The organism is Variovorax sp. J31P207, assembly GCF_030316965.1.
Taxonomy (GTDB): domain Bacteria; phylum Pseudomonadota; class Gammaproteobacteria; order Burkholderiales; family Burkholderiaceae_C; genus Variovorax; species Variovorax ginsengisoli_B.
Map to the genome: position 1 here is coordinate 56,004 of NZ_JASZYN010000011.1, position 54,592 is coordinate 110,595.

Annotated in this window: 56 protein-coding genes (2 of these 56 only partly in view); 25 read left to right on the plus strand and 31 right to left on the minus strand. The window is 68.9% G+C overall.

Annotated features, from left to right (window positions below; translation table 11 throughout):
- On the plus strand, positions 1-658 hold the 3' portion of the coding sequence (locus QTI68_RS29655; RefSeq protein ID WP_286526768.1) for a FadR/GntR family transcriptional regulator. It extends 68 nt beyond the left edge of the window; only the last 658 of its 726 coding nucleotides appear in the window; its start codon lies off the left edge, out of view; it ends in the stop codon at positions 656-658.
- Position 659: 1 nt separating this feature from the next.
- Here QTI68_RS29655 and QTI68_RS29660 read toward each other — a convergent pair whose 3' ends face one another.
- Positions 660-1,655, minus strand: coding sequence for a LacI family DNA-binding transcriptional regulator (locus QTI68_RS29660; RefSeq protein WP_286526769.1), 996 nt, complete (start codon positions 1,653-1,655; stop codon positions 660-662).
- 281 nt (positions 1,656-1,936) lie between these two features.
- Between QTI68_RS29660 and QTI68_RS29665 the strand changes: the two genes are divergently transcribed.
- From QTI68_RS29665 to garD, 3 genes are read left to right on the plus strand one after another with little or no spacing between them, the layout of a single operon-like run.
- A complete protein-coding gene (locus tag QTI68_RS29665) occupies positions 1,937-2,896 on the plus strand; it encodes a Bug family tripartite tricarboxylate transporter substrate binding protein (protein WP_286526771.1) in 960 nt (319 codons plus the stop codon).
- Between the two features lie 40 nt (positions 2,897-2,936).
- On the plus strand, positions 2,937-4,088 hold the full coding sequence (locus QTI68_RS29670) for an L-talarate/galactarate dehydratase (RefSeq protein WP_286526772.1): 1,152 nt from the start codon (positions 2,937-2,939) through the stop codon (positions 4,086-4,088).
- Positions 4,089-4,119: 31 nt separating this feature from the next.
- Positions 4,120-5,712, plus strand: a complete 1,593-nt coding sequence (gene garD / locus QTI68_RS29675; protein ID WP_286526773.1) for a galactarate dehydratase — start codon at positions 4,120-4,122, stop codon at positions 5,710-5,712.
- Between the two features lie 140 nt (positions 5,713-5,852).
- Here the strand turns inward: garD and QTI68_RS29680 are convergent, their stop codons facing one another.
- Together QTI68_RS29680 and orn are read right to left on the minus strand one after the other, a co-directional pair.
- Positions 5,853-7,733 (minus strand): DEAD/DEAH box helicase, encoded by a 1,881-nt coding sequence (locus QTI68_RS29680; RefSeq protein ID WP_286526774.1) that lies wholly within the window; start codon positions 7,731-7,733, stop codon positions 5,853-5,855.
- Between the two features lie 246 nt (positions 7,734-7,979).
- Entirely contained in the window at positions 7,980-8,567 is a 588-nt protein-coding gene (gene orn / locus QTI68_RS29685; protein ID WP_286526775.1) for an oligoribonuclease, read from the minus strand.
- A gap of 117 nt (positions 8,568-8,684) precedes the next feature.
- Between orn and QTI68_RS29690 the strand changes: the two genes are divergently transcribed.
- The 3 genes from QTI68_RS29690 (at position 8,685) to rsgA (ending at position 11,268) form a co-directional block, all read left to right on the plus strand.
- Positions 8,685-9,956, plus strand: coding sequence for a M48 family metallopeptidase (locus tag QTI68_RS29690; protein WP_286526776.1), 1,272 nt, complete (start codon positions 8,685-8,687; stop codon positions 9,954-9,956).
- Positions 9,957-9,970: 14 nt separating this feature from the next.
- Entirely contained in the window at positions 9,971-10,306 is a 336-nt protein-coding gene (locus QTI68_RS29695) for a 4a-hydroxytetrahydrobiopterin dehydratase (RefSeq protein WP_286526777.1), read from the plus strand.
- A gap of 101 nt (positions 10,307-10,407) precedes the next feature.
- Positions 10,408-11,268 (plus strand): ribosome small subunit-dependent GTPase A, encoded by an 861-nt coding sequence (rsgA, locus tag QTI68_RS29700; protein WP_286526931.1) that lies wholly within the window; start codon positions 10,408-10,410, stop codon positions 11,266-11,268.
- A gap of 79 nt (positions 11,269-11,347) precedes the next feature.
- Here the strand turns inward: rsgA and hisC are convergent, their stop codons facing one another.
- From hisC to rpsP, 7 genes are all read right to left on the minus strand, one after another.
- A complete protein-coding gene (gene hisC / locus QTI68_RS29705) occupies positions 11,348-12,427 on the minus strand; it encodes a histidinol-phosphate transaminase (RefSeq protein WP_286526778.1) in 1,080 nt (359 codons plus the stop codon).
- Positions 12,424-13,425: a CobD/CbiB family protein gene (locus QTI68_RS29710; RefSeq protein ID WP_286526779.1), complete on the minus strand. Its 1,002-nt coding sequence runs from the start codon at positions 13,423-13,425 to the stop codon at positions 12,424-12,426. Before QTI68_RS29710 ends, hisC begins: the two co-directional genes overlap by 4 nt.
- A gap of 52 nt (positions 13,426-13,477) precedes the next feature.
- On the minus strand, positions 13,478-14,194 hold the full coding sequence (locus tag QTI68_RS29715; protein ID WP_286526780.1) for a CoA pyrophosphatase: 717 nt from the start codon (positions 14,192-14,194) through the stop codon (positions 13,478-13,480).
- Positions 14,195-14,366: 172 nt separating this feature from the next.
- Entirely contained in the window at positions 14,367-14,750 is a 384-nt protein-coding gene (gene rplS, locus QTI68_RS29720) for a 50S ribosomal protein L19 (RefSeq protein ID WP_286526782.1), read from the minus strand.
- Positions 14,751-14,871: 121 nt separating this feature from the next.
- On the minus strand, positions 14,872-15,618 hold the full coding sequence (trmD, locus tag QTI68_RS29725; protein WP_286526783.1) for a tRNA (guanosine(37)-N1)-methyltransferase TrmD: 747 nt from the start codon (positions 15,616-15,618) through the stop codon (positions 14,872-14,874).
- 28 nt (positions 15,619-15,646) lie between these two features.
- Positions 15,647-16,201 carry a ribosome maturation factor RimM gene (rimM, locus tag QTI68_RS29730; protein ID WP_286526785.1) on the minus strand — a complete coding sequence of 185 codons (555 nt, stop codon included), beginning with the start codon at positions 16,199-16,201 and terminating at the stop codon, positions 15,647-15,649.
- Positions 16,202-16,216: 15 nt separating this feature from the next.
- On the minus strand, positions 16,217-16,480 hold the full coding sequence (gene rpsP, locus QTI68_RS29735; RefSeq protein WP_028248676.1) for a 30S ribosomal protein S16: 264 nt from the start codon (positions 16,478-16,480) through the stop codon (positions 16,217-16,219).
- Between the two features lie 164 nt (positions 16,481-16,644).
- Between rpsP and QTI68_RS29740 the strand changes: the two genes are divergently transcribed.
- Complete coding sequence (locus QTI68_RS29740; protein WP_286526786.1) at positions 16,645-17,166, plus strand: GNAT family N-acetyltransferase; 522 nt, start codon at positions 16,645-16,647, stop codon at positions 17,164-17,166.
- Positions 17,163-17,609 carry a TM2 domain-containing protein gene (locus QTI68_RS29745; RefSeq protein ID WP_286526787.1) on the plus strand — a complete coding sequence of 149 codons (447 nt, stop codon included), beginning with the start codon at positions 17,163-17,165 and terminating at the stop codon, positions 17,607-17,609. Before QTI68_RS29740 ends, QTI68_RS29745 begins: the two co-directional genes overlap by 4 nt.
- Before the next feature lie 196 nt (positions 17,610-17,805).
- On the opposite strand, the gene QTI68_RS29750 is transcribed toward QTI68_RS29745, so the two are convergent.
- From QTI68_RS29750 to hda, 5 genes are all read right to left on the minus strand, one after another.
- Positions 17,806-18,816 (minus strand): inorganic phosphate transporter, encoded by a 1,011-nt coding sequence (locus QTI68_RS29750; RefSeq protein ID WP_286526788.1) that lies wholly within the window; start codon positions 18,814-18,816, stop codon positions 17,806-17,808.
- Between the two features lie 17 nt (positions 18,817-18,833).
- Complete coding sequence (locus tag QTI68_RS29755) at positions 18,834-19,478, minus strand: DUF47 domain-containing protein (protein WP_286510057.1); 645 nt, start codon at positions 19,476-19,478, stop codon at positions 18,834-18,836.
- Positions 19,479-19,573: 95 nt separating this feature from the next.
- The gene (gene folK / locus QTI68_RS29760) at positions 19,574-20,032 is read right to left on the minus strand and encodes a 2-amino-4-hydroxy-6-hydroxymethyldihydropteridine diphosphokinase (RefSeq protein WP_286526789.1); all 459 of its coding nucleotides are present in this window, start codon (positions 20,030-20,032) and stop codon (positions 19,574-19,576) included.
- Positions 20,033-21,634, minus strand: coding sequence for a polynucleotide adenylyltransferase PcnB (pcnB, locus tag QTI68_RS29765; protein ID WP_286526790.1), 1,602 nt, complete (start codon positions 21,632-21,634; stop codon positions 20,033-20,035).
- 19 nt (positions 21,635-21,653) lie between these two features.
- On the minus strand, positions 21,654-22,340 hold the full coding sequence (gene hda, locus QTI68_RS29770) for a DnaA regulatory inactivator Hda (protein ID WP_286526791.1): 687 nt from the start codon (positions 22,338-22,340) through the stop codon (positions 21,654-21,656).
- Between the two features lie 207 nt (positions 22,341-22,547).
- On the opposite strand from hda, the gene purM reads away from it, so the two are divergent.
- From purM to QTI68_RS29795, 5 genes are all read left to right on the plus strand, one after another.
- On the plus strand, positions 22,548-23,588 hold the full coding sequence (purM, locus tag QTI68_RS29775) for a phosphoribosylformylglycinamidine cyclo-ligase (RefSeq protein WP_286526792.1): 1,041 nt from the start codon (positions 22,548-22,550) through the stop codon (positions 23,586-23,588).
- Between the two features lie 71 nt (positions 23,589-23,659).
- The gene (locus QTI68_RS29780; protein ID WP_286526932.1) at positions 23,660-24,661 is read left to right on the plus strand and encodes an AI-2E family transporter; all 1,002 of its coding nucleotides are present in this window, start codon (positions 23,660-23,662) and stop codon (positions 24,659-24,661) included.
- Positions 24,662-24,762: 101 nt separating this feature from the next.
- Positions 24,763-25,332: an isochorismatase family protein gene (locus tag QTI68_RS29785; RefSeq protein ID WP_286526793.1), complete on the plus strand. Its 570-nt coding sequence runs from the start codon at positions 24,763-24,765 to the stop codon at positions 25,330-25,332.
- The gene (locus QTI68_RS29790; protein WP_286526795.1) at positions 25,329-25,949 is read left to right on the plus strand and encodes a DJ-1/PfpI family protein; all 621 of its coding nucleotides are present in this window, start codon (positions 25,329-25,331) and stop codon (positions 25,947-25,949) included. The genes QTI68_RS29785 and QTI68_RS29790 overlap by 4 nt, the downstream gene beginning before the upstream one ends.
- Positions 25,928-26,908, plus strand: a complete 981-nt coding sequence (locus tag QTI68_RS29795; RefSeq protein WP_286526796.1) for a GlxA family transcriptional regulator — start codon at positions 25,928-25,930, stop codon at positions 26,906-26,908. The genes QTI68_RS29790 and QTI68_RS29795 overlap by 22 nt, the downstream gene beginning before the upstream one ends.
- A gap of 16 nt (positions 26,909-26,924) precedes the next feature.
- Here QTI68_RS29795 and QTI68_RS29800 read toward each other — a convergent pair whose 3' ends face one another.
- Genes QTI68_RS29800 through murJ form a run of 3 tightly spaced genes read right to left on the minus strand, consistent with a single transcriptional unit; the run spans position 26,925 to position 29,817 of the window.
- Complete coding sequence (locus tag QTI68_RS29800; protein ID WP_286526797.1) at positions 26,925-27,344, minus strand: bleomycin resistance protein; 420 nt, start codon at positions 27,342-27,344, stop codon at positions 26,925-26,927.
- Positions 27,344-28,195 (minus strand): SirB1 family protein, encoded by an 852-nt coding sequence (locus QTI68_RS29805; protein WP_286510069.1) that lies wholly within the window; start codon positions 28,193-28,195, stop codon positions 27,344-27,346. The genes QTI68_RS29800 and QTI68_RS29805 overlap by 1 nt, the downstream gene beginning before the upstream one ends.
- A 56-nt stretch (positions 28,196-28,251) precedes the next feature.
- Entirely contained in the window at positions 28,252-29,817 is a 1,566-nt protein-coding gene (gene murJ, locus QTI68_RS29810; RefSeq protein WP_286526798.1) for a murein biosynthesis integral membrane protein MurJ, read from the minus strand.
- A 118-nt stretch (positions 29,818-29,935) separates the two neighbouring features.
- On the opposite strand from murJ, the gene rpsT reads away from it, so the two are divergent.
- Entirely contained in the window at positions 29,936-30,253 is a 318-nt protein-coding gene (gene rpsT / locus QTI68_RS29815; RefSeq protein ID WP_286526799.1) for a 30S ribosomal protein S20, read from the plus strand.
- Positions 30,254-30,362: 109 nt separating this feature from the next.
- Here the strand turns inward: rpsT and QTI68_RS29820 are convergent, their stop codons facing one another.
- Positions 30,363-30,695: a DUF3579 domain-containing protein gene (locus QTI68_RS29820; protein ID WP_286526800.1), complete on the minus strand. Its 333-nt coding sequence runs from the start codon at positions 30,693-30,695 to the stop codon at positions 30,363-30,365.
- 161 nt (positions 30,696-30,856) lie between these two features.
- Between QTI68_RS29820 and QTI68_RS29825 the strand changes: the two genes are divergently transcribed.
- Together QTI68_RS29825 and argF are read left to right on the plus strand one after the other, a co-directional pair.
- The gene (locus QTI68_RS29825) at positions 30,857-32,062 is read left to right on the plus strand and encodes an aspartate aminotransferase family protein (protein ID WP_286526801.1); all 1,206 of its coding nucleotides are present in this window, start codon (positions 30,857-30,859) and stop codon (positions 32,060-32,062) included.
- Positions 32,059-32,985, plus strand: coding sequence for an ornithine carbamoyltransferase (gene argF, locus QTI68_RS29830; RefSeq protein ID WP_286526802.1), 927 nt, complete (start codon positions 32,059-32,061; stop codon positions 32,983-32,985). Before QTI68_RS29825 ends, argF begins: the two co-directional genes overlap by 4 nt.
- Before the next feature lie 91 nt (positions 32,986-33,076).
- Here argF and QTI68_RS29835 read toward each other — a convergent pair whose 3' ends face one another.
- Entirely contained in the window at positions 33,077-34,036 is a 960-nt protein-coding gene (locus QTI68_RS29835) for a LysR family transcriptional regulator (protein ID WP_286526803.1), read from the minus strand.
- 86 nt (positions 34,037-34,122) lie between these two features.
- On the opposite strand from QTI68_RS29835, the gene QTI68_RS29840 reads away from it, so the two are divergent.
- The 6 genes from QTI68_RS29840 (at position 34,123) to QTI68_RS29865 (ending at position 40,427) form a co-directional block, all read left to right on the plus strand.
- Positions 34,123-35,103 (plus strand): Bug family tripartite tricarboxylate transporter substrate binding protein, encoded by a 981-nt coding sequence (locus tag QTI68_RS29840; RefSeq protein WP_286526804.1) that lies wholly within the window; start codon positions 34,123-34,125, stop codon positions 35,101-35,103.
- 7 nt (positions 35,104-35,110) lie between these two features.
- On the plus strand, positions 35,111-36,223 hold the full coding sequence (locus tag QTI68_RS29845) for a M14 family metallopeptidase (protein WP_286526805.1): 1,113 nt from the start codon (positions 35,111-35,113) through the stop codon (positions 36,221-36,223).
- 105 nt (positions 36,224-36,328) lie between these two features.
- Positions 36,329-36,973, plus strand: coding sequence for an arylformamidase (gene kynB / locus QTI68_RS29850; RefSeq protein ID WP_286526807.1), 645 nt, complete (start codon positions 36,329-36,331; stop codon positions 36,971-36,973).
- Positions 36,970-38,268 (plus strand): kynureninase, encoded by a 1,299-nt coding sequence (gene kynU, locus QTI68_RS29855; RefSeq protein WP_286526808.1) that lies wholly within the window; start codon positions 36,970-36,972, stop codon positions 38,266-38,268. Before kynB ends, kynU begins: the two co-directional genes overlap by 4 nt.
- A 14-nt stretch (positions 38,269-38,282) precedes the next feature.
- Complete coding sequence (gene kynA, locus QTI68_RS29860) at positions 38,283-39,119, plus strand: tryptophan 2,3-dioxygenase (RefSeq protein ID WP_286526809.1); 837 nt, start codon at positions 38,283-38,285, stop codon at positions 39,117-39,119.
- Between the two features lie 57 nt (positions 39,120-39,176).
- Positions 39,177-40,427, plus strand: coding sequence for an SMI1/KNR4 family protein (locus tag QTI68_RS29865; RefSeq protein ID WP_286526811.1), 1,251 nt, complete (start codon positions 39,177-39,179; stop codon positions 40,425-40,427).
- Here the strand turns inward: QTI68_RS29865 and QTI68_RS29870 are convergent, their stop codons facing one another.
- The 6 genes from QTI68_RS29870 to QTI68_RS29895 all read right to left on the minus strand — a co-directional run bounded on the left by QTI68_RS29870 (position 40,428) and on the right by QTI68_RS29895 (position 47,426).
- Positions 40,428-41,603, minus strand: a complete 1,176-nt coding sequence (locus tag QTI68_RS29870; RefSeq protein ID WP_286526812.1) for an FAD-dependent monooxygenase — start codon at positions 41,601-41,603, stop codon at positions 40,428-40,430.
- Positions 41,604-41,612: 9 nt separating this feature from the next.
- Positions 41,613-41,888: a DUF6587 family protein gene (locus QTI68_RS29875; protein ID WP_286526813.1), complete on the minus strand. Its 276-nt coding sequence runs from the start codon at positions 41,886-41,888 to the stop codon at positions 41,613-41,615.
- A gap of 1 nt (position 41,889) precedes the next feature.
- Positions 41,890-43,788 carry a ferrous iron transport protein B gene (feoB, locus tag QTI68_RS29880; RefSeq protein ID WP_503011756.1) on the minus strand — a complete coding sequence of 633 codons (1,899 nt, stop codon included), beginning with the start codon at positions 43,786-43,788 and terminating at the stop codon, positions 41,890-41,892.
- Positions 43,781-44,062 carry a FeoA family protein gene (locus tag QTI68_RS29885; protein ID WP_286526934.1) on the minus strand — a complete coding sequence of 94 codons (282 nt, stop codon included), beginning with the start codon at positions 44,060-44,062 and terminating at the stop codon, positions 43,781-43,783. Before QTI68_RS29885 ends, feoB begins: the two co-directional genes overlap by 8 nt.
- 136 nt (positions 44,063-44,198) lie before the next feature.
- Positions 44,199-46,934: an aconitate hydratase AcnA gene (gene acnA, locus QTI68_RS29890; RefSeq protein WP_286526814.1), complete on the minus strand. Its 2,736-nt coding sequence runs from the start codon at positions 46,932-46,934 to the stop codon at positions 44,199-44,201.
- A gap of 75 nt (positions 46,935-47,009) precedes the next feature.
- Complete coding sequence (locus QTI68_RS29895) at positions 47,010-47,426, minus strand: hypothetical protein (protein ID WP_286526815.1); 417 nt, start codon at positions 47,424-47,426, stop codon at positions 47,010-47,012.
- A gap of 131 nt (positions 47,427-47,557) precedes the next feature.
- Between QTI68_RS29895 and QTI68_RS29900 the strand changes: the two genes are divergently transcribed.
- Positions 47,558-48,379 (plus strand): helix-turn-helix domain-containing protein, encoded by an 822-nt coding sequence (locus tag QTI68_RS29900; protein WP_503011757.1) that lies wholly within the window; start codon positions 47,558-47,560, stop codon positions 48,377-48,379.
- A gap of 132 nt (positions 48,380-48,511) precedes the next feature.
- Positions 48,512-49,012 (plus strand): pyridoxamine 5'-phosphate oxidase family protein, encoded by a 501-nt coding sequence (locus QTI68_RS29905; protein WP_286526816.1) that lies wholly within the window; start codon positions 48,512-48,514, stop codon positions 49,010-49,012.
- 66 nt (positions 49,013-49,078) lie between these two features.
- Here QTI68_RS29905 and QTI68_RS29910 read toward each other — a convergent pair whose 3' ends face one another.
- The 5 genes from QTI68_RS29910 to QTI68_RS29930 form a co-directional block, all read right to left on the minus strand.
- Positions 49,079-51,664, minus strand: coding sequence for a bifunctional aconitate hydratase 2/2-methylisocitrate dehydratase (locus tag QTI68_RS29910; protein ID WP_286526817.1), 2,586 nt, complete (start codon positions 51,662-51,664; stop codon positions 49,079-49,081).
- Positions 51,665-51,734: 70 nt separating this feature from the next.
- On the minus strand, positions 51,735-52,307 hold the full coding sequence (locus tag QTI68_RS29915) for a hypothetical protein (RefSeq protein WP_286526819.1): 573 nt from the start codon (positions 52,305-52,307) through the stop codon (positions 51,735-51,737).
- 28 nt (positions 52,308-52,335) lie between these two features.
- Positions 52,336-53,343: an HpcH/HpaI aldolase/citrate lyase family protein gene (locus tag QTI68_RS29920; RefSeq protein WP_286526821.1), complete on the minus strand. Its 1,008-nt coding sequence runs from the start codon at positions 53,341-53,343 to the stop codon at positions 52,336-52,338.
- On the minus strand, positions 53,340-54,116 hold the full coding sequence (gene tam / locus QTI68_RS29925; RefSeq protein WP_286526822.1) for a trans-aconitate 2-methyltransferase: 777 nt from the start codon (positions 54,114-54,116) through the stop codon (positions 53,340-53,342). The genes QTI68_RS29920 and tam overlap by 4 nt, the downstream gene beginning before the upstream one ends.
- 13 nt (positions 54,117-54,129) lie before the next feature.
- A protein-coding gene (locus QTI68_RS29930; RefSeq protein ID WP_286510110.1) for a malate dehydrogenase crosses the window boundary here: on the minus strand, positions 54,130-54,592 show its end. The gene runs 524 nt beyond the window's last position; the window shows 463 of its 987 coding nt (coding positions 525-987); its start codon lies off the right edge, out of view — the gene reads right to left on this strand; the stop codon is at positions 54,130-54,132.

Here is a 54,592-nt window from a genome sequence, read left to right on the forward strand (position 1 = left end):
GATCCGGATCGGCCCGCTGCGGGCCGGCGACAAGCTGCCGACCGAGGCCGAGATCATGAGCGAGTTCGGTGTCAGCCGGACCGTGGTCCGCGAAGCGCTGTCGAGGCTGCAAGCGGCCGGGATGGTGCAGTCGCGCCGGGGCGTCGGCACCTTCGTGGTCGGGGCCTCGCGCGCCAAGCCTTTCCTGGTCGACAGCAGCCCGGACGACAGCCTCCCGCAGGCGCTGGCGCTGATCGAGTTGCGCATCGGCCTCGAATCCGAAGCCGCCGCCCTCGCGGCGCAGCGTCGCGACGGCGCCGACCTGGAGGCCATCGCCGGCGCGCTGAACGCCTTCCGCAGCGCCATGGCGCAAGGCATGGACACGGCGGTGCCCGACTTCCAGCTTCACCTCGAGATCTCGCGCGCGGCCCACAGCCCGCACTACGCCGCGGTGCTCGAAGCGCTGGGCCCGGCCTGCGTGCCGACCGCCTTCCTGGAAGCCGCGGCCGGCGAGGACCCCGGCATCGCCACGAGCGACCAGGTGCTGCTGGAGCATCGACGGATCGTCGACGCGATCGCGCAGCAGGATGCCGATGCGGCCCGTGCCGCCATGCGCACCCACCTGGTGAACGGCCGCGAGCGGCGCCGCGCGTCCGAGCTGCCGCAGCGCGCTCGCTAGCTCAAGTCGACTGCCGCTCGACGATCCGGAAGCCGACGTCGATCACCGGCTGGGCCACCGCTTCGCCGCGGCAACGGGCGACGATCAGCCGCGCTGCCAGGCGGCCGATCTCGGCGCCGTCCACATGGACGGTGGAGATCGACGGCACCGTGTGGGCCCCGAAGTCGGCGTTGCCGAAGCCGCAGATCGCGAGGTCCTGCGGCACCCGCAGGCCGCGCGCCAGCGCCTCCACGATCACGCCATGCGCGAGCTGGTCCGAGCTGCAGCAGATCGCCTCCAGATGGGGATCGGTCTCGAGCAGCTGCCCGAGCGCACGGCGGCCCAGCTCGAGGCTGCTGGGTGCGGGCACGAAGGCGGTCGGCAGTTCGCGCCCGATCGTGGTCTGGAAGCCGTCGCGCCGCATCCGCGCCCGATGGTCGTCGCCGGAGGCGATGCCGATCCGCTTCCATCCCTTGCCGAGGAAATAGCCCCCCAGCGCGCCGCCCACCTTCAGGTGCGAGAAGCCCACGACCATGTCGATCGGCCGGTCGCTGAGGTCCCAGGTCTCGACCACCGGAATGCCCGAGCGGCGCAGACGGTCGCGGGCACGCTGGGACTGGACCAGGCCGGTGATGACGATGCCGTCGGGCTGGCGGCCGATCATCGCGTTGAGCACCGATTCCTCGCGCTCGGCGTCGTAGGCCGTCTGGCCCAGGATCAGCTGGTAGCCGGCCGCGGCGAGCTCGGTGGTCAGGGCCTGCACGGTCGGCAGGAACTGGGACACCGAAAGCGCCGGCACGATGCCGCCCACCATCAGGCTGCGCTTCGACTTCAGGCCGCCGGCGAGCAGGTTCGGGATGTAGCCGGTCGATTCGACCGCAGCCTGGACCTTCTCGATCGTCTTCGCCGACACCACGCCGGGATTGCCGAGGGCGCGCGAGGCGGTGATCAGTGAAACGCCCGCCGCCTTGGCCACGTCGTGGAGCGTGGCCGCCTTGAAGGGAGAAACGTCGTTCATTCGGGCGTCTGGCGTTGGATCCCGGGAGCCTACCAAATCAGCCGGCCTCGCGCTGACATCGTTAACAGCGCAGCCGTCGAGGCATGTGGGCCGGCGCGAAACCGGGAAAACCCCGATCGCGGCTTGGGTTGACCTGGCAAAATGACAACGATATCATTTGTCTTGGCGCTTCGAATCGGATTTCGCTATCTCGACAGAAGATCGATACCGCGCAACCACCCGTCGTCCGACTCGTTTCTCGGGCCAAAAATGACAACGTTATCAATCCAAGGAGACAAGGCATGAAGAAGTACCTGGGCGCGATCGCGCTGAGCCTGGCGGCCCTGGCCGCCCATGGGCAGGGCTGGCCCGAGAAGACCGTCACGCTGGTGGTCCCGTTCCCGCCCGGCGGCTCGACCGACCAGGTGGCGCGCGCGATCGTGCCGCGGCTCAGCGAGAAGCTCAAGCAGTCCTTCCTGGTCGACAACAAGGCCGGGGCCACCGGCACCATCGGCGCCACCTTCGTCAAGCGGGCTCCGGCCGACGGCAGCACCTTCCTCGTGACCTCGCTCGGCCCGCTGGTGATCGTGCCGCACCTGGTCAAGGGCCTGCAGTACGACGCGCTGAAGGACTTCGACCTGATCACGGTGGCGGTGGCATCGCCCAACGTGCTGGTGGTGCCGGCGAACTCGCCGTACAAGAACGTGGCCGACGTGATCGCCGGCCTGAAGGCGAACCCCGGCAAGATGACCTTCGCGTCGGCCGGCAACGGCTCGAGCGACCACCTCACGGCCGAGCTGTTCTGGCAGCAGACCGGCACCCAGGGCCTCCATGTCCCCTACAAGGGCGGCTCGCCGGCCCACACCGACCTCATGGGCGGCCAGGTCGATGCGTCGTTCCAGAACATCAACTCGGTGGCGCAATACATCAAGGGCGGCCGGATGCGCGCACTGGCGATCACCAGCCCGAAGCGCTCGCCGGTGCTGCCCGAGGTGCCGACGCTGGCCGAAGCGGGGGTCAAGAACGTCGAGGTGGCGTCCTGGCAGGCGATCGTCGCCCCCAAGGGCCTGGCCCCCGCGACGCGGGACAAGGCCCATGCCGCCTTCGTCGAAGCGCTCAACGACCCGAAGGTCAAGGAGCAGTTCACCTCGATCGGCTTCGAGATGGTCGCCAACACCCCGGCCCAGTTCGCGGAGTTCCAGCAGAAGGAATACGCGCGCTGGAAGACCGTGATCGAGACCGGCAAGATCACGATCGACTGAGCACGCCCCCACCACCCCGAAGCGCATGGACCCCGCCGTCATGACCCCCCTCTCCTCTTCGTTCGCGAGCGACAGCATTGCCTGGGTTCGCATCTCGTCGTGCTACCTGCCGCTGGCCAACCCGATCAGCGACGCCAAGGTCCTGACCGGCCGCCAGAAGCCGATGACCGAGATCGCGATGCTGTTCGCCGAGATCGAGACGAAGGACGGCCATCGCGGCCTCGGCTTCAGCTACTCGAAGCGGGCCGGCGGGCCGGGCCAGTTCGCGCATGCGAAGGAAATCGCGCCGGCACTGATCGGCGAAGACCCGAGCGACATCTCGAAGCTCTGGACCAAGCTGTGCTGGGCCGGCGCCTCGGTCGGCCGCAGCGGCATAGCGGTGCAGGCGATCGGCGCCTTCGACATCGCGCTGTACGACCTCAAGGCCCGGCGCGCCGGCCTCTCTCTGTCCAAGCTGCTCGGCTCGCAGCGCGACTCCGTGCAGTGCTACAACACCTCGGGCGGCTTCCTGCACACACCGCTGGAGCAACTGCTCGTCAATGCGCAGGCCTCGCGCGAACGCGGCATCGGCGGCATCAAGCTGAAGGTCGGGCAACCCGACCGCGCGCTGGACGTCCGGCGCGTGGAAGCGGTGCGCAAGCACCTGGGCGACGACATGCCGCTGATGGTCGATGCCAACCAGCAGTGGGATCGGCCGACAGCGCAGCGCATGTGCCGCATCTTCGAGCAGTTCAATCTCGTGTGGATCGAAGAGCCGCTCGATGCCTACGACTTCGAGGGCCACGCCGCGCTCGCGGCCCAGTTCGACACCCCGATCGCGACTGGCGAGATGCTGACCAGCGCGGCCGAGCACGGCGAACTCATCCGTCACCGCGCCGCCGACTACCTGATGCCCGATGCGCCTCGCGTGGGCGGGATCACGCCGTTCCTGAAAGTGGCCGGCCTCGCCGAGCAGGCCGGCCTCGGCCTCGGGCCGCACTTCGCGATGGAGCTGCATGTCCATCTGGGCGCGGTCTATCCCACCGAACCCTGGGTCGAGCACTTCGACTGGCTCGAGCCGCTGTTCAACGAGCGCCTCGAGATCCGCGACGGCCGCATGCTGGTGCCGACCCGCCCGGGCCTCGGTCTCAGCCTGAGCGAGCAGGTCAAGGGCTGGACCCGCGAAGAGGCCGAGATCGGGCGGCGAGCCTGACCCGCGCGAGCGCGAGACACCGAAGCACCCCATGACTGAAACCCCCACGCCCAGGCCGCCGCTCACCATCCTCATGCACGCGCGCGACAACGTCGCGATCGTGGCCAACGACGGCGGCCTGGCGGCCGGCACCGTGTTCGCCTCGGGCCTCACGCTGCGCGAGAAGGTGCCGCAGGCCCACAAGGTGGCGCTGGTCGACATCCCCGAGGGCGGCGTGGTGCGCCGCTACGACGTGCCGATCGGCTATGCCCTCAAGCCCATCCCGGCCGGCAGCTGGGTGCACGAGCGACTTTTGAGGATGCCCGCCGCGCGCGAGCTCGACGGCCTGCCGATCGCCACCGTCAAGCCGCCCGCCATGCCCCCGCTCGAGGGCTACACCTTCGAGGGCTTTCGCAACCCCGACGGCTCGGTCGGCACCCGCAACATCCTGGCCATCACCCAGACCGTGCAGTGCGTGGCCGGCGTCACCGAGTTCGCGGTCCAGCGCATCAAGGCCGAGTTGCTGCCCCGGTTTCCCAACGTCGACGACGTGGTGGCGCTCGAACATTCCTATGGCTGCGGCGTGGCCATCGACGCCCCCGACGCCGTCATCCCGATCCGCACCCTGCGCAACATCAGCCTCAACCCCAACTTCGGCGGCGAGGTGATGGTCGTCAGCCTGGGCTGCGAGAAGCTGCAGCCCGAGCGCCTGATGCCCCCGGGCACCATCGCGCTGATCGACGAGCGCAACGTGGCCGATGTCGGCACCAGCGCCGACGCCAAGCTCGACGTGGTCTGCCTGCAGGACGAGGCCCATGTGGGCTTCATGTCGATGGTCGACTCGATCCTGCGCCAGGCCGAGGAGCACCTGGAGCGCCTGAACGACCGCCGGCGCGAGACCGTGCCGGCCAGCGAGCTGGTGGTCGGCGTGCAGTGCGGCGGCAGCGACGCCTTCTCGGGCGTCACGGCCAACCCGGCGGTGGGTTTCTGCACCGACCTGCTGGTGCGCGCCGGCGCCACCGTGATGTTCTCGGAGGTCACCGAGGTGCGCGACGGCATCGACCAGCTGACCTCGCGCGCGACCACCCCTGAGGTGGCCGAGGCGATGATCCGCGAGATGGCCTGGTACGACGCCTACCTCGAGCGCGGGCGGGTCGACCGCAGCGCCAACACCACGCCGGGCAACAAGAAGGGTGGCCTCTCGAACATCGTGGAGAAGGCGATGGGCTCGATCGTCAAGAGCGGCAGCGCGCCGATCTCGGGTGTGGTCGCGCCGGGCGAGAAGGCGCGCCGGAAGGGGCTGCTGTACGCCGCCACGCCGGCGAGCGACTTCATCTGCGGCACCTTGCAGCTGGCCGCGGGCATGAACCTGCACGTCTTCACCACCGGCCGCGGCACGCCCTACGGGCTGGCCGAGGTGCCGGTGATCAAGGTCGCCACGCGCAGCGACCTGGCGCGCCGCTGGCACGACCTGATGGACGTCAACGCCGGGCGCATCGCCGACGGCGAGGCCAGCATCGAGGAGGTGGGCTGGGAGCTGTTCAAGCTGATGCTCGATGTCGCCAGCGGCCGCAGGAAAACCTGGGCGGAGCAGTGGAAGCTGCACAACGCGCTGGTGTTGTTCAACCCGGCGCCTGTCACCTGAGACCTTGCGGGACAGACCAAGAAACTGCGCAGCAGTTTTTGCTCTGTCCTCAACTGATCAGATGAAAAACAAAAAAGCCCGCACACAGGCGGGCTTCTTTCATGGCAGCGAGCGGCGACCAGCGCCGCTCGGCACCGACCTCAACGCGTCGGCTTGAAGCCGCGCGGCTTCTGCGCATCGCGCGGCACGAACACCTTGCCGCCACCGCCGCCGGCATGGCCGCGCGGCGCGAAGCCCTCGCCGCGACCGGCGCCGCCACCACCGAAGCCACCGCCGCGCGGTGCGCTGTCGCCCCAGCCCGGCTTGCGGCCGTAGCCACCGCCGCCTTCATCGCGGCCACCGCCGAAACCGGCATTGCCCGCATTCTGGAAGCCGCGCGGCGCACCGGCGCCCGGGCCGCGTGCATTGCGGTCGTTGAAGCCGCTGGCACCGGCATAGTTGCTGCCGCCGCCACCGAAACCACCGCCATTGCCGCCGCGATGGCCACCACCGCCGCCGCCGAACTTGCGGTCGCGCGAATGGCTGTCACGGCTGTCGCGGCCGCGGAAGTCGCCCTGCGGCGCACGCGATTGCGGCGCACGCTGCTGCGGCTCGAGGCCGGGGATGACTTCGGACTTGAACTGCTGGCGCGTGTAGCCCTCGATGTCGAAGATCCGGCGGCGGTCACGCTGCTCGGCGAAGGTGATCGCCAGGCCGTCGCGGCCGGCACGGCCGGTGCGGCCGATGCGGTGGGTGTAGTCCTCGGCCTTCATCGGCAGGCCGTAGTTGAAGACATGCGTGATGGTCGGCACGTCGATGCCGCGCGCGGCCACGTCGGTCGCCACCAGGATCTGCACCTGGCCCTGGCGCAGCGCCATCAGGCGGCGGTTGCGCAGGCCCTGGCTCAGGGCACCGTGCAGCGCCACGGCGCTGAAGCCGTCTTGCTGCAGGTCGTTGGCGAGGCCGTCGCATTCGACTTGCGTGCTGGCGAACACGATCGCCTGGTTGATGGTCGTGTCGCGCAGCCAGTGGTCGAGCAACTTGCGCTTGTGCTGCATGTTGTCGGCCCAGAACAGGCTCTGCTTGATGTTGGCGTGCTTTTCCTGCGGGCTGTCGATCGTGACGCGCTGCGGCTCGCGCATCACGCGCTGGGCCAGCTGCTGGATGCGCGGCGCGAAGGTGGCACTGAACATCATGGTCTGCTGGCGTTCGATGGTCAGCTGGTTGACTTCGGCCAGGTCGTCCGAGAAGCCGAGGTCGAGCATGCGGTCGGCTTCGTCGACCACCAGGAACTTGACCTGGTCGAGCTTGATCTGCATCGAGCGCTGCAGGTCGAGCAGGCGGCCGGGCGTGGCGACCACGAGGTCGGCGTTCTGCAGCTTGGCGATCTGCAGCTGGTAGGGCATGCCGCCCACCACGTTGGCGATGCGCAGGCCGCGGCAATGCTTGACCAGGTCGATGGCGTCATGCGCCACCTGCTGGGCCAGTTCGCGCGTCGGGCACAGGATCAGGGCGCCGGGCGTGGCGGCCTTGAAATGGCGCGCGTTGGTCGGGTCCTTGCGCTTCGGCTTCTTGGGCGGTGCTTCGCCGCGCGCGGCGGCTTCGGCGGCCAGGCGCTGGAACTCGGCCTTGCTGGCGGCTTCGGCTTCGGCCTGGCGCTGCAGCAGCGTGTGCAGCACCGGCAGCAGGAAGGCCGCGGTCTTGCCGCTGCCGGTCTGGCTCGACACCATCAGGTCGACGAAGCGGGTGGCGCCGTCGGCACCGCCGCTGGCGGTCATGGCGCGCGGGATCACCTGCTCCTGCACGGTGGTCGGCTGGGTGAAGCCCAGGTCTTCGACGGCGGCGATCAGCTCGGGCGCCAGGCCCAGCTTGATGAAGCCATTCGGCAGCTTGGGTTCGGCGGCGGTCTCGACCGCGTCGAGCGCCTCGAGCTCGGGCACTTCGGCGGCAACGGAAAGCGACTCGCTGACCACGGGGGAAACAGCGAAATCATCGGATTGCACAGGCGCGAACTCGCCCTGCGCTTCAAAAGCGTCGGTCATTTATTCAATCTCAAACGCGAGCGCTGCCGTAGGCGGCGCCCCGTCGGGTGGTGAAAAACATCAACCATCCAACGACGTTCAGCCGTCGACTCTCGTCGGGGCTGCGGCCCGTGATTCAGTCACTCGAATGACTCAGTCACTCAGTGGCTCGGGCGCGATGTGCAAGATAGGGAGATGCAAGAAAACGCTGAAAGCTATTCAGCGAAGCCTGCAATTATCGCATGAACTCGGGTTTTTACCTAATCCTTAGCTCTCAAGCCTCAGAAAAGTCTCCCGGTAATGCGCTAGTTCGTCGATCGACTCGTGCACATCGGCCAGCGCCGTATGGGCCTGCTGCTTCTTGAAGCCGTTGTAGGCCGCGGGCTTCCAGCGCTTGGCCAGCTCCTTCAGCGTGCTGACGTCGAGGTTGCGGTAGTGGAAATAGGCCTCCAGCTTGGGCATGTACTTGACCAGGAAGCGCCGGTCCTGGCCGATCGTGTTGCCGCACATCGGCGAGCCGCTCTTGGGGATGTAGCGCGAGATGAACTGCATCAGCTGCTGCTCGGCCGCCGCCTCGTCCAGCGTCGAGGCCTTGACCTTGTCGATCAGCCCGCTGCGACCGTGCGTGCCCTTGTTCCAGGCGTCCATGGCGTCGAGCAGTTCGTCGCTCTGATGGATCACCAGCACCGGCCCCTCGATCCGCGGCGTCAGGTCGGGTCCGGTGACGACCACCGCGATTTCCAGCAGGCGCTCTTTCTCGGGATCCAGTCCGCTCATCTCGCAATCGAGCCAGACGAGGTTCTGGTCGCTTTTCTTGAGTGTGGCGGGGGCGGTCGGTTCGGTGGTTTCGGGCATCGGGCGATTGTCGTCGATGCCCCGGCGCCGCCCGCGCGCCGGACGCCCCTGCTGCCAGCAGGCCGACCGGCCCGCCCGGCTGGAGGCCCGGCAGGCGGGGGGCTAAACTCGGCCGCCATGCCCACCCCCCTGCCCGCCTCCCTCATCCTCACGATGGCCTTCGCGCTCGCGCTGGTCGCGGGCCTGGTCGTGAAGTTCTGGCTCGCCAGCCGCCAGGTGCGCCATGTCGCTCGCCACCGCGGTGCGGTGCCCGTCGCCTTCCGGCAAGCCATCACGCTCGACGCCCACCAGAAGGCCGCCGACTACACGGTCGCCAAGACCCGCTTCGGCCTGCTCGAACTGGCCTGGGGCGCGGCCGTGCTGCTGGCCTGGACCCTGTTCGGCGGGCTCGACCTGCTGAACCGCCTGCTGCTCGACCTCCTGGGCGGCGGCATGTGGCAGCAGCTGGCACTGCTGGCCGCCTTCGCGCTGATCGGCGGCCTGGCCGAACTGCCCTTCACGCTCTGGCAGACCTTCAGGCTCGAGGAGCGCTTCGGCTTCAACAAGATGACCTGGCGCCTGTGGCTCACGGACGCGGTCAAGGGCGTGCTGCTCGGGGCGCTGATCGGCCTGCCGATCGCGGCGCTGATCCTCTGGCTCATGGGCGCCGCCGGCAAGCTGTGGTGGCTGTGGGCCTGGGCCGCGTGGATGGGCTTCAACCTGCTGCTGATGCTGGTCTATCCGACCTTCATCGCGCCGATCTTCAACAAGTTCAAGCCGCTCGACGACCTCGCCTTGAAGGAGCGCGTCAACGCGCTGATGCAGCGCTGCGGCTTCGCGGCCAAGGGCCTGTTCGTGATGGACGGCAGCACCCGCAGCGCCCATGCCAATGCCTACTTCACCGGCTTCGGCGCCAGCAAGCGGGTGGTCTTCTACGACACGCTGCTGCGCCAGCTCAGTGCCGGCGAGGTCGAGGCCGTGCTGGCGCACGAACTGGGGCACTTCCGCCACAAGCACGTGATGAAGCGCATGGTCGCGATGTTCGCCCTGAGCCTGGCCGGCTTCGCCTTGCTCGGCTGGCTGTCGGCCCACAGCTGGTTCTACACCGGCCTGGGCGTGCAGCCCAACCTCATGGCGCCCAACGACGCACTGGCGATCCTGCTGTTCATGCTCGCGATGCCGGTGTTCGGCTTCTTCATGGCGCCGCTGCCGGTGCTGGTGTCGCGCAAGCACGAGTTCGAGGCCGACGCCTATGCCGTCGCGCAGACCAGCGGCGCCGACCTGTCGGCGGCCCTGCTCAAGCTCTACCAGGACAACGCGTCGACCTTGACCCCCGACCCGCTGTTCGTGAAGTTCTACTACTCGCATCCGCCGGCCTCCGAGCGCCTAGCCCGCATGGCCGCCGCCTGAACCGAAAGCCGACCATGAGCAGCATGCTAAAAATCAAGGACTGGAAGACCCAGGCGCGCCGGGCGCTGAGCGCCACCGAGATCGTCGCCGCGCTGGCGCGGCTCGAGGGCTGGAAGCTCACGGGCGACGGCAAGGACGTCGCGATCGAGAAGAGCTTCTCCTTCGCCAACTACTTCGAGACCATCGCCTTCGTCAACGCGCTGGCCCTGGTGGCGCACCGGCACGACCACCATCCCGACCTCTCGGTGCACTACAACCGCTGTGTGGTGCGCTTCAACACGCACGACGTCGGCGGCCTCTCGGCGACCGACTTCGAGTGCGCGGGGCAGGCCGATGCCCTGCTCGCCTGATCTCCGCATGGAACGCACCCTTGGCTAAGCAGCAGCGCGGCGGCAATACCGGCGCTGCCCTCCACGACGGCCTGGTGGTCGCCAGCCATGGCCGCCATTGCATGGTCGAGACCCCCGACGGCACGCGCCTGATCTGCCATCCGCGCGGCAAGAAGAGCCAGGCCCTGGTCGGCGACCGCGTGCAATGGCAGGCCAGCGAGGACGAGGGCACTATCGAGCGCGTGCTGCCGCGCAAGAACCTGTTCTATCGCCAGGACGAGATCCGCACCAAGTCCTTCGCGGCCAACCTCGACCAGGTGCTGATCCTGATTGCGGCCGAGCCCGAGTTCTCGGAAACCCAGCTGACCCGCGCCCTGATCGCGGCCGGCGCCGAGCGCATCACGCCGGTGATCGCGCTGAACAAGAGCGACCTGGCCGTGCCCTTCGAGCGCGCCTCGAAGCGACTGGAACCCTACCGCCGCATGGGCTATCGCGTGCTGCCGATGTCGCTCAGGGCCGACGGCGGCGCGGGCCATGGCGAGCTGACCGAGCTGCTGGCGGGCAAGGTGACCCTGGTGCTGGGCCCCTCGGGCGCCGGCAAGAGCACGCTGATCAACCTGCTGGTGCCCGGCGCCAGCGCGCTGACCGGTGAAATCTCGCAAGCGCTGAACTCGGGCAAGCACACCACCACCAGCACCACCTGGTACTGGGTCGACCCGGCGCGCACGACCGCGCTGATCGACTCCCCGGGCTTCCAGGAATTCGGGCTGCACCATATCGAGCCGATGCAGCTGGCACACCTGATGCCCGACATCGCCCAGGAAGCCACAGCGTGCAAGTTCTACAACTGCAGCCACCTGCACGAGCCGGGCTGCGGCGTCATCGCGCAAGTCGAGTCGGCGACGCAGGCCGGGACGATCAGCGCCTCGCGCTACCGCATCTACGGCGAACTGTTCGCCGAACTGAGCCAAAGCAGGTACTGACCCCCACGCTCCCCCACTTCGTGTGGGTCGCTGCCCCCCGAGGGGGCCGCAGGCCGCCTTGGGGCGGCCCGGCGCCGGCCTAGTGTTGGTCCAGGATTTCTCCCAGCGCGCCAACCAGCGCACTGCACTGCTCCCTGCTGCCGACACTGATGCGCAGGTACTGCGCGATGCGCGGCTGGGCGAAATGGCGCACCAGCACCGCGCGGGCGCGCAGTGCCGCAGCCAATGCCGCCGCGTCGTGCGCGGGATGGCGCACGAAAAGAAAGTTGGCTTGCGAAGGCAGCACCTCGAAGCCCAGGTCCTCGAGCTGCAGCGCCAGGCCCTCGCGGGTGTCGACCACCGCATCGCGGGTCTTCGCGAACCAGGCCTCGTCCTCGAGCGCGGCCACGGCGCCGGCGCTGGCGAGCCGGTCGATCGGGTACGAATTGAAGCTGTTCTTGACCCGCTGCAGCCCGTCGATCAGCGACGCCTGCCCGCAGGCGAAGCCGACCCGCAGGCCGGCCAGCGAGCGCGACTTCGACAGCGTCTGCACCACCAGCAGGTTGGGATGCCGGGCGATCAGGGGCAGCGCACTCTGGCCGCCGAAATCGACGTAGGCCTCGTCGACCAGCACCACGCGCTCCGGGCAGGCCGACAGTAGCGTCTCGATCTGCGCCAGCGGCAATCCCCGGCCGGTCGGTGCGTTCGGGTTGGCGACCACGATGCCGCCACAGCCCGCCTTGGCACGTGCGGCCAGCGCGTCGGCGTCGATGCGCAGGGCGTCGTCGACCGGCTGCAGCGCGCAATCGATGCCGTAGAGCTGCGCGTAGACGCGGTAGAAGCTGTAGGTGATGTCGGGCAGCAGCAGCGGCGCGTCCTGCTGGAAGAAGGCGAAGAAGGCATGGGCCAGCACCTCGTCCGAGCCGTTGCCGACGAACACCTGCCGGATGTCGAGCCCGTGGCGGGCGGCGATCGCCTCGCGCAGCACGGTCGATTCAGGGTCCGGGTAGCGCTCCAGCCCCTCTTCGGCGGCGCGCTGGATCGCATCGATCGTGCGCGGCGATGGCGGATACGGGTTCTCGTTGGTGTTGAGCTTGACCAGGTTGGCGATGCGCGGCTGTTCGCCCGGCACGTAGGGCTCGAGTGCCGCGATGCGCGGGCTCCAGAACGTCGGCGTCATCCGAGCAGGCGGGCCAGCGTCAGCAGCGCCAGCAGCACCATCCACATCACGACCGAACGCCAGACCAGGCCGACGACGCTGCGCAGGTGGCCGGGCTCGGGTTCGCGCCCGGGCGTGCTGCCGCCATCGGGCAAGGCGCCCCCGGCGAACGACTCCCCGGCCTGGGCGCGCGACAGCGGATCGTTGACCGGCACCGTGCTCAGCGTGCCGCCGCCGAGGCTCACGTTGACCGCGCCGGAGGTGGCCGCCAGGATCACGCCGTCGTTGCCGTTCGGGAAGCGGCGGGCGTCGTTGCGCCAGCAGTCGATCGCCTCCTCGAAGCTGCCGACCACCGCGAAGCCCAGCGCCGTGATCCGCGCCGGCAACCAGTCGATGACACCCCAGGCGCGCGCCGCGGCCTGCTGGACCCAGATGCTGGACGGCTGCATCGAGGCGCCGTTCTTGTGGGCCCAGTAGCGCGAAACGAATTCGCTCATCCGATAGAAGACCGCGCCGGCCGGACCGAGCCCGATCGCCGCGAGGATCGAGAACCAGGCCAGCACGCCGAACACGTGCCGATGCGCCGCGATCACCGAGTGCTCGATCACGTGGCGCACGATCTCGCTGCGCGGCAGGTTGGCCGCATCGACCTGCTGCCAGTGGGCCAGCAGCGATCGCGCCAGCGGCTCATCGCCTTCGTCGAGGGCATCGCGGATGCCGGTGAAATGGTGGCTGAACTGGCGAAAGCCCAGCGTGACATAGAGCAGCGCGATGCTCCACAGGACCGCGAAGGGCAGCCCCAGGGTGAGGATCAGCGCCCAGTGGACCGCCAGCGCCAGCAAGGTCGGGACGCCCACCGCGAGCGACCACGCCACCCAGCCGTGGTGCGGCTTGCCGGCATCGAAATTGCGGCTGGTCCAGCGCGTCCACGCCAGCACGCCGCCGTAGACGGGGTTGTGGTACGCCAGCGGGCGCACCTGCTCGATCAGCAATGCGCAGAGGATCGCAAAGAAGCTCATTGCTCGATGATAGCGACTGCCCAGGGCTGGTTCGGACGCCCCTCGTCCGCCGTCAAGCGCTGAGGAAGCGGTAGAGGTTGCGCAGCATGCCGGCGGTCGCGCCCCAGACGAAGCGCTCGTTCGGCCCGTCCTGGTAGGGCATCGACAGCCACTCGCGCGCGGTCGCGTCCGCGCCGACCATGGCATGGCGGCGATGGTTGGCCGGATCCATCAGAAAGGCGAACGGCACCTCGAAGGCTTCTTCGACCTCGTAGGGATTGAGGTTCAGTTCGAAGCCCGGACGCACCAGGGCCACCACCGGCGTGACGATGAACGAGGTGACCGTGGTATAGGTGGGGAGGCTGCCCAGAATCTCGATGTAGTCCGCCGACAGGCCGACTTCCTCCCAGGCCTCGCGCAGCGCAGCGGCGGCGATGTTGGCGTCCTCAGGGTCGACCCGACCGCCGGGGAAGGCGACCTGCCCCGAGTGATTCTTGAGGTGCGAGCTGCGCTCGGTCAGCAGCACCGTCGGCTGCTCCCGCATCACGATCGGCACCAGCACCGCGGCCTGCGCCGGCGCGCGGTCGAACATGCGCGGCTCGCGCCGCACCTCGGGCGTCCAGGCCGGCGGCGTGGCGAAGCGCGCGCGCAAGGCCCGGGCCCCGAGCCGGGCCGGATCGACCGCGGGCAGGCCGCTGTCGACACCGATCGGTGGCACCTCGCGCGGATCGAAGGACTGCAAGGCCGTCGGGACGACGGCGTTGATGACTTCGACGGGAGAGGCGCGCATGGCCGGCGGTGAGGTGGTCAAAAAGATAGGTCTCGACAAATTAAACGCAAAAGGCCCCGGCGCGACGACCCGGGGCACACAACTAAATCACGAACCGCCCGCCCGCACGCGGCGCCAATGCAAAAAGCCGCCTCGGACGGCGGCTTTCTGCACGGCAAGGGGCGCTCTCTGCTTACTGAGCGGCCGCAGCGGACGGGGCCTTGCCCGGCAGCTTTTCCTTGATGCGTGCCGAACGGCCGCTGCGCTCGCGCAGGTAGTACAGCTTGGCGCGGCGGACGTCGCCGCGGCGCTTGACTTCGATCTTGGCGATCAGCGGGCTGTAGGTCTGGAAGGTGCGTTCCACGCCTTCGCCGCTGGAGATCTTGCGCACGATGAAGCCGCTGTTGAGGCCGCGGTTGCGCTTGGCGATCACGACGCCTTCGTAGGCTTGCAGGCGCTTGCGCGAGCCTTCGACGACGTTCACGCTGACGATGACCGTGTCACCGGGCATGAAATCGGGAATCTGCTTGTTGAGCCGGGCGATTTCTTCCTGCTCGAGGGTCTGGATGAGGTTCATGTTGTCCTGAATTCGATCTTGTCCGCGCTACACAAAAGGCGCTGTTGGGTCGCTTGAAAGTGACCCTGGGGTCGCTTGAAATAACCCGGCGCGGCCGGCCAGAGGATCGGGGAGCCGACGATTATAGCTTTTTTTTCAGCGTCTTCTCGTCGATCGCGCTGAGGCGGCCGGCGACCCTGGCCGCGTCGATCAGATCGGGGCGCTTGTCGCGGGTGATGGCGAGCCGCTGGTCGCGGCGCCAGCGCTCGATCTGGACGTGGTGTCCCGACATCAGCGGCGCCGGCACGCCCTCGCCCCGCCATTGCTCGGGGCGGGTGTAGTGAGGGCAGTCGAGCAGGCCGTCGAGCGCCGGATTGAAGCTGTCCTGCACGTGGCTGGCCTGGTCGCCGAGCACCCCCGGCTGCAGCCGCGCGACCGCATCGAGCAGCGCCATGGCCGGGATCTCGCCGCCGGAGAGAACGAAGTCGCCCAGGCTCAGCTGGTGCGTGACACGGGCGTCGATGAAGCGCTGATCGATGCCTTCGTAGCGGCCGCAGACCAGCACCGCGCCCTCGCTGGCCGCCCATTGCTCGACCGACTGGTGGCGCAAGGTCTCGCCGATCGGAGAGAACAGCAGCACCGGCGCCGCGGCGCCTCGGGCGGCCAGTGCCGCGTCGAGGCAGGCCGACAGCGGCTCGGCCATCATGACCATGCCGGGGCCGCCGCCGAAGGGCCGGTCGTCGACGCGCCGGTAGTTGCCTTCGGCGAAGTCGCGCGGATTCCACAGCACCACCTCGACCTGCTTCGATTCGTAGGCGCGGCGCGTCACGCCGCTCGCGAGAAAAGGCGCGAACAGCTCGGGGAAGAGAGTGATGACGTCGAAGCGCATGGCGGCACCGGTGCCGGGCCCGGACGGCTCAGTAGTCGGGCTGCCAGTCGACCGTGATCAGCCGACCTGCCAGGTCGACCTTGTCGACGAAGGCCGAGACGAAGGGCACCATGCGCTCGACCGGCTTGCCGTCCTCGATCGCATCGAGCACCAGCGTGGTCTGCGGGCCGGTGGCCAGCAGCTCGCGCACCTTGCCGAGCGCCACGCCTTCGCGGTTGACCACCGCCAGGCCGATCAGGTCGACCCAGTAGTACTCGTCGTCGCCGGCGGTCGGGAAGCTGGAGCGCGGCACGAACACGCGCGCGCCGCGCAGTGCCTCGGCCGCATTGCGGTCGGGCACGTCCTCGGACGAGGCGACGATGACGTCGGAATGTTCCTTGGCTTCGCGGATCGCGAGCTTGAAGGCCTGGCTGCCCGCTGCGCCCGGGGGCTGGAGCAACCATCGCTTGGAAGAGAACAGCGCCTCGGGTTCGGCGCTGTGGGGCAGGACCTTGAACCAGCCCTTGATGCCCCAGGCATCGGCGATGCGCCCTACTTCGATCGCATCCGCCGGCAATTCGGCGGCTTCGAGTGACGGCAGCATCGCCTCGGCTACAGCTTAGGCCGCGGCCTTGGGAGCCGCGGCAGCGGCTTGCTTGATCAGGCGGGTGACCGTGGGCGAGGCTTGCGCGCCAACGCTCTTCCAGTAGGTCAGGCGGTCTTGGGCGATGCGGATGCTTTCCTCGTTTTCCTTGGCGGTCGGGTTGTAGAAACCCAGGCGCTCGATGAAACGGCCATCGCGGCGAACGCGCTTGTCCGACACGACGATGTTGAAGAACGGACGGCCTTTGGAACCGCCGCGGGAGAGTCGAATGACGACCATGATTTATCCTTGGGGTGGTGCAGCAAACCCGCAAGGTTCGCCCACAGTGTTCTTTCAGCGTCGAGACACGCGACATGGCCACCCGGCCAGCGACACGCTGAAAAGCCCATGATTATAGCCCGCTCTCCCGAATCTCCAATTCTCGGCCGCGCCGAGTCCCCCGAATGACACAGATCCGACCCAGCCGCGACGAAGACGTCGCTGCCATTGCCACCATCTACGCCCACCACGTGTTGCACGGCACCGGCACCTTCGAAACCGAACCGCCGACCGCCGCCGACATGGCCGCGCGCCGCGCCGACGTGCTGTCGAAGAACCTGCCCTACCTGGTGGCCGAACGCGATGGCGAGCTGCTCGGCTTCGCCTACTGCAACTGGTTCAAGCCGCGCCCGGCCTATCGCTTCTCGGCCGAGGATTCGATCTACCTGGCCGATGGCGCCCGCGGCCAGGGCCTCGGCGCCCAGCTGCTGGCGGCGCTCTCCCAGGCCGCCGAAGCGGTGGGCGTGCGCAAGCTGATCGCGGTGATCGGCGACTCGGCCAATGCCGGCTCGATCGGCGTGCACCGCGCCCAGGGCTTCAGCCACGTCGGCGTGCTGAAGGACTGCGGCTGGAAGTTCGGCGAATGGCGCGACGTGGTGCTGATGGAGAAGGTGCTGGGCGAAGGCAGCACCACCCGCCCCGAATGAAAAACAAGACCGTGGCCGCATGGCTGGCCTTCCTCGGCGGGCCGCTGGGCCTGCATTGCTTCTACCTGCGCGGCTTCTCGAGCCTGCTCGGCTGGCTGCTGCCGATCCCGACCGCGCTCGGCCTCTACGGCCTCGAGCGGGTGCGCCTCTACGGCAGCGACGACGGCCTGAGCTGGGCCTTGCTGCCGCTGCTGGGCTTCACGATCGCGGGCTGCGCCCTGACCGCCATCGTGTACGGGCTCATGACGCCCGAGAAATGGAATGCACGCTACAACACCGGCCGCACCGGCGACGCCGCGGCCGGCAACACCAGCTGGCTGACCATCGGCGCCGTGGTGCTGGCGCTGTTCTTCGGCAGCACGATCCTGATGGCCAGCATCGCCTTCAGCTTCCAGCGCTACTTCGAGCACGAGATCGAAGCCGGGCGGAGGATGTCGCAGTAGCTGAAGGGGCGGGTGGTTCATCCTCGACCAGCACGCCACGGCGCTACCCGTGCCGAGGGCACCGGGTGGCCCCCGCAGCGAAGTAAAGGAGGAGGCCGCAGGCCGGGGGACATGAGCGGAGGGGGCCACCCGGTGCCCTCGGCACGCACCCCTGGAGACCCGAGATGAAACACCCCGAGCGGTCCCCAAGAATCCTTCAAAAAGCCTGAATCCCGATCCAGTAAGCAATCGCCGCCACGAACGCCGAGGCCGGGATCGTCAGCACCCAGGCCCAGACGATGTTGCCGGCCACGCCCCAGCGCACCGCGCTGGCGCGCTGCACCGAGCCGACGCCGACGATCGCGCCGGTGATGGTGTGGGTGGTCGACACCGGGATGCCGAGCGCGGTCGCCAGGAACAAGGTCAGCGCACCCCCGGTCTCGGCGCAGAAGCCGCCGACCGGCTTGAGCTTGGTGATCTTCTGGCCCATCGTCTTGACGATGCGCCAGCCACCGAACATGGTGCCGAGCGAGATCGCGGCATAGCACACGACGATGGTCCAGGTCGGCGGCAGCGCCGCATCGGCGGCCGCGTAGCCGGTGGCGATCAGCAGCATCCAGATGATGCCGATGGTCTTCTGGGCATCGTTGCCGCCATGCCCGAGGCTGTAGGCGCCGGCCGAGATCAGCTGCAGCGTGCGGAACCACCGGTCCACGCGCGACGGCGTCGAGCGCCGGAACACCCAGGCCACCAGGATCATCATGAACGAGCCGAGCAGGAAACCGAGCAGCGGCGAGACGAAGATGAAGGCCACGGTCTTCCAGATGCCGGCCGCGATCAGCGAGCTTGAGCCGGCCTTGGCGATCACCGCGCCCACGATGCCGCCGATCAGCGCATGCGAGGAACTGCTCGGAATGCCGTAGTACCAGGTGACCAGGTTCCAGCTGATGGCACCCACCAGTGCGCCGAACACCACGTGCACGTCGACGATGCCCGGCTGCACGATGCCCTTGCCGATCGTCGCCGCCACGCTCAGGTGGAAGACGAAGATCGCCACCAGGTTGAAGAAGGCCGCGAACACCACGGCCTGGCCGGGCTTGAGCACCCCGGTCGAGACCACGGTGGCGATCGAGTTCGCCGCATCGTGGAAGCCGTTCATGAAATCGAAGGCGATGGCCAGTGCGACCAAACCCACCACCACCCAGAGGGCGACCTGAACCGTTGCCATTCGAAAGATCCGTTGTTTCAGGAGTTCTCGAGGACGATGCCCTCGATGACGTTGGCGACGTCCTCGCACTTGTCGGTGATGGTTTCGAGCAGCTCATAGATCGCCTTGAGCTTGATCACCTCGCGCACGTCGGGCTCCTCGCGGAACAGCTTGCTCATGGCGCTGCGCATCACGCGGTCGGCATCGGATTCGAGCCGGTCGATCTCCTCGCAGGTCTTCAGCGTGGCTTCGGCCGTGGCCGGGTCGGTGATCTTCGACAGAAACTTGACCGCGTCCTTGACCCGCTCGCAGCACTTCACGCTCAGCGTGGTGAGGCGCGTGATCTCCTCGGTCATGTGGCGCACGTCGTAGAGCGCCATGGTCTCGGCCGAGTCCTGGATCAGGTCGGCGACGTCGTCCATGGTGTTGATCAGCTTGTGGATCTGCTCGCGGTCGATCGGCGTGATGAAGGTCTTGTGGATCAGCCGGTTGACGTCATGCGTCACGCGATCGGCCGCCCGCTCGGCGTTGTCGACATCGCGGTTGTACTGCTCCCGAAGGTGCAGGTCGTTGTAGTTGGCCACGAGCTGCTCGAACGCGCGCGCGGCTTCGACGATGCGGTCGGCGTGCTGATTGAACATCTCGAAAAAATTCCCCTCGCGGGGCAGCAGCTTGCCGAACATGGCGCTCTCCTGGGTTCATGGATCGTCGCAAGCACATGCCTGTGACGCCATCGTGAAAAACCGCGCAAGTGTAATGGGCGGGCCCGCAACGGCTCTCAGAGCCGCTCGATCCGCTGGTCCGCCACCTGTGCGAGTTGCTGGGAGGTGACCTGCTCCGGGGCGATTTCCGCCAATGGCAGCAGGACGAAGGCGCGCTCGGCCAGCCGCGGATGCGGCAGGCTGAGTTGCGGGGTTTCGAGCACCGCGTCGCCATGGCGCAGCAGGTCGAGATCGAGGGTGCGCGGGGCGTTGCGATAGGGCCGCTCGCGGCCGGCGCCGGCTTCGAGGCGCTGCAGCTCGGCCAGCAGCGCGTGCGGATCGAGCCCGGTCTGGAGCGCCACCACCGCGTTGACGAAGTCGGGGCCTCCAGCATCCACCGGTGCGCTCCGATAGAGCGACGAGCGGGCGCTGACGCGGGTGCGCGGCAGCCCGTCCAGGTCGTCCATGGCCCGGAGCACCGTGGCGCGCGCGTCGCCGAGATTGGCGCCGATCGCGACGAAGGCCCTACTGTCCATTCAATCGGCCGCCGCCACGCCGCCGGCCTCGCCGGCACCGCCGCTGCGCGGCTTGCGCCGGCGGCGGCGCTTGCGCGGCGCATCCGAGGCCTCGCCGTCGGGGCGCGGCGCAGTCTCGGCGTCCGCGCGCTCGCCCTCGTCCGGGCCGCTGGCGCGGCGCTCGGCGGACGCCGGGGCCGGCGTGCGTGCCGGCACCCTCTGACGGGTCTTCTTGTGCTGTTCGTCGCGCACCTGGTCCATCAGGTCCTGGCGGCGCAGGTCGTCGGCGGTGCTGAACTCCTGCCACCACTCGGCGATCGCCTCGCCGACTTCGCCGACGTCGGCGCGCAGGCGCATGAAGTCGAAGGCGGCACGGAAGCGCGCCTGCTCGACCAGGCTGTGCGGCGTGCTGCCGCTGCGCTTGTCGAAGCGCGGCTGCATCATCCAGATCTCGCGCATGTCGGCGGCCAGCTTGCCGCGGCCCGACACATCGCCGATGCGGGCATTGAAGACATCGTCGATCGCGTCCTGCAGGGCCGGGAACGGCGCCTGCGGGCGCTGGCCGTGCCGGCCTTCGAGCCGCTGGGCCCAGCCGTCGCGCACGTCGGCCCACAGCACGCAGGCCAGCAGGAAGCTCGGCGCCACCGGCTTGCCTTCGCCGACCCGGCGGTCGGTGTCCTGCAGCGCGGCCTGGACGAAGGGCGTGTCGGCGCGCTCGACCACGACGTCGAGCAGCGGATAGATGCCGGTCGCGAGGCCGAGCTTGCGCAGCTGCGCCACCGTGGCGACCGCGTGACCGGTCTGCAGCAGCTTGAGCATCTCGTCGAACAGCCGGCTTTGCGGCACGTCGGCCAGCAGCCGGCTCGATTCGACCAGCGGCGCCGCGGTCTTGGGCTCGAGCTTGAAGCCCAGCTGCGCCAGCTTGGCCGAGAAGCGGATGGCGCGGATGATGCGCACCGGGTCCTCGCGGTAGCGCGTGATCGGGTCGCCGATCATGCGCAGCGTGAGCTTCTTCGCGTCCTTGATGCCGTTGTGATAGTCGACAACGATCTGGCTCGCCGGGTCGTAGTACATCGCGTTGACCGTGAAGTCGCGGCGCGCGGCGTCTTCTTCCTGCGGGCCCCAGACGTTGTCGCGCAGCACCCGGCCGCTGGCGTCCACGGCGTGCTTCATGCCCGCCAGCTCGCCCTTGCTGGTGCGCTCGTTGCCGGCCACCTGCTCGGCGCCGGCGTTGTCCATGTAGGCGCGGAAGGTCGAGACCTCGATCACCTCGTGCTCGCGCCCGCGGCCGTACACCACGTGCACGATGCGGAAGCGCCGGCCGATGATGAAGGCGCGGCGGAACAGCCCCTTGACCTGCTCCGGCGTCGCGTTGGTGGCGACGTCGAAATCCTTGGGCCGCAGCCCCAGCAGCAGGTCGCGCACCGCGCCGCCGACCACGTAGGCCTCGTAGCCGGCCTGCTGCAAGGTGGTCACCACGTTCCTGGCGCGCTCGTCGACCAGCGCCGGGTCGATGCCGTGGACCGAGGCGTCCACCTCCTGGCGCTTGCCGAAGCGGGCCTTGCCGCTGGAACCGGGAGCGCCGGATTTGCCGAGGAGTTTGTCGATGAATTTCTTGATCATTGGGGAGAGGGCTTAAGCCCTATTCGTTTTCGAGCATCGACCGGATCAGCGGGATGGTGATCGCGCGCTGGGTCTGCAAGGCATAGCCGTCGAGCTGCGCGAGCAGTTCCATCAGGCTGCCGAGGTCGCGGCTGAAGCGGTGCAGCATGTAGTCGAGGACTTCGTCGGACAGCACCACGCCACGGTCGTCGGCCGCCTGGCGCAGCACCGCGCGCCGCTCGGCCTCGCTCAACACCTGCAAGTGGAACACATGGCCCCAGCCCAGCCGGGTGCGCAGGTCTTCGCGCAGCGGCAGGTCGGCCGGCGGCAGGGCGCCGGCGGCGACCACGCCGCGCTGCAGGCTCTGGGCGTTGATGAACCAGTTGAAGGCCGCGTGCTGCTGCACCGCGGTGTAGAGATGGACGTCGTCGAGCAGCACCGCGCCCCAGCGTTCATCGAACTCGGGCGGGTTGACGGCCGCCGGGTCGAGCCAGCCGACGCTGGCGCCCTGCTCGCGCAGCGCGCCGCGGACCGCCTCCAGCAGGTGCGTCTTGCCGCTGGCGCCTTCGCCCCAGAGGTAGGTCGGCACCGGCGAATGGAGGGTGGGCGCGCGCGCGTCGCCGACCCACAGCTGCAGGTGCCGCAGGGCCGGCTCGTTCGGACCGGCGAAGAAGCCCGCCAGCGTCGGGCCGCTGGCGATGCCGATGTCGAGCGCGAGCTGTTTCATGCCTTGGCCGCCGGGGGCGGCTGGGTGGGCGCGGACGACGCGAAGGAAGGGTTCATGAGGGATTGGCGCAGGACACGAAGTGGCAAGCGGGGGCCGGGTCGACCGGCGCCCTTAAAATCGTGGCGAATTCTATCGGCCCGCCCAGATCGGTTGCCGGCCCTCATTGTCCTCCTCCTTCCGCCCTCCCCTCTTCTGCCCGGCCCGACCATGACCTCCAACTCCACCACCCCGCTCAGCTACAAGGACGCCGGCGTCGACATCGATGCCGGCGACGCGCTGGTCGACCGCATCAAGCCGCTGGCGAAAAAGACGATGCGCGAAGGCGTGCTGGCCGGCATCGGCGGCTTCGGGGCCCTGTTCGAGGTGCCCAAGCGCTACAAGGAACCGGTGCTGGTGAGCGGCACCGACGGCGTCGGCACCAAGCTCAAGCTGGCCTTCGAATGGAACATGCACGACACCGTCGGCATCGACCTGGTGGCCATGAGCGTCAACGACGTGCTGGTCCAGGGCGCCGAGCCGCTGTTCTTCCTCGACTACTTCGCCTGCGGCAAGCTCGACGTCGACACCGCCGCGGCGGTGGTCGGCGGCATCGCCCGCGGCTGCGAACTGAGCGGCTGCGCGCTGATCGGCGGCGAGACCGCCGAAATGCCCGGCATGTACCCGGCCGGCGAATACGACCTGGCCGGCTTCGCGGTCGGCGCGGTCGAGAAGTCGCTGATCCTCACCGGCAAGGACGTCAAGCCCGGCGACGTGGTGCTCGGCCTGGCCTCGGCCGGCGTCCATTCCAACGGCTTCAGCCTGGTGCGCAAGGTGATCGAGCGCGCCGGCGCCGACCTGCCCGCGACGCTCGACGGCAAGCCCTTCCGCGAGGCCGTGATGGAACCCACGCATCTCTACGTCAAGCCGGTGCTCGCGGCGCTGGGCAAGCACCCGATCAAGGCGCTGGCCCACATCACCGGCGGCGGCCTGCTCGAGAACATCCCGCGCGTGCTGCCCGAAGGCACGGCCGCCCACCTCCAGAAGGGCAGCTGGCCGCAGACCGAGCTCTTCGCCTGGCTGCAGAAGGTGGCCGGCATCGACGATATCGAGATGAACCGGACCTTCAACAACGGCATCGGCATGGTGGTGGTGATCGAGGCCGCCCAGGCCGCCGCCTGCGCCGCCACGCTGCAGGCTGCCGGCGAGACCGTGCACACCATCGGCGTGATCGCCGAGCGCGGCACCGGTGCCGCCGTGGTCGTCGCCTGAAGCGCCCCGACCGCGTGAGCGACCCCACCGCCGCCCCTTCGCGTTACGTCGTCACGGCGAGCTACCTGCTGATGGCGGCGGGGCTGCTGCTGATCATGTGGCAGGGGCTGCTGCCGGGTTTGCTGTCCGCCTGCATCGGCTACCTCGGCACGCGCTGGCTGGCGCGGGCCTTCGATCTGGCGCTGCGCCGGCGCCGCAAGATCAGCGCCAACGACCCGGCCTGGAGCGCGGCGCCGGCGCTGCCGCGGGTAACGGCGGCGACGCTGGTGATGCTGGCGCCGATCGGCCTCCTGATCCTGGGCTTCTCCGAGGCCCGCGAGTTCGTGCTGAACGCGCCCGACCAGTACAAGGAACTGCTCGACTACATCGCCCGCACAGTGCTCGAACTGCGGCTCAAGCTGCCGCCGGACATCGGCGCCTACCTGCCGGAGGGCTCCGGCGAGGTGCAGCGCATGATCGCCAACTACCTGCGCGGGCAGGCCGGTTCGCTGGCGCTCACCGGCCGCGCCTGGCTCGGCGGGCTGCTGTTCGCCTACGTCGGCCTGATCGTCGGTTCGCTGGCCGCGGTGGCCATCCAGCCGCCCTCGCGCCGGCCGCTGGCGCGCGAGCTGCGCGCGCGCATCGTGCTGTTCGGCGAGGCCTTCGGCCAGATCGTCGCGGCGCAGTTCTGGATCGCGGCCTTCAACACCTTCCTGACCGCCCTCTTCCTGCTGTTCCTGCTGCCGCTGTGGCACATGGAGCTCCCCTACACGCCGGCGCTGATCACCCTCACCTTCGTCGCCGGCCTGGTGCCGATCGTGGGCAACCTGATCTGCAACACGGTCATCACGCTGGTCGGGCTGTCGGTGTCGCCGCTCACCGCGCTGGTCTGCCTGGGCTTCCTGATCCTGATCCACAAGGCCGAATACCTGATCAACGCCAAAGTGGTGGGCAGCCGGACGCAGATGTCGGTCTGGGAGCTGCTGGCCGTGATGTTCGTCGCCGAAGCGGTGTTCGGGCCGGCGGGGCTGGTAGCGGCACCGCTGTTCTACGCCTACCTCAAGAAAGAACTGAAGACGGCGGGCCTGGTCTGATGTCTGAAAGTGATCGATTCCGGTCCGCCACGGCGGGGACGACCAGCCGCGTATCCTGAAAAATTGGGCGCATCATCCACTTTCGTTCCGGAGATGCCCCCATGACCAGCTGTCTGATAGTGATCGACGCGCAGGAGTCGTTCCGCCACCGCCCTTATTTCGACGCGCTCGGCCTGCCGGCCTACCTGGCGGCGCAGAACGCACTCATCCGGGGCTTTGCCGCCGTGGGTGCGCCGATCGTCCGGGTCTTCCACACCGACGGGCCGGCCGTCGCCAGCAACGCCTTCGCGATCGAATCAGGCCATGTGCGCCCGCTCGAAGGGCTCGCGCCCTTCGAGGCGGCCGCCACCTTCACCAAGCGCCGCCACAGCGCGCTGGTCGGCACCGGACTCGACGTCTGGCTGACCCAGAACCGCATCGAGCGGCTGGTGGTCAGCGGCATCCGCACCGAGCAATGCTGCGAGACCACCACGCGCCATGCCTCCGACCTGGGCTGGCAGGTCGACTACGTGACCGAGGCGACGCTGACTTTCGACATGGTGCAGCCCGACGGCCGGCCACTGCCGGCGGCGGACATCCAGGCCCGCACCGCCACGGTGCTCGACGGCCGCTTCGCCAAGGTGTGCAGCGCCGAAGAAGCGCTGGCCCGGCTCGCGGAATCAAGGCCATGAGCACCCGGACGCTGCAGGTCGCGATCCTCGCCTTCGACGACGTCGAGGCCCTGGACCTGGCGGGTCCCTACGAGGTCTTCACGACCGCGTCCCGCATGCACCAGCGCGACGCGGCCGGCATGGCGCCGCCGTTCGAGGTGCATTGCGTCGCCCGCACCACGGCGCCGGTGCGCATGCGGGCCGGCCTCCAGGTGCTGCCGGACCGCAGCTTCGACGACCCGCCCGCGGCAGACGTGCTGATCGTCCCGGGCGGGGTGGTCGATGCCGCGATGGCCTGCGGGGCGACCCGCGACTGGATCGCCCGCGCCAGCCTGGAGGCCCGCATCACGGCCTCGGTCTGCACCGGCGCCTTCCTGCTGGCCGCCAGCGGCGTGCTGCAGGCCGGGGCATCCGTGACAACCCATTGGGAAGACATCGACGACCTGCGCCACCGCTTTCCGGCTCTGGACGTCCGCGAAGGCGTCCGCTGGGTCGACCAGGGCCGCATCGTCACCTCGGCCGGCATCACGGCCGGCATCGACATGAGCCTGCACCTGGTGGCCCGGCTGGCCGGCGAGCCGCTGGCGCTGCGCACCGCGCGGCAGATGGACTTCGCGTGGACCCGGACCCCACCCTGATTCGCGTCGTCTTCGCGCTGCTGCCGCACAGCCTGGTGCTCGACTGGGCCGGCCCGGCGGAAGCGCTGCGCATCGCCAACCAGCTTCGGGCCGCCGCCGGGCTGCCGCCCCGTTTCGAACTGGTGTTCGCGAGCCCCGAGCCCGAATCCGCCAGCTCGGTCGGCGTCCGGCTGGCCGGCCTGCAGCCGCTGCCGTCGGACTGGCGCATGCCGACCTGGGTGGTGCTGGTCGGACTGCCGGGCGAGGCCATCGCGGTCGACAACCCGCCGGCGCGGGCCCTGCTGCACTGGCTGCGCGGCCTGCGGCTCGAGCCCGGCCGGCTCGAACTCGTCACGGTCTGCGCCGGCACGCTGCTCGCGGCCCACGCCGGCCTGCTCGCGGGCCGGCGCGCGACCACGCACCACCACCACCTGGACGAACTGAAGCAGGTCGAACCGCGCTGCGACGTGGTCGCCAACCGTGTCTTCGTGCTCGATGCGCCGCTCTACAGCAGCGCCGGCGTCACCACCGGCATCGACCTGATGCTGCACCGCATCGGCCAGGCCTGCGGCGAGACACTGGCGGCCCGGGTGGCCCAGACCATGGTGGTGGCGATGCGGCGCGGCCCGCAGGACCCCGAGCTCTCGCCCTTCCTGGCCTATCGAAACCACCTGCATGCGGCGCTGCACCGGGTCCAGGACGCGGTCAGCGAGGCGCCGCAGACCGACTGGACGGTGCCGCGCATGGCCGAGGTCGCCCACACCTCGCCGCGCCACCTGACGCGGCTGTTCGTCGAGCACGCCGGCGTCGCGCCGCTGGCCTACCTGCGCCGCCTGCGGCTCGCCACGGCGCAGCTGGCGCTGCAGTCGGGCGCCAACGTCACGCAGGCGGCGGAGTTTTCGGGCTTCGGCTCCGACACCCAGCTGCGCCGCGCCTGGCGCCAGTTCGGACTGCCAGGCTCACCCTCGACGCCGATCTGATCCGGCCGGCGCTGAGCTAGAGATATCCACAGAAGCGAAGAATGTGGCCGTCGGGCTCCCGGATGGCGAATTCGCGCAGGCCCCAGGGCTGGGAAGTGGGGGGTTCGACCACGTCGACCCCGCGCTTCACGTAGGCCGCATGCAGGCCGTCGATGTCCTGCCCGACATGGATCACGATCTCGCCGCGCCACGGGCTGGCCTCGCGCCGACCGCACTGCCAGAGGCGCAGGTAGACCGGGTCGCCATAGCTTCGGTCGCCCTTCTTGACCCGCGCATAGCTCGGCGGCTCGCCCGCGATGAAGTCCAGGTCGAAGCCCAGCACGTCGCAGAAATAGCGCGCCGCGCGCGCCGCATCGGCCACCGGCAGCACCGGCTGGACGCCGTGGAACTGGTGCCGGGTACCAAGGTCGGCCAGCGGCGCCTTGGCGGATTCCATCAGAACTCCGCCCGGCGCAGCGCGGCCACCCGCTCGGCGATCGCGTCGAGGTCGAGCGCGTCCTCGGCATGCGCGAGGTAGGTCTCGAGGTCGCGCACCGCGAACGCGGCATTGCCCTGTTCGGCGTGGGCCAGGCCGCGGTCGCGGTGCTCGCCCCAGGCTTCGGGCAGCAGCGCCACCAGCCGGTCCTGGACCGCGATGGCACGCTGCCAGTCTTCCTGGGCCTGGTGGATTTCCTTCAGGTTGCGCAGCATTCGCCCGATGATCTCGCGCGGCGTCGCCGGCTGCAGGTACAGGCCCAGCGGAACGTCGAAATCGCCGACCAGGCCGTTGCTGCGCTTGTAGGGTTCGAGGCGCTCGCTGAGTTCTTCGCGCGAGAGCGACTTGCCGGTGAAGGGATCGATCACCACCTGCCCCTTCGGCAGCGTGACCTTGAGCATGAAATGGCCCGGGAAGCCGACGCCCCGGGCCTGCAGGCCCAGCCCCTGTGCCAGCTCCATCCAGAGCACCGCGAGCGAGATCGGGATGCCGCGGCGGGTGCGCAGCACCGCATTGAGGTAGCTGTTGTCGGGGTCGTAGTAGTCGTTGACGTTGCCGCCGAAGCTCAGGTCATGGAAGAAGAACTGGTTGAGAGAGCGCAGCCGGTGCAGCGGCGCCGCGTCGGCCGGCAGGCGCCGCTTGAGGCGCGCGAGCAGCTGGTCGACATCGCCCAGCACCTGCTGGACGTCGAGTTCGGGGTATTCGTCCTGCGCCAGGCTGGCGGCCGCCTCCAGCAGCGGGAACTGCTCGTCGCTCTTGACGAGCGATTCGAAGTATTCGAGAGCGGTGGGCGTCGAGAAGCGGAACGTCATGTGGCTTTGTAGAGGAGCGGACGGAGACCGTCAAGGCGCGAGCGAAAACGCGGCGATCAGCGGCGCACGAAGCTGCGCAGCTTGAGCCCGGTCAGCGCCAGCACCGCGAAATAGAGCAGCGCCCCGCCCGCGATCAGCGCCGCCAGCAGGCCGATGCGCTGCAGCCGATGCGCCTGCAGGCCGATCCAGTCGAAATGGCGGTCGCCCCAGAACAGCAGCACGCCGAGCACGGCGGTGGCGAACAGCACCTGGAGCAGGAACTTTCCCCAGCCCGGCAACGGCCGGTAACTGCCGCGGCGCACCAGCCCGACCAGCAGCCACAGCGCGTTGACCAGCGCCCCGATGCTGATCGTGAGCGTCAGCGCGGCGTGCTGCAGCAGCGGCACCAGGAAGAAGTTCAGCACCTGGGTCAGCACCAGCACCCCGACCGCGATCAGCATCGGCGTGCGGGTGTCCTGCTTCGCGTAGTAGCCGGGCGCAAGCACCTTGATCGCCACCAGGCCGACCAAGCCGACGCCGTAGCCCATCAGCGCCACGCTGGTGCGCTGCACATGCAGCGCGCTGAATTCGCCGTTGTGGAAGAGCACCGCCACCAGCGGGCGTGCGAACACCAGCAGCGCCAGGGCGCAGGGCACCGCGAGCAGCACCACCAGGCGCAGGCCCCAGTCCAGCATCGCCGAATAGCGGGCGTCGTCCTTGGCGGCGCGGGCGCTGGCCAGCTGCGGCATCAGGACCACGCCGAGCGCAACGCCCAGCATGGCGGTCGGGAACTCCATCAGGCGGTCGGCGTTGGTGATCCAGCTGACGCTGCCGGTCGCCAGGTGGGAGGCGATCTGGGTGTTGATCAGCAACGAAATCTGGGCCACGCTGACGCCGATCAGCGCCGGCAGCATGAGCCGCATCACGCGACGGGTGGTCGGGTCGCGCCAGGCAGCGCGCAGCGCGCCGAAGCTGGCGCCGATGCGCGGCATCATGCCCAGGCCGCGCAGGGCCGGGACCTGGATCGCCAGCTGCAACATGCCGCCCACCATCACGCCCACGCACTGGGCATAGATCGGCTCGATGCCGAAACGCCTGAACAACGGCGCCCCCCCCACGATCGCCGCGATCAGCGCCAGGTTCAGCAGCACCGGCGACGCCGCCGGCACCGCGAACTTGCGCCAGGTGTTGAGCACGCCGCCGGCCAGGGCCACCAGCGACATGAAGCCGATGTAGGGGAACATCCAGCGCGTCATGACCACCGCGGCGTCGAAGCCCTGCGGGTTCTTCTGCAGGCCGCTGGCCATGGCCCAGACCATCAGCGGCGCGCCGACGACGCCCAGCGCGCAGACCACCACCAGGGTCCAGGTCAGCAGGGTCGCCACGTGGTCGACCAGCGCCTTGGCGCCGGCGTCGCCGTGTTCGGTCCGGGAGGCGGCCAGCACCGGCACGAAGGCCTGGCTGAAGGCGCCCTCGCCGAACACCCGCCGGAACAGGTTCGGGATGCGGAAGGCGACGTAGAAGGCGTCGGTCATCGCGCTGACGCCGAACACCGAGGTCATGAGGACGTCGCGGATGAGGCCGGTCACCCGGGAGGCGAGCGTCAGGAGCGAGACGGTGGAGGCGGATTTGAACAGGGACACGGGGCAGAAGTGTAGGCGCCCGCGCGTGCTCTCCCGGCGGCTGGCGGCGGTTTGGCGCAACTCGCCTATAATGGAGGGCTTTGCTGCATCATCCCCAGACCCTCAAGGAACACTGAATATGGCATCCGCCAAGCCCAAGAAGAAGAACCCGCGCCTCGCGTCGGGCCGTAAACGCGTCCGCCAGGACGTCAAGCTCAACGCCGCGAACACCTCGCTGCGTTCGAAATACCGCACCGCCGTGAAGAATGTCGAGAAGGCCGTGCTGGCCGGCGACAAGACCAAGGCGGCAGAAGCCTTCGCGAAGGCCCAGAGCATCGTCGACACCGTCGCCGACAAGGGCATCTTCCACAAGAACAAGGCCGCTCGCGACAAGAGCCGCCTGTCGGCCAAGGTCAAGGCCCTGGCCCTCGCCCCTGAAAAGGCAGTCGCCGCCTGACGCTATCAGGCAAACAGCCCGGATTGGTTCGCCGATCCGCCGTTTGATCGGGGTGCGCTGCAGCAAAGTGAAAAACCGCCTTCGGGCGGTTTTTTCATGGGCGTTCGATTCAGGCGGAGGTCTTGGGCAGGGTCGGCGCGTCGGGCACCAGGCAGGCCTCGGCCACCTGCAAGCCGTTGTCCTTGGCGAAGTTGACGCAGAAATCCCAGGCCATCGGCTCGAAATCGCGCAGTTCGCGGTTCACCACCACGCACTTGATGCCGTTGATCACGGTCGGCACGCACCAGGGCGAATAGTTCAGGTGGCTGCCGGGCTGCGGGCCGCCGGGGCGGAACGAGCACATCACGCCCGCCAGTCGCTCGGCCCAGTCGCTGGGACGAAAAGTGCGGCCATCCTGGGTGATTCCCTGAATGAAGATTTCTTTGGCGTTTGGAGAGACCATCTGTTGGCGAGAGAAAAGCGCGAGCAGTTGCTGCGCCGCACAAGATTCTATCCGGGGGTCCCCCGGGCGACACGCCTGGGGGCATTGCTGTGATGCGCAATCCTCACTGAACTGTCGCGACCGGCCGCCTAGAATCCGCGTTCCCTTTTCCGGAGATCCGCATGAGCGCCAATGCCGCCCCCTCGTCGCCCCACGTCATGAACACCTACGGTCGCCTGCCGATCGCGCTGTCGCACGGCCAGGGCTGCCGAGTCTGGGACACCAACGGCCGTGCCTACCTCGACGGCCTGGGCGGCATCGCGGTCAACACGCTGGGCCACAACCACCCCGAACTGGTGCCCGCGCTGCAGGACCAGATCGCCAAGCTGATCCACAGCTCCAACTACTACCATGTGCCGGGACAGGAGCAGCTGGCGACCAAGCTGACCGAGCTGTCGGGCCTGACCAACGCCTTCTTCTGCTGCACCGGCCTGGAGGCCAACGAGGCCGCGCTCAAGCTGGCGCGCAAGTTCGGCCATGACAAGGGCATCGAGCGGCCCGAGATCGTGGTCTACGAGGCCGCGTTCCATGGCCGCAGCATCGCCACGCTGTCGGCCACCGGCAATCCCAAGGTGCAGCAGGGCTTCGGCCCGCTGGTCGAGGGTTTCATCCGCGTGCCGCTGAACGACATCGACGCGCTCAAGAAGGCCACCGAGGGAAATCCGAACGTGGTCGCCGTGTTCTTCGAGACCATCCAGGGCGAAGGCGGCATCCATCCGATGCGCTGGGAATACCTGCGCCAGGTGCGCGCGCTCTGCGACCAGCGCGACTGGCTCATGATGATCGACGAAGTGCAATGCGGCATGGGCCGCACCGGCAAGTGGTTCGCCCACCAGTGGGCGGGCATCAAGCCGGACGTGATGCCGCTGGCCAAGGGCCTGGGCTCGGGCGTGCCGATCGGCGCGGTGGTCGCCGGCCCGCGCGCCGCCCACATCTTCGGCCCGGGCAACCATGGCACCACCTTCGGCGGCAACCCGCTGGCCATGCGCGCCGGCATCGAGACCATCCGGATCATGGAAGAGCAGAACCTGCTCGAGAACGCCGCCACCGTCGGCGCCCACCTGAAGGCGGCGCTGGAGCGCGAATTCGCTGGCCTGGCCGGCGTGAAGGAAATCCGCGGCCAGGGCCTGATGCTGGGCATCGAGCTCGACCGTCCCTGCGGCGTGATCCTCGGCCGCGCCTGCGACGCCGGCCTGCTGCTGAGCGTCACGGCCGACAGCGTGATCCGGCTGGTGCCGCCGCTGATCCTCAGCATCGCCGAAGCCGACGAGATCGTGGCGATCCTGGCGCCGCTGGTGAAGGCCTTCCTCGCGGAGCCTCAACCATGAACACGACCGCGATCCGGCACTACCTGCAATTCTCGGATTTCGATGCCGGCGACTACGCCCACCTGTTCGCGCGCGCGGCGCTGATCAAGAAGAAGTTCAAGGCCTACGAGAAGCACCAGCCGCTGGTCGACCGCACGCTGGCGATGATCTTCGAGAAGGCCTCGACACGCACCCGCGTGAGCTTCGAGGCCGGCATGTACCAGCTCGGCGGCAGCGTGGTGCACCTCACCACCGGCGACAGCCAGCTGGGCCGCGCCGAGCCGATCGAGGACAGCGCCAAGGTCATCAGCCGGATGGTCGACCTGGTGATGATCCGCACCTACGAGCAGACCAAGATCGAGGCCTTCGCGGCCCATTCGCGGGTGCCGGTCATCAACGGCTTGACCAACGAGTTCCACCCCTGCCAGATCCTGGCCGACATCTTCACCTTCATCGAGCACCGCGGCTCGATCGCGGGCAAGACCGTGGCCTGGGTCGGCGACGGCAACAACATGGCCAATACCTGGCTGCAGGCCAGCGAGATCCTGGGCTTCAAGGTGCACGTCAGCACGCCGAGCGGCTACGAAGTCGACCAGTCGGTCGCCGGGCTGCGCTCGAGCGCCAGCTACCAGGTCTTCAAGGACCCGATGGAAGCCTGCCGCGGCGCCGACCTGGTGACCACCGACGTCTGGACCAGCATGGGCTACGAGGCCGAGAACGAGACCCGCCGCGCCGCCTTCGCCGACTGGTGCGTCGACACCGAGATGATGCGCGTGGCCCAGCCCGATGCGCTCTTCATGCACTGCCTGCCGGCGCACCGCGGCGAGGAGGTCGAGGCCGACGTGATCGACGGCCCGCAGTCGGTGGTCTGGGACGAGGCCGAGAACCGGATGCACGTGCAGAAGGCGCTGATGGAATTCCTGCTCCTCGGGCGCGTGGGTTGACTGGCCCCCACGCTCCCCCACTGCGTGTGGGTCGCTGCCCCCCGAGGGGGCCGCAGGCCGCCTTGGGGCGGCCCGGCGCCGGCCTGACCGCTCACACCCCGCGCTGCGCCTGAGCCGCTTCTCTCGCGGCGCGCCGCAGGCAGTCGATGAACACCCGCGCGGCCGGCGTCAGCGCCTGGCTGTCGCGCACCAGCAGCGAAATCCGCAACGTGGCCAACGGCGGGCCGGGCAGCGGCAGCCGCACCAGGCCGCTCGACATGGCCTGCCCGCTGACGAGGCTGCCCGACAGCAGGGCCAGGGCGTCGGTCTGGTACAGCAGCATCAGCGCCATGTGGGTCGACTGGCAGGCAATGACGTCGGTGGGCGCCGCGGTCCGCCGGGCCGCGAAGAGGCGCTGCAGCAGCACCCGTCCATAGCCCGGCACCAGCCACAGGCAGTCCTGAAGGCTGGACAGCGAGCGGGCACTGGCCTGCGGATGGCCCTGCCGTGCGACGACGATCAGCGGGTGCTCCAGCAGCACCTCGTGCACCAGGCCGTCGTGGGCCACTTCACCCGATTCGCTGATCACCGCGAAGTCGTAGTCGCCGCCATGCCAGCGCTCGTCGGTGCTGGGCCAGGTCAGCTCCTGCAGTTCCAGCGCCACGCCCGGCCGCCGGCCGCGGAAGTCGGTCAGCGCCGCCGGCAGCAACTGGGCCGCCGTCGAGCTGAAGGCGATCGACAGCCGGCCGCCGGTGCCATCGCGCAATTCGGCGATTTCTTCCTGCGTGCGTCGCACTTCATTGAACAGCAGGTGACTGCGCCGCAGCAGGGCCGCGCCGATCTCGGTCGGCGCCACGCCCTTGACGCTGCGGGCGAACAGATGGGCGCCGACGCCGCGCTCGAGTTCGCGCACCGCGTGGGTCACGGCCGGCTGCGTGAGTCCCAGCCGGCGCGCCGCCGAACGGATGCTGCCGGCCTCGGCGACCGCACGAAAGATCTCGAGCTGGCGAAGGCTAGGGTACGGGGCAGCCGCGAAGGCAGAGGGCGCAGGGCTATCAATCGGATTGATCATCAACAAAAAATCTCTGTCTTTTATTTATACGGTTGCTTTTCTACAGTGGAGGCTCTTCCCTAGCAAGCCTTTCACGAGGAACCCCGATGACATCCGTTCTCCCCCGCTGGGGCCGCCGCGCGGCCCTGCTCACACTGGGCCTCGCGGCCGCCTTGACCGCCCAGGCCGAAACCAGGCCGCCGGTGCGCATCGTGGTCGGCTTCGCCGCCGGCGGCGGCATCGACACGACTGCCAGAATCCTTGCCGAAGGCATGGGACAGGCGCTGGGCCAGACCTTCGTGGTGGAGAACCGGCCGGGTGCCGGCGGCCTGATCGCCGCCCAGGTCCTGAAGGCCGCGCCGGCGGACGGCACCACGCTGATGCTGACCAACGATCACACCGTCGCGATCCTGCCGCACACGCTGAAGAACCCGGGGTTCGACACCGCCCGGGACTTCGCACCGGTCGCCGTCGTCAGCGACAAGATCGTGTTCGCCTTGGCCACGCATCCCGGCACGGGCATCACGCGGCTCAAGGACATCAGCGCCTGGGCCCATCAGCATCCGGGCCAGGCCAACTTCGGCGTGCCGGCGCCGGGCAGCATGCCCGAGTTCGCGGTCGGCCTGCTGGCGAAAGGACTGCAGATCGACGCGGCGCCGGCGGCCTATCGCGGCGGCTCGCCGCTCGTGACAGATCTCGCGGCGGGCCAGATTCCCTTCGGCGTCACCTCGACCTTCGAACTGATGCCGTTCGCCAAGGCCGAGAAGGTCCGCTTCCTGGCCGTCTCGGGCAGCGCACGGCACCCGGACCTGCCCGACGTGCCGACCTTCGCCGAACTCGGCATCAAGGGCCTCGAACTGTCCAACGTGGCCGGCCTCTATGCCCCGGCCGGCACGCCGCCCGCCGTGATCGCACGCTACAGCGAGGCGGTGCGCACCACGTTGGCTTCCGCCAAGACCCGGGAACGCCTTCAGGCCCTGGGTTCGACACCGAACTACGGCGGGCCCGACGCGCTGGCCCAGAGCATCCAGCGCATCTCCGACGCCTGGGGCCCCGTGATCCGCCAGTCCGGCTACCAACCGCAGTGAGAAACCCATGCAAGACCACATCCTCATGAACGACGGCGCCGTGCAAAGCTGCTTTTCGGCCGACTATGCCGAAGCCCGCACCAAGTTCATCGCCGCCGCCCAAGGCGCCGGCGCCCATCTCGAACATCGGGTGCTCGAAGGCATCGCCGGTGCGCTGGGCGAAACCCTTGCGACCGACGTGGCGCTGCTCGGCACGGCCGACGCCGAATCGCTGGTGGTGCTCAGTTCGGGCGTCCACGGCGTCGAAGGCTTCTGCGGCTCGGGCTGCCAGGTGGCGCTGCTGCGCGATCCGGCCCTGCTGGGCCTGGCGCGCGAGCGCGGCGTGGCCCTGCTGCTGATCCACGCGGTCAATCCCTATGGCTTCTCGCACCGGCGCCGCACCAACGAGGACAACATCGACCTGAACCGCAACTTCATCGACTTCGCGCAGCCCACGCGCAACCCGGCCTATGCCGAGCTGCACGAGCTCATGCTGCCGCTGCAATGGCCGCCCACGGAAGACAACGCGCGCAGCATTGCAGGCTACATTGCCCGCCACGGCGAGACGGCCTTCCGTGAAGCCGTGACCACCGGCCAGTCCGAGTTCGCCGACGGGTTGTTCTATTCGGGCACCGCGCCGAGCTGGAGCAACCGCACGCTGCGGGCCATCCTGCGTTCGCATGCCGCGCAGCGCCGGCGCATCGCCTGGATCGACGTCCATACCGGCCTCGGCCGCTGCGGCCATGGCGAGAAGATCCATGCCGGGCTGCCGGGCACCACCGACAACCTGCGCGCCACGCGCGCCATCTGGGGCGCGGACGTCGTCGCCGCCTGGGAAGGCGATTCGGCGTCCCGCCAGGTGGTGGGCCATGCGGTGAGCGCGGTCTTTGCCGAGTGTCCGCAGGCCGAGAGCGTCGGCATCGCGCTCGAATACGGCACCCGCAAGGCCACCGCCATGGAGGCCCTGCGCGCCGAACACTGGCTGCACCGCCATCCGGACGCGGCGAGCACCGAGCAGCGCGCCGCCATCAAGCAGGACCTGCACGATGCCTTCTACGTGGACGACGACGAATGGCGCGGCATGATCGCGGGCCAGTGCCGCACGGCGCTGCTGCAGGGCGTCCTGGCGCTCGGACGCTGAAGCGACCCGCCTGCTGGCGGGCTCGGCGCGCGATGACACTTGTTCCGTGTCCGATGTTGGAAATAACCGACACCACGAACCCGCGCGCGGCGCTACCTTTGCGCCATGACGCAACGCCTCTGGGATATTTCCCCCCCCGTGCACGAGGGCGCGCCGGTCTTCCCCGGCGACACGCCCTACCGGCAGCGCTGGGCCGCGACGATCGCGCCCGGCTGCCCGGTCAACGTCAGCGAGATCAGCCTGTCGCCGCACGTCGGCGCCCATGCCGACGCACCGCTGCACTACGACCCCGCCGGCGCGCCCATCGGCGAGGTCGCGCTTGCGCCCTTCCTCGGCCGCTGCCGCGTCATCCACGCGATCGAGCGCGGCCCGCTGATCGAGTGGGCGCACATCGCCCACGCCCTCGACGACCTGCCGCCGCGGGTGCTGGTGCGCACCTACCGGCGGGCGCCGGTCGAGCGCTGGGACGGCGCCCTCGCCGCCTACGCGCCGGCCACCATCGAGCGCCTCGCGGCCCTCGGCGTGACGCTGGTCGGCATCGACACCGCCAGCATCGATCCGGCCGACAGCAAGACCCTCGACAGCCACCAGGTGATCCGCCGGCTCGGCCTGCGCGTGCTCGAGAACCTGGTGCTCGACGAGGTGCCCGAGGGCGACTACGAACTCATCGCCCTGCCCCTGAAACTGGTGAGCGCCGATGCCTCGCCGGTGCGCGCGGTCCTGCGCGAACTCAATCCGGAATCCCCATGACACTCGATGATTGCCGGCGCCTCGACGCCGAAGACCCGCTGGCCGCGCTGCGCGACCGCTTCCTGCTGCCCGAGGGCGTGATCTACCTCGACGGCAACTCGCTCGGCGTGCTGCCGAAGACCGCGCCGGCCCGCATCGCCGAGGTGGTCGCCAAGGAATGGGGCGAAGGCCTGATCCGTTCCTGGAACAGCGCCGGCTGGTTCGACCTGCCGCAGCGGCTCGGCGACAAGGTCGCCCGGCTGGTCGGCGCCGCGCCGGGCGAAGTGGTCTGCACCGACAGCACCTCGATCAATCTCTACAAGGTGCTGTTCGCGGCCCTGAGCCAGGTGCTGCTGGCGACGCCCGACGCCAACCCGGAGCGCCGCGTCGTGCTCAGCGAGCGCAGCAACTTCCCGACCGACCTCTACATCGCCGAGTCGATCTGCCGAGAGCGCGGCTTCACGCTCCGGCTGATCGAGGCCGACGAACTGCCCGCGGCGCTCGACCAGCAGGTCGCGGTGCTGATGCTGACCCACGTCAACTACCGCACCGGCGCCATGCACGACATGAAGGCCGTCACGGCCGCGGCCCACGCGGTGGGCGCGCTGACGGTCTGGGACCTCGCCCACAGCGCCGGCGCGGTGCCGGTGGCGCTCAACGACGCCGAGGCCGACTTCGCGATCGGCTGCGGCTACAAGTACCTGAACGGCGGCCCCGGCGCGCCGGCCTTCGTCTGGGTGCACACGCGCCACGCCGGCCAGTTCACGCAGCCGCTTTCGGGCTGGTGGGGCCATGCGGCGCCGTTCGAGTTCACGCCGCACTACCGGCCGGCGCCGGGCGTCGCCCGCTACCTGTGCGGCACCCAGCCGATCATCGCGCTGGCCGGGCTCGAATGCGGGCTCGACAGCGTGCTGGCCGCCGAGCCCTTCGACGCCGGCCAGGGCCCGATGGCGGCGCTGCGCGCCAAGTCGCTGGCGCTGACCGACGCCTTCATCACGCTGGTCGAGCAACGCTGCGCCGGGCGCTTCGCGCTGGTGACGCCGCGCGAGCACGCGCGGCGCGGCTCGCAGGTCTGCCTGGCCCTGCGCGATGGCGGCCCGGGCGCCTATGCGATGGTGCAGGCGCTGATCGCCCGCGGCGTGATCGGCGACTTCAGGGCCGGCGATGCGCAGATGCCCGACATCCTGCGCTTCGGCTTCACGCCGCTCTACATCGGCTTCGAAGATGTATGGAACGCGGTCGAACACCTGGTGCAGGTGCTCGACCGCGAAGAATGGAAACGACCCGAGTTCAACCAGAAGCTCGCGGTGACCTGAGGCCAAAGACTGTCATGAGTACCGAACAAATCGTCCACGACGAAAAGGCGCAGCTCGACTTCAGCGCCTCGATGAGCTACAGCGACTACCTGAGCCTCGACCAGATCCTGACCGCGCAGCATCCGCGCTCGCCGGCGCACGACGAGCTGCTGTTCATCGTGCAGCACCAGACCAGCGAGCTCTGGATGAAGCTCATGCTGCACGAACTGCGCGCCGCGATCCGCGCCATCGCCGAGGACGACCTCTCCAGCGCCTTCAAGATGCTGGCGCGCGTGTCGCGGATCATGGAGCAGCTGGTGCATGCCTGGGACGTTCTGGCGACCATGACACCGCCCGAATACAGCGCCATGCGGCCCTACCTCGGCGCCTCCAGCGGCTTCCAGAGCTGGCAGTACCGCTGCATCGAATTCGCTCTCGGCAACAAGAACGCCGCGATGCTCAAGCCCCACGCGCACCGCCCCGAGCTGCTGGCCGAGGTCGAGGCCGCCTGGCGCGCGCCCTCGCTGTACGACGAGGCGCTGCGGCTGCTGGCGCGGCGTGGCCTCGACGTGCCGGCCGACCACCTGGAGCGCGACTGGTCGAAACCCTACGAGGCCAGCGACGGTGTCGAGCAGGCCTGGCTGGTCGCCTACCGCGAGCCCAAGAAACACTGGGAGCTCTACCAGCTCGGCGAAGAACTCACCGACCTCGAAGACGCCTTCCGCCTCTGGCGCTTCCGCCACGTGACCACGGTCGAGCGCGTGATCGGCTTCAAGCGTGGCACCGGCGGCACCGGCGGCGTAAGCTATCTGCGCAAGATGCTCGACGTGGTGCTGTTCCCGGAGATCTGGAAGCTGCGGACCGACCTCTAGACAGCCCGCGCGACGTCCTTCGCAGCTTCGCATCGACAACAAAGAGAGGAGACAACGATGGACAACGATTTCTTCGGAGATGAGGAACTCGCGCAGCTGCGCTCGCACGGCATCGCGCTGTTCGCGCGCCGCGTGATCTTCGACGCCCGCCCGCCGATGGACGAAGACCAGGTCGCGGCGCTGCAGGCCCAGTGCGCCGGGCCGCTGCCGCCGGAGCTGCTGTCGCTCTGGCGCCTGACGGCCGGCGGGCGCATCGACTACGACCTCCACCTGCACATGAACGGCAACGAGGAGTCGGTGGTCTGGAGCGAACTCTTCTACAACGGCGGCGATGGCCCGCACGACCTGCAGGGGTGGATCGAGCACGAGCGCCAGGGCGCGCAGGAAGCAGCCGCGGACAGCGGCGAGGCCTGGGACGGCAAGCTCACGCTGCTGCCCTTCGGCGGCTTCGAGGACTGCGACCGGGTCTACGCCGTGGTCGAGCCCGGCCCCGACTACGGCCACGTGCTGGCCTGGAAGCAGGGACTGCCGGCGCCCTGGGCGCACGAGATGCACGAGGACGGCATGACCACCGTCGCCCACGACCTGTGCGCCGCCTTCGAGGCGCTGCAGCTCGACGAGGACCCGCTGGCGCCGGCGGGCGACTACTTCACCGGCCAGGCGCTGCTCGAATACCTCGACCAGCGCCACCAGGAGCACGGCCTGTCGCTCGAGCTGATGGACCGGCTGATCGCCTTCTACCGGCGCGCCATGGTCGACTGGCGCACGCCGCTGGCGGCCGGCACGCTGGCACAGGACGCCCCGCTGGCACGCGTCGCGCTGCGGCATGCGATCGCCACCGACGACGCCGAACTGGTCGGGCGCCTGGCGGCCGCCGAAGTGACGCTCGACGGCCCGCTGCTGGGCAGCGCGATCGCCACTGACCTGGCCCTCAGCCACGGTGCCCACGAGGCCGCGCAGGCACTGGTGCAGGCCGGCGCACCGGTGGCGCACGATGCGCTCGACTACATCGACAGCGCGGTCTCGCCCGAACTGGTCGGCCTGCTGCTCGCGCGCGGGGCCGAGCCCAGCGCCACCGCAATCGCCGAATGCGTGGCCTGCGGCGCGCCGGCGGCCGCACGCTTGATCGCCGAAGCCTACGGGCGCTCGCACGACGACCTGGCGGGCAGCTATGCCGCCGCCCGGGACGGCATGCTCGCCGACCTCGAATCCGCCCTGGTCGAAGTCCATGCGGGTCGTCTCACCCACTACCTGGGCCCGGCGGGCCTGGCCAAGCGGGTCGACCATCTGCAGAGCTTCAGCCTCTGATCAACCCTCGTAGAGCCACGGCACGTCGAGCAATCGCGCACCCAGCAGCCGCAGGGCGGCGTCGCGCCCGAAGCGCACCAGTCCGGTGGCATGGAAGATCCCGCCATTGCGGCGGGCCCGTGCCTGCACCTGGGCATTGCGCTGCCAGCGCGCCTCGGCAAAGCGCATGAGCGCCGCCGGCACCGCCGCCGCGTCGCCGCCGTCCAGGGCCTCCGCCAGCGCCACCGCGTCCTCGATCGCCATTCCCGCCCCCTGGGCGAGGTAGGGCAGCATCGGATGCGCCGCATCGCCGACCAGAGCGATGCGCTCGCCCGCCATCTGCGAAGGACTGGCGAGTGGCGGCCGATCGTTGAGGGTCCAGGCCCGCCAATCGGGCACTGCCTCCAGCAGGGCCTGGAGCGCGCCACTGGTGCGCCCGGTCGCGGCCTGCAACGCCGCCAGGCTGGAGGACTGGTCCCAGTCGCGCGCATCGCCGGCGGGCGCCGATTCGGCCAGCACCACCACGTTGAGTGCATCGCCGCGGCGCACCGGATAGGCCACCGCGTGCAGCCGCGGCCCGAGCCAGACCGTGACCTGCGTGCTGCGCAGCGCGGCCGGCAAGGCCGACTGATCGACCAGCGCGCGCCACGCCGTGTGGCCGGTGGGCCGGGGCGGCGAGTCCTCCAGCACGAACGGCCGCACCGTGCTCCAGAGGCCATCGGCGCCGATCAGCGCATCGCCCTCCCAGGCCCGGCGCTCGGTGCTGGACACGCAGACCGCATGCTCGCGCGCGACCACGCCGGTGACCCGGGCCGCGGTGTTCAGCGTGACGGCCCCGGTGCCGCGCGCCGCCGCCAGCAGCACCCCGTGCAGGTCGGCGCGATGGACGCAGAAATAGGGGGCGGCGTAGTTGTGCAGCATCGCGTTGCCGAGCGGCATGCGGGCGATCTCGCGGCTGTCGGTGGCGCTTCGAACCACCAGCGCATCGGGCCGCGCGGCGATCCGCACCAGCGGCTCCCAGACCTCCAGCTGCTGCAGCCGTCGCGTCACGTTGGGACCGAGCTGGATGCCGGCGCCGACCTCGCCGAAGGCCACCGCCTGCTCGAGCAGGTCGACCCGGTGGCGCCGCCGGGCCAGCGCCAGCGCGCAGGCGAGGCCCGCGATGCCGCCGCCCGCAATCAGGACATGGGCTGGCATGGACCGCACTCAGCGGGAGTGCGTGGCAGCGGTCTGGCTCTCGGCTTGGGCCTTCAGGCCGGCGCTGCCGCAACTGCCGCAGCTGTCACAGGCCCCGCAACCCGAAGCCTTGCCGAGCGAAGCCGCCAGCTGCTGCGCCCGCTGGGCATCGACCAGGCCCGCGCGCTGCGTTCCCGCCGCCAGCTTGCCGGCCGCAGCGCGGCGCCAGTTGGCAGGCATCCAGCGCCACAGCGCATAGAACGCGGCCAGCGCGACGATCAATCCGACAATGATTTCCTGCGTCATCTCATCCTCCTGTGAGCGCCAGTGCCACCCGATAGGTGATCCAGCACGCAATGTAGGCGAGCGCGAACAAATAGCCAGCCATGATCCAAACATAACGCCAGGAGCCGGTCTCGCGTTTGACCGCGGCCAAGGTCGAGATGCACTGGGGCGCGAACACATACCAGACCAGCAGCGACAGCGCCGTCGCCAGCGACCAGCTGCCGGCGATCAGGGGCTCCAGCTGGCCCGCGACGTCGTCGCCGGTGGCGGACAGCGCATACACCGTGCCGAGCGCCCCCACCGCCACCTCGCGCGCCGCCATGCCGGGCACCAGCGCGATCGAGATCTGCCAGTTGAAGCCGATCGGCGCAAAGATGTGCTCGAGCCCACGGCCGATCATGCCGGCCAGGCTGTACTGGATGGCCGGCCCGGAGGCGCCTTCGGGCGGCGACGGAAAGGTCGACAGGAACCACAGCAGGATGGTCAGCGTGAGGATGATCGTGCCGACGCGCTGGATGAAGATCCAGGCGCGTTCATAGAGGCCCAGCGCCAGGTTGCGCAGGTTGGGCCAGCGGTAGGCCGGCAGCTCCATCATCAGCGGCGAGCGCTGCTGGCTGTCGCGGAAGCGCTTCATGACCCAGGCCACCGCCATCGCCGAGACGATGCCGAACACATACAGGGCGAACAGCACCACCCCCTGCAGGTTGAAGACGCCGCCGACGGTGCGCGCCGGAATGAAGGCGGCGATCAGCAGCGCATAGACCGGCAGCCGGGCCGAGCAGGTCATCAGCGGCGCGATCATGATGGTCGTGATGCGGTCGCGCCAGTTGCTGATGGTGCGGGTCGCCATCACGCCCGGGATGGCGCAGGCGAAGCTCGACAGCAGCGGGATGAACGAGCGGCCCGACAGTCCGACAGTGCCCATCACGCGGTCGAGCAGAAACGCGGCCCGCGGCAGGTAGCCGGAATCTTCCAGCGCCAGGATGAACAGGAACAGGATCAGGATCTGCGGCAGGAACACGATCACCCCGCCGACGCCGGCGATGATGCCGTCGACCAGCAGGCTCTGGAGCATGCCTTCGGGCACGACGTGCTTGATCAGTTCGCCGAGGGCGGCGGTACCGTCCTTGATCGCGTCCATCGGCACCGCGGCCCAGCTGAACACGGCCTGGAACATCAGGAACATCGTTACCGCGAGCACCAGCATGCCCCACACCGGATGCATCACGACGCGGTCGATGCGGTCGCTGGTGGCCAGGCTGCCCGTCGGCTCGCGCACCGCCAGCCCCAGGATGCGGCGCACCTCGCGCTGGGTGTCGAGCACCTCGTCGAGGCCGGGCGCATGCCAGGACTGCGGGACGGCGGCGGCCACCGGCGCGTCGAGGGCTTCGAGCAGGCCCTGGGCCCCGCCGCTGTGGACGCCGACGGTCTCGATCACCGGCACGCCGAGTTCGCGCGACAGCACGGCCGCATCGACCGTGATGCCCTGCTTCTTCGCCATGTCGGTCATGTTGAGCGCCACCACCATCGGGAGGCCCAGGCGCCGGGCCTCGAGCACCAGCCGCAGGTTGAGCCGCAGGTTGGTGGCGTCGGTCACGCAGACCAGCAGGTCGGGCAGCGCCTCGCTGCTCTTGCCGGTGACGACGTCGCGCGTCACGGCTTCATCGGCCGACAGCGCATTGAGGCTGTAGGCGCCCGGCAGGTCGAGCACGAAGACGCGCCGACCACCCGCCGTGCGCGAGATGCCCTCCTTGCGCTCGACCGTCACGCCGGCATAGTTGGCGACCTTCTGGCGGCTGCCCGTCAGCAGGTTGAACAGCGCCGTCTTGCCGCAGTTCGGATTGCCGAGCAGCGCGATGCGCTCCGGCGGGCTCAGCGAGACGGCGGCGCCGGGCTGGAAGTTCAGGGTCGCTTCAACCACGGCCGACCGCTCCCGGGGTCACGCGGATCATCGATGCCTCGTGGCGGCGCAGCGCGAAGGTGGTGTGGCCCAGCCGCACCGCCAGCGGCTCCCGGCCGGGCACGCCGGTGGCGACGATGCGCACCGCTTCGCCCGGAACGAAACCGATCTCGGTCAGGCGCAGCACCAGCTCCCGCCCCTCCTTCTCGTCGGGACGCAGCACGTCGAGCACCGTGGCCCATTGATGGTTGGGAAGCTGATCGAGGCTGATGGCGGCCGAAGCCGCGCCGGTCATTGTGGTCACCCGCGGAATCCAGAGATTGCAAAATGAGAATTATTCTCGAAAACTCTGGCGTTGGGGGCGATGGGCCCAAGAATCCCTCGGGAACGCGCGGTCCGACCGCGCGATCGCCTCGGAAGTCAGGCCCTCGTCAGGCGGCGAGCAACTGCCGCAGCACGAACGGCAGGATGCCGCCGTGCTTGTAATAGTCGACCTCGATCGGCGTGTCGATGCGCAGGCGCACCGTGACTTCCTGATGGCTGCCGTCCGGCCGGTGGACCACGATCTTGACGTCCATCTGGGGCTTGAGCTCGCCGCCGATCACGACGTCGATCTTCTCGTCGCCGGTCAGGCCCAGGCTCTCCCATGAATCGGCGCCGCGGAACTGCAGCGGCAGCACGCCCATGCCGACCAGGTTGGCACGGTGGATGCGCTCGAAACTGCGCGCCACCACGGCCTTGATGCCCAGCAGCTGGGTGCCCTTGGCGGCCCAGTCGCGCGACGAACCGGTGCCGTATTCCTCGCCGCCGAAGATCACGGTCGGCACGCCCTGCTCGATGTACTTCATCGCGGCGTCGTAGATGAACATCTTCTCGTTGCCCGGCTGGAACAGCGTCAGGCCGCCCTCCTCGCGCGAACCGTCGGCATCGGCCGGGATCATGAGGTTCTTGATGCGCACGTTGGCGAAGGTGCCGCGCATCATCACGTCATGGTTGCCGCGGCGCGAACCGTAGCTGTTGAAGTCGGCCTTGGACACGCCGTGCGCCTTGAGCCAGATGCCGGCGGGCGAGCTTTCCTTGATCGAGCCGGCCGGTGAGATGTGGTCGGTGGTGATCGAGTCGCCGAACAGCGCCATGATGCGCGCGCCCGTGAAGCCGGCGTCGCTCGCATGCGGCTTCATCTTGAAGCCCTCGAAGAACGGCGGCTCGGCGATGTAGGTCGACTTGGGCCAGTCGTAGACCTGGCCTTTGGTGCCCTTGATGCTGCTCCAGAGCTTGCCTGGATTGGCCTTGATCTGCTCGTAGTTCTGGCGGAAGGTCTTGGCGTTCATCGCGAAGCGCAGGTTGTCGTCGATCTCCTTCGGCGTCGGCCAGATGTCGCCAAGGTAGACATCCTGGCCCTTCTTGCCCTTGCCCACCGGCTCGGTCATCAGGTCGACCATCACGTTGCCGGCGATCGCGAAGGCCACCACCAGCGGCGGCGAGGCCAGGAAGTTGGCCTTGAGGTTCGGATGGATGCGGGCTTCGAAATTGCGGTTGCCCGACAGCACGGCGGCGCCGATCAGGTTGTTCTTCGTGATGGCCTCGTTGATCTCGGGCGTGAGGTCGCCGGCATTGCCGATGCAGGTGGTGCAGCCGTAGCCGGCCAGGTAGAAGCCCAGCTTCTCGAGGTAAGGCAGGAGGCCCGCCTTCTCGAGGTACTCGGTCACGATGCGCGAGCCGGGCGCCAGCGAGGTCTTGACGTGCGGCTTGACCGTCAGGCCCGCCTCGACCGCCTTCTTGGCCAGCAGGCCGGCGGCCAGCATCACGCTCGGGTTCGAGGTGTTGGTGCAGGAGGTGATGGCGGCGATCAGCACGTCGCCATTGCCGATCGCGACCTCGCTCTTCGGCAGCGGGTGGCGCACTTTCAGCGTGTCGGCCGGCTGGTTGAAGCCGTTGGCCTCGTTCGGCTTGCTGTAGAGCTCGGAGAACTTGGTCGCCAGGTCGCCAAGGTTGATGCGGTCCTGCGGGCGCTTCGGGCCGGCCAGGCTCGGCGACACGGTGCCGAGATCGAGCTTGACGACCTTGGTGTATTCGAGTTCGCCAGGCGCCGGCATGCCGAACAGCCCCTGGGCCTTGTAGTAGGCCTCGAAGCGCTCGACCTCGGCATCGGTGCGGCCGGTGCCCTTGAAGTAGGCCACGGTCATCTCGTCGACCGGGAAGAAGCCCATGGTGGCGCCGTACTCGGGCGCCATGTTGCCGATGGTGGCGCGGTCGGGCACCGCGATCGAGGCGGCGCCGGGGCCGAAGAATTCGACGAACTTGCCGACCACTTTCTCGCCGCGCAGGATCGCCGTGACGTAGAGCACCAGGTCGGTGGCGGTGACGCCTTCGCGCAGCTTGCCGGTGAGCTCGAAGCCGACCACGTCGGGCGTCAGCATGTAGACCGGCTGGCCCAGCATCGCGGCCTCGGCCTCGATGCCGCCCACGCCCCAGCCGACCACGCCGATGCCGTTGATCATGGTCGTGTGGCTGTCGGTGCCGACCAGCGAGTCGGGGTAGTACACCGGCGGCTCGCCCTTGTCGTTGGGGCTCTTGTAGACGCCGCGCGCGAAGTACTCGAGATTGACCTGGTGCACGATGCCGAAGCCCGGCGGCACGACGCCGAAGGTGTCGAAGGCCTGCATGCCCCACTTCATGAACTGGTAGCGCTCGTTGTTGCGCTGGAACTCGAGCTTCATGTTGAGGTCGAGCGCCTTGGGCGTGCCGTAGTAGTCCACCATCACCGAGTGGTCGACCACCAGGTCGACCGGCACCAGCGGCTCGATGGTCTTGGGCGACTTGCCGAGCGACTGCGCGACGCTGCGCATGGCGGCCAGGTCGGCCAGCAGCGGCACGCCGGTGAAGTCCTGCAGCACCACGCGGGTGACGACGAAGGGCACCTCGTCGGTGCGCTCGGCATTGGGCGCCCAGTTGGCCAACTGCTCGACGTGCTCGGCGGTCACCTTCTGGCCGTCGCAGTTGCGCAGCACCGACTCGAGCACGATGCGGATCGAGACCGGCAGCTTGGCGACGTTGGGATATTGCTTCGCGAGTTCCTTGAGCGACCAGTACTTTCCGGCCTTGCCCGATGCGGTCTTGAAGGTCTTGAGCGTGGGGGCGAAGGCGTGTGCCGGGGCTTTGGCCATGTGGAAACTCCTGTGTATTCGTGGAAGCGCCTCAAAGATAGCAGGGTTCGATGACCTCGGCTGCAGGCCAGGGGTTCAGGCTGCCAGCGCGCGCGGCCCGGTCGCCCTGGCGTGGCGCAGGCCCATCCATTGCAGTTCGGCGAGCACCACCACGACCAGCGCCTGGGCCAGCACCCAGGCCCAGCCCGGCGCAGCGATCGAGCCGCCCGCGACGGCCAGCAGGCCGATGCAGGCGACCGCCCAGCCGAAGTTGCCGGCCACCACCAGCCCGATCAGCCGGCGCGGCGGCAGCGCGCGGCTGGCCATCCAGGCCGCGGCACCCGCGTAGGCCAGCAGGAAGGCCCCGGTCGCCAGCAGCAGCGGTGCCGGCAGGCCGGTCCAGCGGGCCAGCGCCGTGCCGAAGATCAATTGCAGCGCCCCGGTGGCGGCGCACGAGACGGCATCGGCCGCCATCACGCGGGACAGGAAACGAGGGGAGGCAAAGAGGGACATGGCGAACTCCTTGGGTGTTGCGCGGCGGGCCCTTCCCGCTGCGTTGGAATCGATGATTCCCGCGCCGCGGCGCCGGGTCGATGACCTCGCAGGTCATGGCCGTCCTGCGCCGCTTCACTAGGATGGCGTCCATGAACACCCCGAGCAGCGCCCCCCCGACCGCGGCCGACCCCTTCGGCGCCCACCTCCGCCATTGGCGCCAGCACCGGCGCCTGAGCCAGCTCGACCTGGCCCACGAGGCGCAGGTGTCGACCCGCCACCTGAGCTATGTCGAGACCGGCCGCGCCGAACCCAGCCGCGAGATGGTGCTGCGACTGGCGGAACGGCTCGACGTGCCGCTGCGCGAGCGCAACGCGCTGCTGGTGGCGGCCGGCTACGCACCCATGTACCGGCAGCGCTCCCTCGACGACCCGGCGCTGGCGGCGGCACGGCGGGCCGTCGACCTGGTGCTCAAGGGCCACGAACCCTATCCGGCGCTGGCGGTCGACCGCCACTGGAACCTGGTGGCGCACAACGCGCTGGTGCCGATGCTGATGGCCGGCGCGGCCCCGCATCTGGTCGAGGCGCCGGTCAACGTGTTGCGCCTGAGCCTGCATCCGGACGGCCTGGCGCCGCGGATCGCCAACCTGGCGCAATGGCGGGCGCACCTGCTCGAACGGCTGCAGCAGCAGATCGCCGCCACCGGCGACGCCACGCTGGCCGAGCTGCACGACGAGCTGGCCGCCTACCCGCAACCCCAGGTGAGCCACGACGCACCGGCCGCCGGCGGCGAACTCTCCAACGTGGTCGTGCCCTTCCAGCTCGTGACGCCGCAGGGCGTGCTGAGCTTCATCAGCACGACGACGATCTTCGGCACGCCGGTCGACGTCACCTTGCAGGAACTCGCGGTCGAATCCTTCTTTCCGGCCGATGCGCAGACCGCGAAGACACTGAGCACGCTCGCCGGCCGCTGAAAAACAGGCGGCAGCGCGTCGCACGCACGTCGGTCCTGGACGACACGCAAATGCGCCCGCCCAGCGCATGCCGTCGCTCGGGACGGCCCTAGCGTCGGGGCTTCGATCCACCGACACACCGGAGAACCGCGAATGAGCCAAACCGACGAACAAGCCAAGCTGTGGGAGCTGATCAAGGACACCCGCTTCGGCATGCTGACCCACCGCCACAGCGACGGCCAGCTTCACAGCCATCCGCTGACCACGCAGAACAAGAAGCTCGACGAGGGCGCGACCCTGTACTTCTTCATCCCGAAGGACGGGGAGATCGCGCGCCACGTCGCCAGCGATCCGAGCGTCAACGTCGCCTACGCCGACACCGACGCCGACAGCTACGTCTCGGTCTCGGGCCAGGCCGCGCTGCAGGACGATGCGGCGAAGAAGGAGGAGCTCTTCAACACCATGGCCAAGTCCTGGTTTCCGAAGGGCGCCGGCGACCCGAACCTGGGCCTGCTGGCGGTGCGCATCCTGGACGCCGAATACTGGGACGTCGACGACAGCAAGATGGTGCAGCTGTTCAAGATGGCCAAGGCCGCCATCACCGGCAAGCCGCCCACCGACATGGGCGAGCACCGGAAGCTCAACGTCGCCTGAGCCGGCCGCCCATGAAAAAAGCCCCGCGCGAGCGGGGCTTTCCTGGGGTCGGACGCGACAGGGAGCTCAGGCAGCGACCTTGTCGGCGATCTCCTTGTACTCGTCGATCTTGTCGAAGTTGAGGTACTGGTAGATCTGTTCGCTGGAGGCGTCGATCACGCCGACGTTGGTCATGTACTCCTCCCTGGTCGGGATGCGGCCCAGGCGCGAGCAGATCGCGGCCAGTTCGGCGCTGCCGAGGTACACATTGGTGTTCTTGCCCAGCCGGTTCGGGAAGTTGCGCGTGCTGGTCGACATCACGGTCGCGCCTTCGCGCACCTGTGCCTGGTTGCCCATGCACAGCGAGCAGCCCGGCATCTCGGTGCGCGCGCCGGCATTGCCGAAGACGCCGTAGTGGCCTTCCTCGGTGAGCTGCTGCGCGTCCATCTTGGTCGGCGGCGCGATCCACAGCTTGACCGGGATGTCGCGCTTGCCTTCGAGCAGCTTGGACGCCGCACGGAAGTGGCCGATGTTGGTCATGCACGAACCGATGAACACTTCGTCGATGGTGGCGCCGGCCACGTCCGACAGCGTCTTGACGTCGTCGGGGTCGTTCGGGCAGGCCACGATCGGCTCGTGGATGTCGGCCAGGTCGATCTCGATGACGGCCGCGTAGTCGGCGTCGTCGTCGCCCTTGAGCAGCTGCGGGTCCTTGAGCCAGGCTTCCTGGGCCGCGATGCGGCGCGCCAGCGTGCGGCCGTCGGCATAGCCCTCGGCGATCATCCAGCGCATCAGCGTGATGTTGCTGTTGATGTACTCGATGATCGGTTCCTTGTTCAGGTGCACCGTGCAGCCGGCGGCCGAGCGCTCGGCCGAGGCGTCGCTGAGCTCGAACGCCTGCTCGACCTTCAGATCAGGCAGGCCTTCGATCTCGAGGATGCGGCCCGAGAAGATGTTCTTCTTGCCCTTCTTCTCGACCGTCAGCAGGCCCGACTTGATGGCGTAGAGCGGAATCGCGTTGACCAGGTCGCGCAGGGTCACGCCGGGCTGCATCTTGCCCTTGAAGCGCACCAGCACCGATTCGGGCATGTCCAGCGGCATCACGCCGGTGGCGGCCGCGAAGGCCACCAGGCCGGAGCCGGCCGGGAAGCTGATCCCGATCGGGAAGCGGGTGTGGCTGTCGCCGCCGGTGCCGACCGTGTCGGGCGTCAGCAGGCGGTTGAGCCAGCTGTGGATCACGCCGTCGCCCGGACGCAGCGACACGCCGCCGCGGGTCGCCATGAAGTCCGGCAGCTCGTGGTGCATCTTGACGTCCACCTTCTTGGGGTAGGCCGCCGTGTGGCAGAACGACTGCATGACCAGGTCGGCACTGAAGCCCAGGCAGGCCAGGTCCTTGAGTTCGTCGCGGGTCATCGGGCCGGTGGTGTCCTGGCTGCCGACCGAGGTCATCTTCGGCTCGCAGTAGGTGCCGGGGCGAACTCCCAGGCCTTCGGGCAGGCCGCAGGCGCGGCCGACCATCTTCTGCGCCAGCGAGAAGCCCTTCTTGGTGTCGACCGGGCTGACCGGCAGGCGGAACAGCGTCGAGGCCGGCAGACCGAGGGCCTCGCGTGCCTTGGCCGTGAGGCCGCGGCCGATGATCAGCGGAATGCGGCCGCCGGCGCGCACTTCGTCGAACAGCACATCGCTCTTGACCGAGAACTCGGCAATCACCTTGCCGTCCTTGAGTGCCTTGCCGTCGTAGGGACGCAGTTCGACCACGTCGCCCATGTTCATCTGGCTGACGTCGAGCTCGATCGGCAGCGCGCCGGAGTCTTCCATCGTGTTGTAGAAGATCGGGGCGATCTTGCCACCCAGGCAGACGCCGCCGAAGCGCTTGTTCGGCACGTAGGGAATGTCTTCGCCGGTGAACCACAGCACCGAGTTGGTCGCGCTCTTGCGCGACGAGCCCGTGCCGACGACGTCGCCGGCGTAGGCCACCAGGTGGCCGCGGGCGCGCAGGTCCTCGATGAACTTCACCGGACCGCGCTTGCCGTCTTCCTCGGGCACGATGCCGGGGCGGGCGTTCTTGTGCATCGCGAGCGCGTGCATCGGGATGTCCGGGCGGGTGGTCGCGTCGGGCGCGGGCGACAGGTCGTCGGTGTTGATTTCGCCGGCCACCTTGAAGATGCTGACGGTGATGCTTTGCGGCACTTCGGGACGGCTGGTGAACCACTCGGCATCGGCCCAGCTTTGCAGCACGGCACGGGCGTTGGCATTGCCCTTGTCGGCCTTTTCCTTGACGTCGTGGAACTGGTCGAACATCAGCAGGGTCTTCTTGAGACCTTCGGCTGCGACGCCGCCGACTTCGGCATCGTCGAGCAGATCGACCAGCGGGCCGATGTTGTAGCCGCCGAGCATGGTGCCGAGCAGTTCGGTCGCCCGGGCACGCGTCAGCAGCAGGCTCTTTTCGGTGCCGTGCGCGACGGCCGCGAGGTAGCTCGCCTTGACCTTGGCCGCATCGTCCACGCCCGCGGGCACGCGGTGCGTCAGCAGATTGAGCAGGAACTCGGCGTCGGCGACGGCCGGCGACTTCATGAGCTCGATCAGCTCGGCGGTCTGCTTGGCAGTGAGCGGCAGCGGCGGGATGCCGAGCGCGGCGCGCTCGGCGACATGGTCAACGTAGGCTTGCAACATCTTCTTTTCTCCGGAAACACAAATGGGCGGGCGGCTCCCGCTCGGAAGCAAGAGCCGCGCCTTGGCGGGATTACTGCGTCTTGGCGGTCGGTGCCGCGTCGCCGCTTTCGAACAGGCTCTTGGGCGGGTTCTTCTTCATGTCCTCGGCCACCTCGACCTGCTTGGCCGCCTGGCATTCGTCGGCCAGGCGCAGGCCCAGCTTCTGGCTCATGAGCATCGACTTGTTGCCCAGCTGCAGCCACATGGCCTCGCGCACCGGGTCCTCGAGCCGCACCGCGCCGGTGCGGCTGCTGACCGGGTGCAGGCGGTACTTGATGCCGGCGTGCGTCAGGGTGAAGAAGCCGGGCTTCTTGGGGTCGGCCTCGATGTTCACGCTGGCACCGAGTTCGCACTTGATGGTGCCGGTCAGGATGGTCTCGGCCACCTTCAGGTCCTGCTCCGACAGGGTGACGTCGGTTTCTTCGCTGATGGGCTTGGCTTCTTCGACCCGCTTGATGATGCGCTTGGGCACCACCTTCTGGACGACCTTCTTGCCGGTCGTGTTGGCGGCCGGCTTCGCTGCGGTGCCGGTGGAGCTGGTCTGGGCCATGGCGGCCATCGGCAGGGCCAGGGCAGCGGCGGCAATCAGAGCAATTGTCTTCATGGGAATGGTCTTTCGGGGGGGTTGGGTTTCAGGATGAAGCGGGTGCGAACCACGGCTGCGCCTCGGAAGGCAGGCTGCGGCCGGTGGCGTGCGCCCGTTCGAGCACCTGCCAGAAATGGCGATAGCTGGCACGATCATGCAATGTGCCATCGATGCTGACCGGCGCCCACGCGGCAAGGGCGGCGGCGGCAATGATTTTTGTAGCGATTTGAATCTGCCGCTCGTCGGGCGAGAAGGCCTCGAGGATCGGGCGGATCTGGTTCGGATGGATGCTCCACATCCGCGTGTAGCCGAACTCGGTGGCGGCGCGGCGGGCCGAGGCGCGCATCGCGTCGATGTCCTTGAACTCGGTCACCACGCAATGCGAGGGCACCTTGCCATGCGCATGCGCGGCGGAGGCGATCTCGAGCTTGGCGCGTACCACCAGCGGGTGCGTGAACTGCCCCGCGGCGGCCATGCCGTCGGCCGGAATGGCACCGCCGTGCGAAGAGACGAAATCCATCAGCCCGAAGCTCAGCGACTGCACCCTCGGATGGGCAGCGATCTCGAAGACATGATGCACCGCCAACGGCGATTCGATCAGCACGTGCAGCGGCAGCGCCTCGGCGCCGACGGCATCGAGCGCCAGCGCGGCCTCGCGCACATCGTCGATCGACTCCACCTTGGGCACCATCAGGTGGCTCAGGCGATGGCCGGCGCGGCCTGCGATCGTCATCACGTCGGCCGGAAACGCGGCATGGTCGACCGGATGGACCCGGGCGCCGACACGCATGCCGGGCGCCGCCGACAGCGCGAGCTCGGTCACCAGCGCCGCATGCTCGGCCTCGCCGCCCACCGGCGCGCCGTCCTCGCAGTCGAGCGTGACGTCGAACACGCAGGCGCCGAACTCCTGGGCCATTTCGGCTTGCAGCGCCAGGCTCTTGCGCATGCGCGCCTCGACACCGCTGTAGTGGTCGCAGACCGGCAGCGCGACGGCGCCGGCCTGGGCGCCGAGCAGCACCTCGCGCGGATGGGGAACGGCGTTCTCGGTGCTCATGGTTTCTTCTGCGCCACGATGAACATGCGCGGGAAGGCCAGCAGCAGCCGGCCGTCGGTACGCGCCGGGTAGGCGCGGGCGATGCGGCGTTCGTATTCGGCCAGGTAGCTGGTCTTCAGCTCGCTGGGCAAGGGATCGACGAAGGGCTTCAGCCCGGTGCCGCTGACCCATTCGACGATGGCCGCCGCGGAGGCCATCGGATGCTGGTAGGCGGTGCGCCAGACGTCGACCGCCGCGGCCTCGCCGGCCAGCAGGTCGTAGTAGCCGTCGATGCCCAGCAATTCGGTGCGCAGCCGGTCGGGGTTTCCGATGGCCTGCGCCCAGGGTGCCTCGGCCGCCACCTCGCGCATCAGCCGATGCGTGGGCTCCTGGCGGTTGTCGGGCATCTGGATCGCCAGCACGCCCCCGGGTGCCAGCAACGCGAAGAGCCTGGGGATCAGGGTCTCGTGGTCGGGCACCCATTGCAAGGCGGCATTGGCATAGATGAGGTCGGGCGCCGCCTCGGGCGCCCAGGTGGCGATGTCGCCGAGCTCGAAGCGGGCCTGCGGCAGGCGCTGCCTGGCACTGGCGAGCATCGGCTCGGAGTTGTCGGTGCCGACCACCGCGGCAGCCGGAAAACGTTGCACCAGCAGCTCGGTGGAGTTGCCCGGCCCGCAGCCGAGATCGAACACGCGCGTGGCCTGGGCCAGCGGCACCCGGGCCAGCAGGTCCCGGGCCGGACGGGTGCGCTCGTCCTCGTAGCGGCTGTAGAGCGCGGGGTTCCAGTCGAGCATGCCGGGTCGCGGCTTACAGCAGGTGGGCGACGCCGGCTTGCTCGTCGGTCAGTTCCTTGAGCGTCTTGTCGATGCGTTCCTGGCTGAAGGCGTCGATCGCCAGGCCGTCGACGACCTTGTATTCGCCGTTTTCGCAGGTGACCGGGAAGCCGAACATCACGTCCTTCGGAATGCCGTACTGGCCGTCCGACGGAATGCCCATGGTGACCCACTTGCCGTTGGTGCCCAGGGCCCAGTCGCGCATGTGGTCGATGGCGGCGTTGGCGGCCGAGGCGGCCGACGACAGGCCGCGGGCCTCGATGATCGCGGCGCCGCGCTTGCCGACGGTCGGCAGGAAGGTGTTGGCGTTCCAGTCCTGGTCGTTGATCATCTTGGCGACGCTTTCGCCGTTGATGGTGGCGAAGCGGTAATCGGCGTACATCGTGGGCGAGTGGTTGCCCCAGACGGTCAGCTTCTCGATGTCGGCCACGGCCTTG

Bases quoted from the DNA above. Each gene is read 5' to 3' on its own strand.
- QTI68_RS29660 (WP_286526769.1), bottom strand. From the start codon at position 1,655: ATGAACGACGTTTCTCCCTTCAAGGCGGCCACGCTCCACGACGTGGCC.
- QTI68_RS29665 (WP_286526771.1), top strand. From the start codon at position 1,937: ATGAAGAAGTACCTGGGCGCGATCGCGCTGAGCCTGGCGGCCCTGGCC.
- QTI68_RS29670 (WP_286526772.1), top strand. From the start codon at position 2,937: ATGACCCCCCTCTCCTCTTCGTTCGCGAGCGACAGCATTGCCTGGGTT.
- garD (WP_286526773.1), top strand. From the start codon at position 4,120: ATGACTGAAACCCCCACGCCCAGGCCGCCGCTCACCATCCTCATGCAC.
- QTI68_RS29680 (WP_286526774.1), bottom strand. From the start codon at position 7,733: ATGACCGACGCTTTTGAAGCGCAGGGCGAGTTCGCGCCTGTGCAATCC.
- orn (WP_286526775.1), bottom strand. From the start codon at position 8,567: ATGCCCGAAACCACCGAACCGACCGCCCCCGCCACACTCAAGAAAAGC.
- QTI68_RS29690 (WP_286526776.1), top strand. From the start codon at position 8,685: ATGCCCACCCCCCTGCCCGCCTCCCTCATCCTCACGATGGCCTTCGCG.
- QTI68_RS29695 (WP_286526777.1), top strand. From the start codon at position 9,971: ATGAGCAGCATGCTAAAAATCAAGGACTGGAAGACCCAGGCGCGCCGG.
- rsgA (WP_286526931.1), top strand. From the start codon at position 10,408: ATGGTCGAGACCCCCGACGGCACGCGCCTGATCTGCCATCCGCGCGGC.
- hisC (WP_286526778.1), bottom strand. From the start codon at position 12,427: ATGACGCCGACGTTCTGGAGCCCGCGCATCGCGGCACTCGAGCCCTAC.
- QTI68_RS29710 (WP_286526779.1), bottom strand. From the start codon at position 13,425: ATGAGCTTCTTTGCGATCCTCTGCGCATTGCTGATCGAGCAGGTGCGC.
- QTI68_RS29715 (WP_286526780.1), bottom strand. From the start codon at position 14,194: ATGCGCGCCTCTCCCGTCGAAGTCATCAACGCCGTCGTCCCGACGGCC.
- rplS (WP_286526782.1), bottom strand. From the start codon at position 14,750: ATGAACCTCATCCAGACCCTCGAGCAGGAAGAAATCGCCCGGCTCAAC.
- trmD (WP_286526783.1), bottom strand. From the start codon at position 15,618: ATGCGCTTCGACGTCATCACTCTCTTCCCCGAGCTGTTCGCGCCTTTT.
- rimM (WP_286526785.1), bottom strand. From the start codon at position 16,201: ATGCTGCCGTCACTCGAAGCCGCCGAATTGCCGGCGGATGCGATCGAA.
- rpsP (WP_028248676.1), bottom strand. From the start codon at position 16,480: ATGGTCGTCATTCGACTCTCCCGCGGCGGTTCCAAAGGCCGTCCGTTC.
- QTI68_RS29740 (WP_286526786.1), top strand. From the start codon at position 16,645: ATGACACAGATCCGACCCAGCCGCGACGAAGACGTCGCTGCCATTGCC.
- QTI68_RS29745 (WP_286526787.1), top strand. From the start codon at position 17,163: ATGAAAAACAAGACCGTGGCCGCATGGCTGGCCTTCCTCGGCGGGCCG.
- QTI68_RS29750 (WP_286526788.1), bottom strand. From the start codon at position 18,816: ATGGCAACGGTTCAGGTCGCCCTCTGGGTGGTGGTGGGTTTGGTCGCA.
- QTI68_RS29755 (WP_286510057.1), bottom strand. From the start codon at position 19,478: ATGTTCGGCAAGCTGCTGCCCCGCGAGGGGAATTTTTTCGAGATGTTC.
- folK (WP_286526789.1), bottom strand. From the start codon at position 20,032: ATGGACAGTAGGGCCTTCGTCGCGATCGGCGCCAATCTCGGCGACGCG.
- pcnB (WP_286526790.1), bottom strand. From the start codon at position 21,634: ATGATCAAGAAATTCATCGACAAACTCCTCGGCAAATCCGGCGCTCCC.
- hda (WP_286526791.1), bottom strand. From the start codon at position 22,340: ATGAAACAGCTCGCGCTCGACATCGGCATCGCCAGCGGCCCGACGCTG.
- purM (WP_286526792.1), top strand. From the start codon at position 22,548: ATGACCTCCAACTCCACCACCCCGCTCAGCTACAAGGACGCCGGCGTC.
- QTI68_RS29780 (WP_286526932.1), top strand. From the start codon at position 23,660: ATGGCGGCGGGGCTGCTGCTGATCATGTGGCAGGGGCTGCTGCCGGGT.
- QTI68_RS29785 (WP_286526793.1), top strand. From the start codon at position 24,763: ATGACCAGCTGTCTGATAGTGATCGACGCGCAGGAGTCGTTCCGCCAC.
- QTI68_RS29790 (WP_286526795.1), top strand. From the start codon at position 25,329: ATGAGCACCCGGACGCTGCAGGTCGCGATCCTCGCCTTCGACGACGTC.
- QTI68_RS29800 (WP_286526797.1), bottom strand. From the start codon at position 27,344: ATGGAATCCGCCAAGGCGCCGCTGGCCGACCTTGGTACCCGGCACCAG.
- QTI68_RS29805 (WP_286510069.1), bottom strand. From the start codon at position 28,195: ATGACGTTCCGCTTCTCGACGCCCACCGCTCTCGAATACTTCGAATCG.
- rpsT (WP_286526799.1), top strand. From the start codon at position 29,936: ATGGCATCCGCCAAGCCCAAGAAGAAGAACCCGCGCCTCGCGTCGGGC.
- QTI68_RS29820 (WP_286526800.1), bottom strand. From the start codon at position 30,695: ATGGTCTCTCCAAACGCCAAAGAAATCTTCATTCAGGGAATCACCCAG.
- QTI68_RS29825 (WP_286526801.1), top strand. From the start codon at position 30,857: ATGAGCGCCAATGCCGCCCCCTCGTCGCCCCACGTCATGAACACCTAC.
- argF (WP_286526802.1), top strand. From the start codon at position 32,059: ATGAACACGACCGCGATCCGGCACTACCTGCAATTCTCGGATTTCGAT.
- QTI68_RS29835 (WP_286526803.1), bottom strand. From the start codon at position 34,036: ATGATCAATCCGATTGATAGCCCTGCGCCCTCTGCCTTCGCGGCTGCC.
- QTI68_RS29840 (WP_286526804.1), top strand. From the start codon at position 34,123: ATGACATCCGTTCTCCCCCGCTGGGGCCGCCGCGCGGCCCTGCTCACA.
- QTI68_RS29845 (WP_286526805.1), top strand. From the start codon at position 35,111: ATGCAAGACCACATCCTCATGAACGACGGCGCCGTGCAAAGCTGCTTT.
- kynB (WP_286526807.1), top strand. From the start codon at position 36,329: ATGACGCAACGCCTCTGGGATATTTCCCCCCCCGTGCACGAGGGCGCG.
- kynU (WP_286526808.1), top strand. From the start codon at position 36,970: ATGACACTCGATGATTGCCGGCGCCTCGACGCCGAAGACCCGCTGGCC.
- kynA (WP_286526809.1), top strand. From the start codon at position 38,283: ATGAGTACCGAACAAATCGTCCACGACGAAAAGGCGCAGCTCGACTTC.
- QTI68_RS29865 (WP_286526811.1), top strand. From the start codon at position 39,177: ATGGACAACGATTTCTTCGGAGATGAGGAACTCGCGCAGCTGCGCTCG.
- QTI68_RS29870 (WP_286526812.1), bottom strand. From the start codon at position 41,603: ATGCCAGCCCATGTCCTGATTGCGGGCGGCGGCATCGCGGGCCTCGCC.
- QTI68_RS29875 (WP_286526813.1), bottom strand. From the start codon at position 41,888: ATGACGCAGGAAATCATTGTCGGATTGATCGTCGCGCTGGCCGCGTTC.
- QTI68_RS29885 (WP_286526934.1), bottom strand. From the start codon at position 44,062: ATGACCGGCGCGGCTTCGGCCGCCATCAGCCTCGATCAGCTTCCCAAC.
- acnA (WP_286526814.1), bottom strand. From the start codon at position 46,934: ATGGCCAAAGCCCCGGCACACGCCTTCGCCCCCACGCTCAAGACCTTC.
- QTI68_RS29895 (WP_286526815.1), bottom strand. From the start codon at position 47,426: ATGTCCCTCTTTGCCTCCCCTCGTTTCCTGTCCCGCGTGATGGCGGCC.
- QTI68_RS29900 (WP_503011757.1), top strand. From the start codon at position 47,558: ATGAACACCCCGAGCAGCGCCCCCCCGACCGCGGCCGACCCCTTCGGC.
- QTI68_RS29905 (WP_286526816.1), top strand. From the start codon at position 48,512: ATGAGCCAAACCGACGAACAAGCCAAGCTGTGGGAGCTGATCAAGGAC.
- QTI68_RS29910 (WP_286526817.1), bottom strand. From the start codon at position 51,664: ATGTTGCAAGCCTACGTTGACCATGTCGCCGAGCGCGCCGCGCTCGGC.
- QTI68_RS29915 (WP_286526819.1), bottom strand. From the start codon at position 52,307: ATGAAGACAATTGCTCTGATTGCCGCCGCTGCCCTGGCCCTGCCGATG.
- QTI68_RS29920 (WP_286526821.1), bottom strand. From the start codon at position 53,343: ATGAGCACCGAGAACGCCGTTCCCCATCCGCGCGAGGTGCTGCTCGGC.
- tam (WP_286526822.1), bottom strand. From the start codon at position 54,116: ATGCTCGACTGGAACCCCGCGCTCTACAGCCGCTACGAGGACGAGCGC.